This is a genomic window from Nocardiopsis sp. CNZ308 (assembly GCF_004217075.1).
On record NZ_SHKJ01000001.1, the window covers coordinates 4,599,521 to 4,655,837 of the forward strand.

General features: G+C 73.2%; 54 protein-coding genes and 3 tRNA genes (2 of these 57 cut by a window edge). 28 read left to right on the forward strand and 29 right to left on the reverse strand.

Annotated features, from left to right (window positions below; all coding sequences use genetic code 11):
* Window positions 1–1,539, reverse strand: partial view of a sugar-binding domain-containing protein gene (locus tag EV372_RS19800; protein WP_130397201.1) — the 5' portion only. It extends 306 nt beyond the left edge of the window; 1,539 of the gene's 1,845 nt are visible here — the first part of the coding sequence; its start codon is at window positions 1,537–1,539; the stop codon falls past the left edge of the window.
* 189 nt (window positions 1,540–1,728) lie between these two features.
* On the opposite strand from EV372_RS19800, the gene EV372_RS19805 reads away from it, so the two are divergent.
* On the forward strand, window positions 1,729–2,781 hold the full coding sequence (locus EV372_RS19805; protein ID WP_130397202.1) for a LacI family DNA-binding transcriptional regulator: 1,053 nt from the start codon (window positions 1,729–1,731) through the stop codon (window positions 2,779–2,781).
* A 42-nt stretch (window positions 2,782–2,823) separates the two neighbouring features.
* Here EV372_RS19805 and EV372_RS19810 read toward each other — a convergent pair whose 3' ends face one another.
* The 7 genes from EV372_RS19810 to EV372_RS19840 all read right to left on the reverse strand — a co-directional run bounded on the left by EV372_RS19810 (window position 2,824) and on the right by EV372_RS19840 (window position 9,830).
* Complete coding sequence (locus EV372_RS19810) at window positions 2,824–3,543, reverse strand: class I SAM-dependent methyltransferase (protein ID WP_130397203.1); 720 nt, start codon at window positions 3,541–3,543, stop codon at window positions 2,824–2,826.
* Between the two features lie 139 nt (window positions 3,544–3,682).
* Entirely contained in the window at window positions 3,683–5,989 is a 2,307-nt protein-coding gene (locus EV372_RS19815) for a phosphodiester glycosidase family protein (protein ID WP_130397204.1), read from the reverse strand.
* A gap of 208 nt (window positions 5,990–6,197) precedes the next feature.
* Window positions 6,198–6,377: a carboxymuconolactone decarboxylase family protein gene (locus tag EV372_RS19820; RefSeq protein WP_486484003.1), complete on the reverse strand. Its 180-nt coding sequence runs from the start codon at window positions 6,375–6,377 to the stop codon at window positions 6,198–6,200.
* Between the two features lie 49 nt (window positions 6,378–6,426).
* On the reverse strand, window positions 6,427–6,822 hold the full coding sequence (locus tag EV372_RS19825; protein ID WP_130397205.1) for a GNAT family N-acetyltransferase: 396 nt from the start codon (window positions 6,820–6,822) through the stop codon (window positions 6,427–6,429).
* Window positions 6,823–6,990: 168 nt separating this feature from the next.
* A complete protein-coding gene (locus EV372_RS19830; RefSeq protein ID WP_130397206.1) occupies window positions 6,991–8,094 on the reverse strand; it encodes an LLM class flavin-dependent oxidoreductase in 1,104 nt (367 codons plus the stop codon).
* A gap of 177 nt (window positions 8,095–8,271) precedes the next feature.
* A complete protein-coding gene (locus EV372_RS19835) occupies window positions 8,272–8,739 on the reverse strand; it encodes a MarR family winged helix-turn-helix transcriptional regulator (RefSeq protein ID WP_130397207.1) in 468 nt (155 codons plus the stop codon).
* A 149-nt stretch (window positions 8,740–8,888) separates the two neighbouring features.
* The gene (locus EV372_RS19840) at window positions 8,889–9,830 is read right to left on the reverse strand and encodes a DUF5996 family protein (RefSeq protein WP_130397208.1); all 942 of its coding nucleotides are present in this window, start codon (window positions 9,828–9,830) and stop codon (window positions 8,889–8,891) included.
* 462 nt (window positions 9,831–10,292) lie between these two features.
* Between EV372_RS19840 and EV372_RS19845 the strand changes: the two genes are divergently transcribed.
* On the forward strand, window positions 10,293–10,949 hold the full coding sequence (locus tag EV372_RS19845) for a hydrolase (RefSeq protein ID WP_130397209.1): 657 nt from the start codon (window positions 10,293–10,295) through the stop codon (window positions 10,947–10,949).
* 128 nt (window positions 10,950–11,077) lie between these two features.
* Window positions 11,078–11,386: a GNAT family N-acetyltransferase gene (locus EV372_RS19850; protein WP_130397210.1), complete on the forward strand. Its 309-nt coding sequence runs from the start codon at window positions 11,078–11,080 to the stop codon at window positions 11,384–11,386.
* 208 nt (window positions 11,387–11,594) lie between these two features.
* Here EV372_RS19850 and EV372_RS19855 read toward each other — a convergent pair.
* The 3 genes from EV372_RS19855 to EV372_RS19865 form a co-directional block, all read right to left on the reverse strand.
* Window positions 11,595–11,671 (reverse strand) — tRNA-Val (locus tag EV372_RS19855).
* Window positions 11,672–11,687: 16 nt separating this feature from the next.
* Window positions 11,688–11,758: transfer RNA gene (locus tag EV372_RS19860), tRNA-Cys, on the reverse strand.
* 41 nt (window positions 11,759–11,799) lie between these two features.
* Window positions 11,800–11,872, reverse strand: a tRNA-Gly gene (locus tag EV372_RS19865).
* Window positions 11,873–12,103: 231 nt separating this feature from the next.
* Between EV372_RS19865 and EV372_RS19870 the strand changes: the two genes are divergently transcribed.
* Complete coding sequence (locus EV372_RS19870) at window positions 12,104–13,285, forward strand: molybdopterin molybdotransferase MoeA (RefSeq protein WP_165436007.1); 1,182 nt, start codon at window positions 12,104–12,106, stop codon at window positions 13,283–13,285.
* Between the two features lie 237 nt (window positions 13,286–13,522).
* Here EV372_RS19870 and EV372_RS19875 read toward each other — a convergent pair whose 3' ends face one another.
* The gene (locus EV372_RS19875) at window positions 13,523–15,307 is read right to left on the reverse strand and encodes an MFS transporter (RefSeq protein ID WP_130397212.1); all 1,785 of its coding nucleotides are present in this window, start codon (window positions 15,305–15,307) and stop codon (window positions 13,523–13,525) included.
* A 182-nt stretch (window positions 15,308–15,489) separates the two neighbouring features.
* Between EV372_RS19875 and EV372_RS19880 the strand changes: the two genes are divergently transcribed.
* A complete protein-coding gene (locus tag EV372_RS19880; RefSeq protein WP_130397213.1) occupies window positions 15,490–16,041 on the forward strand; it encodes a TetR/AcrR family transcriptional regulator in 552 nt (183 codons plus the stop codon).
* Between the two features lie 223 nt (window positions 16,042–16,264).
* On the opposite strand, the gene EV372_RS19885 is transcribed toward EV372_RS19880, so the two are convergent.
* On the reverse strand, window positions 16,265–16,762 hold the full coding sequence (locus EV372_RS19885; protein ID WP_130397214.1) for a GNAT family N-acetyltransferase: 498 nt from the start codon (window positions 16,760–16,762) through the stop codon (window positions 16,265–16,267).
* A 557-nt stretch (window positions 16,763–17,319) separates the two neighbouring features.
* Between EV372_RS19885 and manA the strand changes: the two genes are divergently transcribed.
* Both manA and EV372_RS19900 read left to right on the forward strand, forming a co-directional pair.
* The gene (gene manA / locus EV372_RS19890) at window positions 17,320–18,504 is read left to right on the forward strand and encodes a mannose-6-phosphate isomerase, class I (RefSeq protein WP_130397215.1); all 1,185 of its coding nucleotides are present in this window, start codon (window positions 17,320–17,322) and stop codon (window positions 18,502–18,504) included.
* Between the two features lie 401 nt (window positions 18,505–18,905).
* Window positions 18,906–19,280, forward strand: a complete 375-nt coding sequence (locus tag EV372_RS19900) for an FKBP-type peptidyl-prolyl cis-trans isomerase (protein WP_130397216.1) — start codon at window positions 18,906–18,908, stop codon at window positions 19,278–19,280.
* Window positions 19,281–19,711: 431 nt separating this feature from the next.
* Here the strand turns inward: EV372_RS19900 and EV372_RS19905 are convergent, their stop codons facing one another.
* On the reverse strand, window positions 19,712–20,887 hold the full coding sequence (locus EV372_RS19905) for an acyl-CoA dehydrogenase family protein (RefSeq protein ID WP_130397217.1): 1,176 nt from the start codon (window positions 20,885–20,887) through the stop codon (window positions 19,712–19,714).
* A 267-nt stretch (window positions 20,888–21,154) separates the two neighbouring features.
* On the opposite strand from EV372_RS19905, the gene EV372_RS19910 reads away from it, so the two are divergent.
* The gene (locus EV372_RS19910) at window positions 21,155–21,790 is read left to right on the forward strand and encodes a TetR/AcrR family transcriptional regulator (protein WP_130397218.1); all 636 of its coding nucleotides are present in this window, start codon (window positions 21,155–21,157) and stop codon (window positions 21,788–21,790) included.
* Window positions 21,791–21,847: 57 nt separating this feature from the next.
* Here the strand turns inward: EV372_RS19910 and EV372_RS19915 are convergent, their stop codons facing one another.
* The 4 genes from EV372_RS19915 to EV372_RS19930 form a co-directional block, all read right to left on the reverse strand.
* Window positions 21,848–24,409: an MMPL family transporter gene (locus EV372_RS19915; RefSeq protein WP_130397219.1), complete on the reverse strand. Its 2,562-nt coding sequence runs from the start codon at window positions 24,407–24,409 to the stop codon at window positions 21,848–21,850.
* Window positions 24,410–24,451: 42 nt separating this feature from the next.
* The gene (locus EV372_RS19920; protein WP_130397220.1) at window positions 24,452–25,114 is read right to left on the reverse strand and encodes a TetR/AcrR family transcriptional regulator; all 663 of its coding nucleotides are present in this window, start codon (window positions 25,112–25,114) and stop codon (window positions 24,452–24,454) included.
* A 331-nt stretch (window positions 25,115–25,445) separates the two neighbouring features.
* Window positions 25,446–27,107 carry a hypothetical protein gene (locus EV372_RS19925; protein ID WP_130397221.1) on the reverse strand — a complete coding sequence of 554 codons (1,662 nt, stop codon included), beginning with the start codon at window positions 27,105–27,107 and terminating at the stop codon, window positions 25,446–25,448.
* The gene (locus EV372_RS19930) at window positions 27,092–27,865 is read right to left on the reverse strand and encodes an ABC transporter ATP-binding protein (protein ID WP_019610370.1); all 774 of its coding nucleotides are present in this window, start codon (window positions 27,863–27,865) and stop codon (window positions 27,092–27,094) included. The genes EV372_RS19925 and EV372_RS19930 overlap by 16 nt, the downstream gene beginning before the upstream one ends.
* Before the next feature lie 154 nt (window positions 27,866–28,019).
* On the opposite strand from EV372_RS19930, the gene EV372_RS19935 reads away from it, so the two are divergent.
* The 5 genes from EV372_RS19935 (at window position 28,020) to EV372_RS19965 (ending at window position 34,710) form a co-directional block, all read left to right on the forward strand.
* On the forward strand, window positions 28,020–29,273 hold the full coding sequence (locus EV372_RS19935; protein WP_130397222.1) for a histidine kinase: 1,254 nt from the start codon (window positions 28,020–28,022) through the stop codon (window positions 29,271–29,273).
* Complete coding sequence (locus EV372_RS19940; RefSeq protein ID WP_197044283.1) at window positions 29,273–29,962, forward strand: response regulator transcription factor; 690 nt, start codon at window positions 29,273–29,275, stop codon at window positions 29,960–29,962. Before EV372_RS19935 ends, EV372_RS19940 begins: the two co-directional genes overlap by 1 nt.
* Window positions 29,963–30,046: 84 nt before the next feature.
* Entirely contained in the window at window positions 30,047–30,490 is a 444-nt protein-coding gene (locus tag EV372_RS19945) for a nitroreductase family deazaflavin-dependent oxidoreductase (protein WP_013152174.1), read from the forward strand.
* Between the two features lie 1,858 nt (window positions 30,491–32,348).
* Complete coding sequence (locus EV372_RS19960; protein ID WP_130397226.1) at window positions 32,349–32,795, forward strand: carboxymuconolactone decarboxylase family protein; 447 nt, start codon at window positions 32,349–32,351, stop codon at window positions 32,793–32,795.
* A 124-nt stretch (window positions 32,796–32,919) separates the two neighbouring features.
* Window positions 32,920–34,710, forward strand: coding sequence for an AMP-dependent synthetase/ligase (locus EV372_RS19965; protein ID WP_130397227.1), 1,791 nt, complete (start codon window positions 32,920–32,922; stop codon window positions 34,708–34,710).
* Between the two features lie 12 nt (window positions 34,711–34,722).
* Here EV372_RS19965 and EV372_RS19970 read toward each other — a convergent pair whose 3' ends face one another.
* Window positions 34,723–35,202: a diadenosine tetraphosphate hydrolase gene (locus EV372_RS19970; protein ID WP_130397228.1), complete on the reverse strand. Its 480-nt coding sequence runs from the start codon at window positions 35,200–35,202 to the stop codon at window positions 34,723–34,725.
* Between the two features lie 59 nt (window positions 35,203–35,261).
* On the reverse strand, window positions 35,262–36,020 hold the full coding sequence (locus EV372_RS19975; RefSeq protein WP_130397229.1) for an IclR family transcriptional regulator: 759 nt from the start codon (window positions 36,018–36,020) through the stop codon (window positions 35,262–35,264).
* Between the two features lie 205 nt (window positions 36,021–36,225).
* Here EV372_RS19975 and EV372_RS19980 point away from each other — a divergent pair, with 205 nt between their 5' ends.
* The 3 genes from EV372_RS19980 to EV372_RS19990 all read left to right on the forward strand — a co-directional run bounded on the left by EV372_RS19980 (window position 36,226) and on the right by EV372_RS19990 (window position 39,267).
* A complete protein-coding gene (locus tag EV372_RS19980) occupies window positions 36,226–37,578 on the forward strand; it encodes an RraA family protein (RefSeq protein ID WP_130397230.1) in 1,353 nt (450 codons plus the stop codon).
* A gap of 88 nt (window positions 37,579–37,666) precedes the next feature.
* Entirely contained in the window at window positions 37,667–39,013 is a 1,347-nt protein-coding gene (locus EV372_RS19985; protein ID WP_130397231.1) for a TRAP transporter large permease subunit, read from the forward strand.
* Between the two features lie 2 nt (window positions 39,014–39,015).
* The gene (locus EV372_RS19990) at window positions 39,016–39,267 is read left to right on the forward strand and encodes a hypothetical protein (RefSeq protein WP_130397232.1); all 252 of its coding nucleotides are present in this window, start codon (window positions 39,016–39,018) and stop codon (window positions 39,265–39,267) included.
* A 201-nt stretch (window positions 39,268–39,468) separates the two neighbouring features.
* Here EV372_RS19990 and EV372_RS19995 read toward each other — a convergent pair whose 3' ends face one another.
* Window positions 39,469–40,002 (reverse strand): DUF7144 family membrane protein, encoded by a 534-nt coding sequence (locus EV372_RS19995; protein ID WP_130397233.1) that lies wholly within the window; start codon window positions 40,000–40,002, stop codon window positions 39,469–39,471.
* Window positions 40,003–40,228: 226 nt separating this feature from the next.
* Between EV372_RS19995 and EV372_RS20000 the strand changes: the two genes are divergently transcribed.
* From EV372_RS20000 to EV372_RS20035, 8 genes are all read left to right on the forward strand, one after another.
* Window positions 40,229–40,750 carry an ArsR/SmtB family transcription factor gene (locus EV372_RS20000; RefSeq protein ID WP_130397234.1) on the forward strand — a complete coding sequence of 174 codons (522 nt, stop codon included), beginning with the start codon at window positions 40,229–40,231 and terminating at the stop codon, window positions 40,748–40,750.
* A 13-nt stretch (window positions 40,751–40,763) separates the two neighbouring features.
* Complete coding sequence (locus EV372_RS20005) at window positions 40,764–41,840, forward strand: serine hydrolase domain-containing protein (RefSeq protein WP_130397235.1); 1,077 nt, start codon at window positions 40,764–40,766, stop codon at window positions 41,838–41,840.
* Window positions 41,837–42,220, forward strand: coding sequence for a hypothetical protein (locus tag EV372_RS20010; protein ID WP_130397236.1), 384 nt, complete (start codon window positions 41,837–41,839; stop codon window positions 42,218–42,220). Before EV372_RS20005 ends, EV372_RS20010 begins: the two co-directional genes overlap by 4 nt.
* A 269-nt stretch (window positions 42,221–42,489) precedes the next feature.
* Window positions 42,490–44,115: a sensor histidine kinase gene (locus tag EV372_RS20015; protein WP_486484004.1), complete on the forward strand. Its 1,626-nt coding sequence runs from the start codon at window positions 42,490–42,492 to the stop codon at window positions 44,113–44,115.
* 60 nt (window positions 44,116–44,175) lie between these two features.
* Complete coding sequence (locus EV372_RS20020) at window positions 44,176–44,601, forward strand: roadblock/LC7 domain-containing protein (RefSeq protein ID WP_130397237.1); 426 nt, start codon at window positions 44,176–44,178, stop codon at window positions 44,599–44,601.
* Window positions 44,598–44,960 (forward strand): DUF742 domain-containing protein, encoded by a 363-nt coding sequence (locus tag EV372_RS20025; protein ID WP_130397238.1) that lies wholly within the window; start codon window positions 44,598–44,600, stop codon window positions 44,958–44,960. Before EV372_RS20020 ends, EV372_RS20025 begins: the two co-directional genes overlap by 4 nt.
* Window positions 44,941–45,651, forward strand: a complete 711-nt coding sequence (locus tag EV372_RS20030) for an ATP/GTP-binding protein (protein WP_130397239.1) — start codon at window positions 44,941–44,943, stop codon at window positions 45,649–45,651. Before EV372_RS20025 ends, EV372_RS20030 begins: the two co-directional genes overlap by 20 nt.
* Window positions 45,648–46,913, forward strand: coding sequence for a cytochrome P450 family protein (locus EV372_RS20035; protein ID WP_130397240.1), 1,266 nt, complete (start codon window positions 45,648–45,650; stop codon window positions 46,911–46,913). Before EV372_RS20030 ends, EV372_RS20035 begins: the two co-directional genes overlap by 4 nt.
* A gap of 197 nt (window positions 46,914–47,110) precedes the next feature.
* Here EV372_RS20035 and EV372_RS20040 read toward each other — a convergent pair whose 3' ends face one another.
* Window positions 47,111–48,067 carry an SDR family NAD(P)-dependent oxidoreductase gene (locus tag EV372_RS20040; protein WP_130397241.1) on the reverse strand — a complete coding sequence of 319 codons (957 nt, stop codon included), beginning with the start codon at window positions 48,065–48,067 and terminating at the stop codon, window positions 47,111–47,113.
* Window positions 48,068–48,260: 193 nt separating this feature from the next.
* On the opposite strand from EV372_RS20040, the gene EV372_RS20045 reads away from it, so the two are divergent.
* Entirely contained in the window at window positions 48,261–49,232 is a 972-nt protein-coding gene (locus tag EV372_RS20045) for an alpha/beta fold hydrolase (protein ID WP_130397242.1), read from the forward strand.
* 65 nt (window positions 49,233–49,297) lie between these two features.
* Here EV372_RS20045 and EV372_RS20050 read toward each other — a convergent pair whose 3' ends face one another.
* A complete protein-coding gene (locus tag EV372_RS20050) occupies window positions 49,298–50,314 on the reverse strand; it encodes a methyltransferase (protein WP_130397243.1) in 1,017 nt (338 codons plus the stop codon).
* A gap of 195 nt (window positions 50,315–50,509) precedes the next feature.
* Between EV372_RS20050 and EV372_RS20055 the strand changes: the two genes are divergently transcribed.
* Genes EV372_RS20055 through EV372_RS20065 form a run of 3 tightly spaced genes read left to right on the forward strand, consistent with a single transcriptional unit; the run spans window position 50,510 to window position 52,059 of the window.
* Complete coding sequence (locus tag EV372_RS20055) at window positions 50,510–51,025, forward strand: nitroreductase family protein (protein ID WP_486484132.1); 516 nt, start codon at window positions 50,510–50,512, stop codon at window positions 51,023–51,025.
* The gene (locus EV372_RS20060; RefSeq protein WP_130397245.1) at window positions 51,006–51,323 is read left to right on the forward strand and encodes a DUF6092 family protein; all 318 of its coding nucleotides are present in this window, start codon (window positions 51,006–51,008) and stop codon (window positions 51,321–51,323) included. Before EV372_RS20055 ends, EV372_RS20060 begins: the two co-directional genes overlap by 20 nt.
* Window positions 51,307–52,059 carry a tRNA-dependent cyclodipeptide synthase gene (locus EV372_RS20065; RefSeq protein WP_130397246.1) on the forward strand — a complete coding sequence of 251 codons (753 nt, stop codon included), beginning with the start codon at window positions 51,307–51,309 and terminating at the stop codon, window positions 52,057–52,059. Before EV372_RS20060 ends, EV372_RS20065 begins: the two co-directional genes overlap by 17 nt.
* An 80-nt stretch (window positions 52,060–52,139) precedes the next feature.
* On the opposite strand, the gene EV372_RS20070 is transcribed toward EV372_RS20065, so the two are convergent.
* From EV372_RS20070 to EV372_RS20095, 6 genes are all read right to left on the reverse strand, one after another.
* Window positions 52,140–53,162 (reverse strand): methyltransferase, encoded by a 1,023-nt coding sequence (locus EV372_RS20070; protein ID WP_130397247.1) that lies wholly within the window; start codon window positions 53,160–53,162, stop codon window positions 52,140–52,142.
* Between the two features lie 175 nt (window positions 53,163–53,337).
* Window positions 53,338–54,195: an NAD-dependent protein deacetylase gene (locus tag EV372_RS20075; RefSeq protein ID WP_130397248.1), complete on the reverse strand. Its 858-nt coding sequence runs from the start codon at window positions 54,193–54,195 to the stop codon at window positions 53,338–53,340.
* A 68-nt stretch (window positions 54,196–54,263) separates the two neighbouring features.
* A complete protein-coding gene (locus EV372_RS20080; protein ID WP_130397249.1) occupies window positions 54,264–54,890 on the reverse strand; it encodes a dihydrofolate reductase family protein in 627 nt (208 codons plus the stop codon).
* Window positions 54,887–55,381 carry an SRPBCC domain-containing protein gene (locus EV372_RS20085; RefSeq protein ID WP_253797274.1) on the reverse strand — a complete coding sequence of 165 codons (495 nt, stop codon included), beginning with the start codon at window positions 55,379–55,381 and terminating at the stop codon, window positions 54,887–54,889. Before EV372_RS20085 ends, EV372_RS20080 begins: the two co-directional genes overlap by 4 nt.
* Entirely contained in the window at window positions 55,378–55,716 is a 339-nt protein-coding gene (locus EV372_RS20090) for an ArsR/SmtB family transcription factor (RefSeq protein ID WP_130397250.1), read from the reverse strand. The genes EV372_RS20085 and EV372_RS20090 overlap by 4 nt, the downstream gene beginning before the upstream one ends.
* Window positions 55,717–55,908: 192 nt before the next feature.
* On the reverse strand, window positions 55,909–56,317 hold the final stretch of the coding sequence (locus tag EV372_RS20095; protein ID WP_130397251.1) for a pyruvate carboxylase. Its footprint extends 2,972 nt past the window's final position; 409 of the gene's 3,381 nt are visible here — the last part of the coding sequence; its start codon lies off the right edge, out of view — the gene reads right to left on this strand; the stop codon is at window positions 55,909–55,911.

Below are 56,317 nucleotides of genomic sequence, written 5' to 3' on the forward strand. Positions count from 1 at the left end.
GGGCTGGCCGCGGTAGGGCACCGACCAGTCGCGGCCGTCCGCGCCGCGGTTGACGTAGGGGTCGTCCTGGGCCAGGCCGCTCATCTGCTCGCGGAACGCCTCGGGGTCCTGCTCGTAGCTGTGGGAGTCGTAGACGTCGGTCTCGGGGACCCGGTGGGCGTACCCGGAGGCGTCCACCACCGGACGGGAGGGGTCGATCGCCTTGGTGGCCAGGAACATCGCGCGGGTCACGTCGTCCAGTGCGGTGAAGCGGTCGTGCAGCCGCTGGAAGGTCTCGTTGAGCGGGCACCACCCGACGACGCTGGGGTGGGAGTAGTCGCGTTCCACGGCCTCGGTCCACTGGGCCACGTAGGAGGCGTCCGGCCGCTGGTTGTCGTCGGCGGGGCCGCCGTGGGCCGCGCACCCCCAGTCGCCGAACTCGCCCCAGACCAGGTAGCCGAGCCGGTCGGCGTGGTAGAGGAAGCGCTCCTCGAAGACCTTCTGGTGCAGGCGGGCCCCGTTGAACCCGGCCCGCAGGCCCAATTCGATGTCGCGCACCAGGGCGGCGTCGTCGGGCGCGGTCATCAGCCCGTCGGGGTAGTAGCCCTGGTCCAGGACCAGGCGCTGGAACACGCGTCGGCCGTTGATCAGGATCGCCTTGCCCTGGACGGAGACCGACCGCAGGCCCGCGTAGGACCCGGCCCGGTCCACCACCCTCCCCCCGGCGTCCAGCAGTTCCAGGCGCAGCGTGTACAGGTGCGGGTCCTGCGGCGACCAGTCGCGGCGCCGATCCACCGGCACCGCCAGGGTCAGCCGGGGCGCGGTATCCAGGTCGGCGCGGGCCTCGGCGGCGGTGACCTCGCCGTCCTCGTCCTCCAGGACGGCGCGCACCCGCAGGCCCTCGCCGCTGCCGGACAGCGGCAGGAGCAGGTGGAAGGCCCCGTTGGCCAGATCCGGGGTGATGCGGGGGCGGCGCAGGTGCGTGTCGGGGACCGGTTCCATCCACACGGTCTGCCAGATCCCGGTGGTGCGCGTGTAGTGGCACCCGGTGTTGGCGTACCAGGTGGCCTGCTTGCCGCGTGCCTGGAAGCCGTGTCGGCTGTCGCGGGCGCGCACGACCACCACGGCCTCCTCACCGGGGGCCGCGACCCCGGCCAGGTCGGCGGTGAAGGGGGTGAACCCGCCGCGGTGGCGCACGACCTCCGTGCCGTTGACCCACACGGTGGTGTCGTGATCGACGGCCTGGAAGTGCAGCAGGACGCGCCGCCCCGCCCAGGCGTCGGGGACGCGGACGGTGCGCCGGTACCAGACCGCCTCCATGAAGTCGGTGTCGCCCACGCCGGACAGCTCCGACTCCGGGCAGAAGGGGACGGTGATGGTGCCGGAGAGTTCCGCGTCGCGCAGGCCCCGTTCGAGCCCGCTGTCGCCGCGGTCGACCTCGAAGTCCCAGGTGCCGTTCAGGCACAGCCAGTCGGGTCGGGTGAACTGCGGGCGCGGGTACTCGGGGCGGGGCTGGGAGGTGGGCCCGTCCCCGCGCTGCGAGCGGTGGTGCGTCGGCACGGAGGTGTTCTCCTTCTCACGGCGTCGTCCTGTGACTGGCGTCACGGCACATGTCAGCACACTTTTACATCGATGTAAATACTTCGATGCGAAGGTCAGGAGGCTCCCGAGACCGTGCGGAGGGCGGTCGGAACCGACCGGCGGGCGGCGGTGGGGCGCGGGCTAGGATGGCGCTGATCGGGGGTGGACGTGGGCACGAGGCCGCGTATCAAGGACGTCGCGCGTCAGGCCGGGGTCTCGGAGAAAACCGTTTCCAACGTTATTAACGACCACCCGCACGTCCGGCCCGCCACGCGCGCCGCCGTGGAGGCGGCCATCGACGCGCTGGGCTACCGGGTCAACCTGGCCGGACGCCACCTGCGCCGCGGCGAGACCGGCGTGATCGCGCTGGTCGTGCCCGAACTCGACCTGGGCTACTTCGCCGAACTCGCCGACCTGGTCATCCGCGAGGCCGAACGCCTCTCGCGCACCGTCCTGGTCCACCAGAGCGAGGCCCGCCGCGAGCGCGAGGAGTCCGCGCTGGAGGGGTTCGGCGCCGACTTCGTGGACGGCGTCATCCTCAGCCCGCTCGCCATGGACGACGCCGCCCTGCGCACGCACCCCTCCCGGCTGCCGGTGGTGCTCCTGGGCGAGCTGCCCCGCACGGTCCGGCACGGCCACGTGGCGATCGACAACGTGGCCGCCGCGCGGGAGGCGACCGAGCACCTGCTCGACGGCGGGCGCACCCGGATCGCGGTGGTGGGCGGTCGGCCGCCGGGCCCCTCCGGCACGGCCGAGCTGCGCACCCGCGGTTACCGCGAGGCCCTGGAGGCAAGGGGGAGGGGCTACGACCCCGCGCTGGTGCGGCCGGCCGGGCACTTCCACTGGAAGGACGGTGCGGAGCTGGCCGCCGAACTCGTCGCCGGGCCCAGGCCGCCCGACGCCCTGCTGTGCATGAACGACCTGCTGGCGCTGGGGGCGATGCGCGCGCTGCACGACGCCGGGGCGCGCGTCCCCCGGGACGTGGCGGTGGTGGGGTTCGACGACATCGCCCCCGGGCGCTACTCCGTGCCGAGCCTGACCACCGTCGCCCCGGACAAGCCGGGCCTGGCCCGCGAGGCGGTGCGGCTGCTGCTGGAGGAGGTGGAGGCCCGCCGCGGCGCTCCGGACGCCGAGCCCCGGAGGGAGGACGACCGGGCCTCGGCCAAAGTCGTCGTCGGCCACACCCTCCTCGTGAGGGAGAGCAGCGCCGTCGCGCTCTGACGCCTATCCGGCCGGTTCCCTGTCAGGGGGGAGCGGGGGCGCTCACGCCAGCGCGACGTAGACGGTGTTGGACGCGTCGTGGTCCTGCTGGGGGTTGGGGAAGTCCACGACCTCCGCGCGCGCCGTGGTGAAGATCTCCGCCAGCAGGTCGGTGAACTCCTCGTCCGGCGCGTCGTTGGACCACAGCGCGAAGACACCGCCCGGCGTGAGCAGGCGCTCGCGCAGGCGGCGCAGGCCCTGGGCCGTGTACAGACCCGCGTGACCCGGATGGAGCAGGTGGCGCGGCGAGTGGTCGATGTCCACGATCACGGCGTGGAACGGCTCCGCGCCCAGGTCGGGGGCGGGCCCCGACCCGGCGCCGACCACGGCGAAGAAGTCCCCGTGCTCCAGGCGGCAGCGGGAGTCGGAGACCAGCGCCGCACCCGAGGGGATCAGCCCCTCGCGGTGCCAGTCGATGACCTCGCCCAGGGCCTCCACCACGACGAGGGAGCCCACGCGCGGATCCTCCAGCACCGTGTGCGCGGTGTAGCCCAGGCCCAGGCCTCCCACGGCTACCCGCAGGCCGTCCGCCGCGTCGAGTTCGGCCAGGGCCAGCCGGGCCAGTTCGACCTCGGCCGCGGTGAACAGGCTCGACATCAGGAAGTCGTCGTCGAGTTTGATCTCGTAGACCTCCTTGCGGAAGAGGGGGTCGTGCCGACGCCGGAGGCTGAGCTCTCCCATGGGGGTCGCCCTCCAGTCCAGCTCCTGAAAACGGGCGCTCATCGGTCTCCCCTGCTCAACGTGGTCCGGAGGTCCTTCGTACCACGTGCCCGGAGGGGAACGGGGGGAGTAGGCGGTAGCCGGGCGGTGGAACACGGGCCCGGCGGGGTCCGTGCCGCCGCCGGGCCCGCCGCCCGGCGGGTCAGGGCTCCGTCACGGCCTCGGCGGTGAGGCCGTCCAGCACCACCTCACCGGCGTAGGCCCGGCTCGGATCCTCCTCCAACAGGTACACCCGTGAGACCGTGACCGGGTGCCCGACGTCCTCGGGCACCTCCAGGCGCACGTCGCGCCAGCCCTCCCAGTCCACGGCGGGGCCCTCCAGGGAGTGGCCGACACCGTGCGCGTCGGTGAGGCTGAGCACGAGGCGGGCACCGCTGCCGTCGCCGTGCACGCCCACCGTGAACGCGAAGGCCTGGCGGTCCAGGGCGAGCGGTTCGGGCGGGTGGGCGGCGGCGGTCCGGGTGCGGATGTCGCGGGTGAAGTCGTAGGCCAGGGCCAGACCGGGGCCGTCCCGTCCGGCCGCGGGGCGCACCTCGGCCCCGCCGCGCGCGGACCGCGCCGTCCACTCCCGCGCGTCCTCGAAGTCCGCCAGGAGCGTCGTCCGGGTGCCGACGGAGAACGGGATCCGCGTGCTCACCCCGCCCGCGGTCACCGTGAGGACGCCCGATCCCTCTGCGGTTCCCGGCCCCTCCCCGGCAGCCGTTCCCTCCCCGGCGCGCGGGCGCACCTCGAAGCCTCCGTCTCCACGGTCCACGACCTCGACCAGGTCGGGGACGGCCTCGACCCGGGCGTCCACGGGTTCGACGGGCGCCCGCCGCCCGTCCTCGGTGACCCCGGTGAGCACGAAGGAGGCGGTGTCCTCGGCGGAGGCCATGCCCAGGCGCTCAGGCGCGGCGAGGAGCGTGTCCGGGGCGGGCAGCACCTCCAGATCGACGGTGTCGCGGAGCGTCCCCGCCCGTCCCGTGACGGTCACCGGTCCGGGGTCTCCCGCGACGAACCGGGGGCCGTCGCCGTGTCCGGTGGGCGCGGACAGCTCCAGTTGGCCGGTGCGGTCGTCGGGGGAGCGGGGCGCGCCGGGCCCGGACGGCCCGAAGGCCTCGTCGTGCCCGGTGGCGGCCAGGGTGCGGTGCATGCCGGTGAACACGCGGCGGGGATCCGCCTGGGGCGGTAGGGGGGAGCCGTGTTCGGGCCGGGGTTCCAGCGCGGGCCGCAGCCACAGGCCCGAGGTCCGGGCCGAGCCCTCGGGCGCCGTGATCACCAGGCCGTCGGGGATCTCCCGGAGCTGGTCCCCGGCGCGGTTGCGCAGCACCGGGGAGACGCCCCCGGGTTCGCGCACGAGCAGGGTCGAGGACCCGCCGCCGTCCAGCTCCAGCGCCTGCTCGGCCCCGGACGCGGCGAGCAGTTCGGCGACCTCCGCGAGCGTGGACCCGGCGTGGCCGCGGTTGCGCCCGTCCGCGGTCACCACGTGCATGACCTCGCCGTCCTCGGAGAACCCGATCGCGGTACGCGGCGCGCGGGAGACGTCCTCGACGGGGACGGGTTCGCCGTCGCGCACCAGCACGTGCCGTCCGCCCACGACGACGCGGGGTTCGGCGCCCTCGGCCGTGAGGGTGTGCTCCACCTCGACCGGGTCGCCCTCGGACAGGTCGGCGATCCGCTCCGCCGCGGAGCCGCGCGCCACCAGGACCTGCTCGTCCTCGTCGATCGGGCCGCTGCCGGGGGTGCCGCTGACCCGCTCGACGGCGCCCTCGGAGATCACGGCCTCGGCGACGGCCGTGTCCCCGGGGCCGCTCCCGGGTTCGTACACCACGTGTGCGCGGGGGTGGCCGCCCCAGTCCGACGTGTACAGGCCGAGGCCGTCCGCGGGGACGGCGGAGGTGTTGAGGGCGTCGAGGCCGAGGTCCCCCGACGGCAGGGACGCGGTCCCTTCGAAGGCCACCCGGCGAACGCTGCCCCTGCCCTCGGCGTCGATGACCACGGCGTTGGCGAACCCCGGGTCGGGCGAGGTGAGCAAACGTCCGTCGCTCATCCCGGCGCCCAGGGGGGCCTGGGTCGCGCCGATGTCGAAGTAGCCGCCGTTGACCGCGGCGACCACGGTGGACCCCTCCGGGGGCTCGGCGGCGGCGACCATGTCCGCGACCGTCGCGGGGGAGGTGAGACCGCCCCCGTCCACGTACTCGACCCCGACCTCCTCGGTGAGGTCGACGGTGAGGAGGCTGGCGAACTGCTCCCCGCCGCCCCCGGTGCCGGGGACGGGACCGGAGGCGAGGTCCACCCCGGCGGCGATCCGCTCCTCCACGGCTCCGGGGATCCCGCCCACCGGCGCGGCGACGTCGGCCGTCACCCGGGACGACGGCGCGGCCAGGACCATGGGCGCGACGAGCACGGCGATGACGGGGAGGGCCGCCGAGCGGACGGGGCCCGGGGGTCTTGGGCAGGACGGGTTCACGGGGGCACCCCTTCGCGTGAGGGCTCGTCTGGGCGGTGGGTGAGGCGCCCGGTGTCCGGGCCGTGCACATCCTCCACGACGGGTGCTCTTTCCAACGGCGGTACACACCGGAGGGTGAGGACATGAACACGGGGAGAAGGGCAGAGGACCCTTCTCCCCGTGTCCGGGGCCGGCCCGTGCGGACCGGAAACGCGACCGCGGAGACGGCCTACCGCCCGAGCACCGTCAACGACTCCGCCAGTTCGAGCGCGGCCCGCTGCTCGTCGGTGAACAGCCCGGCCTCGCGCCAGGCCGACAGCACGTCCAGGGCGCCCTGCTCCACCCCCGCCTTGCGCGCCTTGGGGAGGTGGATGCTCAGGCAGGTCGGACACCCGTTGATCTGGGACACCCGGATGTTGACCAGGGGTGCTCCTTGTCGATGTAGGGGCGCTCCGCTCTCACGCGCCGTCTCCCTCGACGGTCTCCTTGACCAGGGCGAGGTCGGACGGCCTCGGCCGACGGAACCGCCCGCCCCGGGCCGTGTACTCGTCGCCGTGCTCCCGCAGGCGCTTGGCGAAGAGCGGGCACACGGGCACGACGGTGAGGTTCCTGCGGATGCTGTCGGCCAGTGCCTCGCGGACGAGCAGCCCGGCCAGGCCCCGGCCGCCGAACTCCGGTGCGACCTCGGTGTGGAAGAAGACGCGCTCGTTGGCTGCCTGGGGCGGGTCGACGAAGTCCGCGCGCCCGGCGGGGGTGCCGTCCTCCAGGCCCACGGTGTAGGCGCTGACGGCGCGTGTCCCGTCCAGCGTGACGTGGACGACGGCGCCGGTCCCGTCTGTTCGCGGCTCTGTCACGGAAGGCCTCTGGTGGGGACGGTGTTCGGCTTGGTCGGTGGCGGACGCGGCGGCGCCCCGGACCGGGTGGGGCGGACGCCGGTCGGGCCGCCCGGCGGCGGGCACGGCGGCGGCGGGTTCTCGCCGCGACTGGCACGGGAACCCGCCGTGGGGATCGGTCGTCGCGCCTCAGCCCGTCGCTGACGCGGAGGTGTTCGCGGCGGCGCGGGCGGCGAGCAGTGAGGCGTGGGTGGGGGCGTCGGGCACGTGCGCGGGCCGCCCGGCGGCGAACTCCTTGCGCAGCACCGGCACGACCTCCTCGCCGAGCAGGTCCAGCTGCTCCAGCACGGTCTTCAGGGGTGTCCCGACGCCGTCGACGTTGAACAGCTGGCGCTGGTAGTCGCCGAAGCTGTCGCGGAAGGCGAGGGTCCTGTCGATGACCTGCTGGGGGCTGCCGACGGTCAGCGGGGTCTCCTGCATGTACTCCTCCAGCGACGGTCCGCCGCCCATCAGGGGGTGGTGGTCGAAGTAGGGGCGGAACTCCCTCACCGCGTCCTGGGAGTTCTTGCGCATGAACACCTGCCCGCCCAGGCCGACGATGGCCTGCTCGGCCCTGCCGTGGCCGTAGTGCTCGAAGCGGCGGCGGTAGAGCGAGATGAGCTTCTTGGTGTGCGTGGCGGGCCAGAAGATGTTGTTGTGGAAGAAGCCGTCGCCGTAGAAGGCGGCCTGCTCGGCGATCTCGGGGCTGCGGATGGAGCCGTGCCACACGAACGGGGGCACCCCGTCCAGGGGGCGGGGGGTGGAGGTGAAGCCCTGCAGGGGGGTGCGGAACCTGCCCTCCCAGTCCACGACGTCCTCGCGCCAGAGCCGGTGCAGCAGCTGGTAGTTCTCCAGTGCCAGCGGGATGCCCTGGCGGATGTCCTGGCCGAACCAGGGGTAGACGGGGCCGGTGTTGCCGCGGCCCATCATCAGGTCCACCCGGCCGTCGGCCAGGTGCTGGAGCATGGCGAAGTCCTCGGCGATCTTGACCGGGTCGTTGGTGGTGATCAGGGTGGTGGAGGTGGACAGGAGGAGCCTGTCGGTCCTGGCCGCGATGTAGCCGAGCATCGTGGTGGGTGAGGAGGCCACGAAGGGCGGGTTGTGGTGCTCGCCGGTGGCGAAGACGTCCAGGCCGACCTCCTCGGCCTTGAGCGCGATGGTCACCATCGCCTTGACGCGCTCGGCCTCGGTCTGCGTACGGCCGGTGGTGGGGTCGGTGGTCACGTCACCGACGGTGAAGATCCCGAACTGCATCGCACCCGTCTCCCTGTTGGTCGCTGTGCCGACTGCCGTGACGAACGCGGTGCCGGGCGCGGTCGCCCCGTCGCGACATCATCGTCTTTTGTTGATGCATCAACCATAGTAGACCAAGTGGGCGTTGATCCATCAACGGAATCGGGGCGGTGCTCCCCGGGGACCCGCGCCGTCCGCTCAGTCCGGCTGCTTCTCCATGTGGTCCGAGACGCGCTGGGAGAGCCGGGCGAACGTCCTGAGCTGGTTGGGGGTCAGGGCGTCGACGAACAGGCGGCGGACGTGCTCGACGTGCAGGGGCGCCGCCTCTTCGATCGCCTGGTACCCGGCCGGGGTGGCGACGACGAACGCCCCGCGGGCGTCGTCTGGGCATTCCTCCCTGGCCACGAGCCCGCGCTTGGCCATCCGCCGGACCTGGTGGGACATCCGGCTCTTCTCCCAGTTCACCATCTTGGCCAGTTCCAGGAGGCGCATCCTCCCGTCGCTCGTCGCGGTGAGGCTGACGAGCACGGCGTAGTCGGAGGCGGACACCCCGGAGTCGTTCTGGAGGTGACGGGACAGCCGCCCGATGAGCGTCTCCTGCATGCGGATGAAGCTGTCCCAAGCGGCCTTCTCGTCCGCCTCCAGCCAACGCGGCGTCTCGTCCATGGGCGCAGTGTAACGAAGAAGTTGACACCTCATCCACTTGGGACGAAGCGGCCGGGACGTGGCCCTGCACCGGGCCGAGCCCTCCGGGGCGCGGAGGGGCCCGTCGACGGGGGCCGACACCGCGGCCCCCGTTCGCCCCCGCCGTCTCCTCAGGAGGCGGAGGCCGCCTGCCACCGCAGGGGGTCGTCCTCCAGCGCGGAGCGGTCCCAGCTCCCGAGGTCCGCGGCGGCCTCGTAGGTGGTGCGCAGGAACTCGGCCACCGCGCGGTCGGGGTCGGGCGCGGTGCGGGCGGCCTCGTAGGGCAGCAGGAACTGCTGGAACTCGGCGCTGTAGTACGCGCCCTCAGGACCCACCGGCCGGTCGGCGAACCCGCCGGGTGCGGGGTAGGCGTAGGAGTAGAAGGCGCCCTCCTCGCCGCCGCCGGGCCAGAACCCGCAGCTGGACAGCTCCCGGGAGTAGCCCTCGACCATGACCCAGTCCCCGCAGTTGGGCGCTCCGCCCGGGTGGGGCGGGGCCGTGCGCCCGGAGAAGCGGGTGCAGGCCAGGTCCATCGCCCCCCAGAAGAAGTGCACCGGACTGACCTTGCCCACGAAGTGCGACCGGAACTCGCCCATCACCCGGTTCGCCTGGAGGAGCTGGCGCCAGAACAGGGCGGCCGCCTCCCCGTCGTAGGAGGCGTGCTCGTGGTCCTCGGCGAAGGGGATCGCGGGCTCGACCTCGTTGGGGCTCGGTCGGATCGGGGCCTGGATCCCGAGTCGGCCGAGCGTGTCCATGATCTGGGTGTAGAACTCGGCGACCGGCATCGGCCGCAGCGCGAAGCTCCGCTCGCCGCCGTCGCTGCTGCGGATCCGGAGCTGGTGGCCGACGAAGTCGAACTCGATCTCGAAGGCCCCGGTGCCGTACGGGACGGCTGAGGTCGTCAGCCCGCGCGGGCTGACGTAGAGGGTCACCTGCCACCAGTGGTTGATCAGCGGAGCGTGGGCCATGCGGATCTTGCCCACGATCTGGGTCCACATGTGCAGGGTGTCGCGGGTGGGGGTCCAGTCCGAGACCCGCAGGCTCGGCCAGTTCGTCGCTGACGGGCTGGTCATCGCTCACTCACTTCCTTCTGTGCGCCAAGGGGCGGAGGCGGTCGTGCGCCGAGGACGGGCGTCCTGGCCCCCGTCCCTGCCGGAGCGAGGCGGGCCGCGGTCCTGCCGGTCCCGCCGCGCCCCGGCGGCCAACGGCCTCCGGAGGGACGGCGCCCCGCGCCGCCTGTGGGTGCGAGACCCCCGCTGGTCGTTGATACATCATCCGGACGGTAGGTGACAAGACAACTTGCGGGGCGGCGGGGCGATGGCGGATTCCGGGCCCGATTTTGTTGACACGTCATCCAAAGATGCTAATTTTGGTGATGCATCACCTAACTCGGCGGAGGCGCGCCGTCACCGAAGCGGAGGGCCGTCTCCCGTGCGGAGAGGTCGCGCCGGTCCGCGGAGCCGTGCCGTCCACGTGCGGTCCGGCGGTGTCCCCGCCGAGCCCCCGGAACACGAACCCCTTGAGAGGAACCCCCTGTGAGCACCAAGGCCAAGAACGGACTCCAGGCACTGCTGACGCCCGAGGAGAGTGTCCTCGTCCTGATCGACCACCAGCCGTTCCAGTTCGCCAACCTGAACAGCCATGAGCCGTCCATGGTCGTCAACAACACCGTCGGCCTCGCCAAGGCCGCCAAGGCGTTCGGCGTTCCGACCATCCTGACGACCGTGCTGGAGGAGCGCGGCGGCTACCTCATCAAGGAGCTTCAGGACGTGTTCCCGGAGCAGAAGCCGATCGACCGCACGTTCATCAACACCTGGGAGGACGAGCGCGTCGTCGACGCCGTCAGGGCGACCGGCCGCAAGAAGGTGGTCATGGCCGGTCTGTGGACGGAGATCTGCCTGGCCATGCCGGCGATCCAGGCGGCGGGCGAGGGCTTCGAGGTCTTCGCCGTCACCGACGCGTCGGGCGGTGCCACGGCGGAGTCCCACGACATGGCCGTGCGGCGCATGGTCCAGGCCGGCGTGGCGCCGATCACCTGGCTGGCCGTGGCGGGCGAGTGGCAGCGCGACTGGGCCCGCGAGGAGACCATGGAGGGCATGGTCGACGTCCTGACCCAGCACGGCGGCGCCACCGGCATCGCCTTCGCCTGGGAGACGCAGATGCTGGCCAGCCGCGCCGCGAACGGCGCCTGACGACGCGACCGCGGAACGGGGCCGGTCCGCGTCGGGCGCTGCCCGTCCCCGACCGGCCCCGTCTCGGACGAGGACACCGCCGGTCGACGGCGTGAACGGGTTGACACACCAACACGAGGGGAGGACCCGTGGCGGTCCTGGTGGGCGACGTGTCCCGGGCGAAGCGCTGTGAGGCCCGCGTCGACGGAGAACCCGGGGTCGCGGGCGTCGCGGAGTACATCCGCACGCCGGAACTCGTCGCGTTCGTGCACACCGAGGTCGCGCCGGAGCACGAAGGCAGAGGAGTCGGGTCCGCGCTGGCCCGCACCGCCCTCGACGAGGCGCGGTCCGCGAACCTGCGCGTGCTGGCGACCTGCCCCTTCTTCGCGGGCTGGATCGCCCGTCATCCCGAGTACCAGGACCTGCTGTACCGGTCCCGGAGCAGGGTCAGCGACTGAACGGTCGGCCACGGCGGTCGTCGGCGTCCCCCGGCCGGGGAGCGGTCGCGTCGTCGGGCGCCGGAACCTCACCCTGACCGAAGCAACCGCCGGGGGTCGTCCCGAGGCGTGAACACGGGTGTGCGGGAGGGCGGAGCGGGGGCTCCGCCCTCCCGCCGCGCTGCCCGGAAACGACTCAGGCCGGAGCGTGTGCTCCGGCCTGGGAAGATGGTGGGCGATACAGGATTCGAACCTGTGACCTCTACCGTGTCAAGGTAGCGCTCTAACCAACTGAGCTAACCGCCCGCGTGTAGCGATGGGGAGGTGGAGACGGGATTCGAACCCGTGTAGACGGCTTTGCAGGCCGCTGCCTCGCCTCTCGGCCACTCCACCGAGTTGCACGTAAGGCGCCGGGGCACCTCGCGTCTCCTCCGAGCGGACGACGGGATTCGAACCCGCGACCCTCACCTTGGCAAGGTGATGCTCTACCAGCTGAGCCACGTCCGCTTGCTGCCTGGCGTCCGGCCCGTGGGCCCCGCCGTGCTGCTGGTAAGAACTCTAGCGGAAAGTCGGCAGACGGCAAATCGGCGCTGGGAGGGGCCGGTTCGGCGTTCCCAGCGCGGGCGGAAGGCCGTGCGGTCGGAGGACGCGCCGGGGCCATCGGAGCGGACGTTAACGTCCGCGTCATGCGCTCGGGTGGACAATGGGGGACACCGGCGTGACGAGGGGGAGACGGATATGGGCGCGGGCGGCGGCACCGGGGGACACGGCGGGCACCGGTCGTGGCCGCGGGCGCGTGAGGCCGCCCGGCTCCTGGGCGGCGGCAGGCCCCCGCACCCGCGGGAGCTTCCCCTGGAGGACGCCCTGGGCGCCGTCCTGGCCGCGGACGTGCACGCCCTGTCGGGCCTGCCCGCCTTCGACGCCTCGGCCATGGACGGCTTCGCGGTGTCGGGCCCGGGGCCCTGGCGGCTGGTCGGCAGGCAGCTGGCCGGAGCGGCGGAGGCGCCCGTGGGCCTGCGCCCGGGCGAGGCCGTGGAGATCGCCACCGGCGCCCGTGTGCCCAAGGACACGGAGTGCGTCGTGCCCTACGAGCTGGCCGCCGTCCGGGGCGGGACGGTGGACGGGCCCGCGGAGGCGGGCCGCCACGTGCGCTGGGCGGGGGAGGAGACCGCCCCCGGCGAGACCGTGCTCGAACGGGGAGCGGTGATCGGCCCCGCCGCGCTGGGCCTGGCCGCCAGCCTGGGCCACGACACCCTGCCCGTGCTGCGCCCCCGGGTCTCGGTCCTGGTCACCGGTGAGGAGATCACCACATCGGGACTGCCCGGCGACGGCAGCGTGCGCGACGCCATCGGTCCGGCGCTGCCCGGAGTCGTCGAGCGCGCGGGCGGCCGGATCGCGTCCCTGCGCCACCTGGGCGACGAGCGGCGGCCGCTGCTCGACGCGCTGGCGGGCGCGGACGGCGACGTGGTCGCGGTGTGCGGTTCCTCGTCCCGGGGCCCGGCCGACCACCTGCGTTCGGTCCTGGAGGAGCTGGGCGCCGAGGTCGCGGTGGACGGGGTCGCCTGCCGCCCGGGCCACCCGCAGCTGCTCGCGCACACCGGCCGGACCGTGTTCGTGGGCCTTCCCGGCAACCCCGGGGCCGCCCTGGTCGCCGCGGCCACCCTGCTGGTCCCCCTGCTGGCCGCCATGACGGGCCGCCCGGACCCCGGAACGGGGCTGGCCCGGGCCGTTCTGGAGGGCGCCGTCACCGCCCACCCCCGGGACACCCGGCTGGTCGCGGTGCGTCTGGACGGCGGACGGGCGCATCCGGTGGGCCACGACCGTCCGGGCAGTCTGCGCGGCGCCGCGCTGGCCGACGCCTACGCGGTGGTGCCGCCGGAGTGGGACGGCGGCGAGGTGGAACTGCTCCGCGTTCCCTGAGACCGCTCCGCGTCCGCTCGGAGACCACTCCCGGGTCCGCTCAGGAGCCACTCCCGCGTCCGAGACCGCCCCCGTTCAGAGACCTGACCAGGGGTCCTCGCGCCTCCACGACGTCGGGGCGACCGAACCGCATTCTCATGCGAGGACCCTAGAGAACCCCCCCGGCGCGGCCCCGCAGGGGCCGGACACGCGTCGGCCCCGGAAGGCGTCGCCTTCCGGGACCCGGACCCTCACCTGCTAGCCGTCGGAGCGCGTCCGCTCGGGCGAGATCGCGGCGTCCCCGGCCGCCGAGTCGGCGGTCACGGGGCCCGGTTCCTGCCCGGTACCCGTGGTCCCCTCGGCCTCATCGATGCCCACGGTCTCGGCGGCCACGGTGGTCCCCGCGGTCCCGGCGGTGCCCACGGCCTCGACCGTCTCCTCCAGGGCCCCCTCGGCGGGGCCCTCCACCGGCTCCACCGCCGGGTTGCCCCGACCGCGCAGCAGCACCCACGCCTGCGCGGCGGCCGCCAGGACGATCACCACGGCGATGACGCTGGTCAGGTGCATGCCGTCGGTGAACGCCGTCCGCGCGGCGAGCATCAGCGCGTCGCCCGCGGCGCCGCCCACCTCGGCGGCGGCGTTCGCGGCCCCGCCCAGGGTCTCCCGGGCGGCGTCCACGGCCCCCGAGGGCACGCCCTCCACGGCGGTCAGGTTGGCCCGGTAGGACGCGGTCAGCACACTGCCCAGCAGCGCGACGCCCAGCGCCGCGCCCAGCTCGTAGGCGGTCTCGGAGATCGCCGAGGCCGCGCCCGCGCGCTGGGGCGGGGCCGCCGACATGATCGCGCCGTTGGTCAGCGTCTCGGCGAACCCCGAGCCGGTGGCGATCAGCGCGAAGCCCGCCGTCACGAGCACCACACCGGTCACCGCGTTCCCCTGCGGCGCGAAGACCAGGACCGCGAACCCGGTCGCGGTCACCAGCAGGGATCCGCCGATCACCGTGGCCAGGCTCAGGTGGCGCGACAGTCGCACCGCCACCAGTCCCGCCAGCACCGACAGCACCAGGCCGGGCACCAGCACGAAACCGGCCCGCATCGGCGAGATGCCCAGCACCAGCTGGAGGTACTGCGTCAGGAAGAACAGCGACGACACCAGCGAGAACACGATCATCAGGTTGGTGGCCACCGCCACGCTGAACACGCGGTACCGGAACAGGCCCACGTCGATCAGCGGGTCGTCGAGGGCCTTCTGGCGCCGGACGAACAGGTAGCCCAGGCCCAGGCCGAGCACCAGGGACGCGACCGGAACGACCGCCAGGCCCTCGGTGGCCAGGTTCTTGACGCCGTACACGACGGGCAGGATCGCGGCCATGGACAGGACCACGCTCAGCGGGTCCAGGCGGCCCGAGTCGGGGTTGCGCGACTCACGCACCAGCAGCGGGACCAGCACCAGGATCAGCGCCATCACCGGCAGGTTGATCAGGAACACCGAGCCCCAGAAGAAGTGCTCCAGGAGCCAGCCGCCCAGGATCGGGCCGAGCGCCGCGCCGCCGGAGAACCCCGACGCCCACAGGGCGATGGCCAGCAGGCGCTGGCGCGGGTCCAGGAAGATGTTGCGCAGCAGCGACAGGGTCGAGGGCATCAGCGAGGCGCCCGCCAGGCCGAGCAGGGCGCGGGCCGCGATGAGCACCTCGGCGGTGGGCGAGAACGCGGCGAGCAGTGAGGCCGCGCCGAAGGCGGCCGAACCGATCATGAGCAGGCGCCGCCGACCGATGCGGTCGCCGAGCGAGCCCATGGTGATCAGCAGTCCGGCCAGGACGAAGCCGTAGACGTCGACGATCCACAGCAGCTGGCCCGCGTCGGGCCGCAGCTGCTCGCTGAGCGCGGGGACGGCGAACCCGAGCACGGTGGAGTCGACCGAGATCAGGATCACCGGGAGGACCAGGACGGCGAGCGCGGTCCATTCGCGCGGGCCCGCGAGGGCGGGCGCCGCGCCGTCGCGGCCGCGCGCGCCGGCGGTGCCGTTTCCGGTCTGGGCGGAACTCATCTTTCCTCGTTACGTGTCGCTTGTGTGCGCGCCGCACGGCTGTGAGGGCGCGTTCGGACCGGCGGGATGCGGAGGGCGAACGGCCGGGTGGAAGGGCGGGAAGTCTGGTCGACCGGGCGTACTCCCGGGACTCTTCAACCGTCCAGACGGTACAGTACCGTCCAGCCGGTACAGTGTCAATCGTGAACGCTTCGAACACCCGCGACCGCATCCTCGACTCCCTACAGGACATCCTCGTCGGTGAGGGTTATTCCGCGGTGACCCTGGAGGCCGTGGCCCGTGACGCCTCGGTGTCCAAGGGAGGACTGCTGTACCACTTCCCGTCCAAGGCCGCCATGCTCACCGGGCTCATCGAGCGCCTGCGCGTGCTGGCGGAGGAGGAGTTCCGGGAGGCGGTGGAGGGGGAGGAGGGCGTGGTCCGCGTCTTCCTGCGCACCTCGCTGCCGCGCAGCCCCGAGGAACGGGAGCTGTACTGGGCGGTCATCGCGGCCCTGCGAGGCCAGGAGGACATGCCCGAGGAGGCCGTTCGCACGGTCCAGGGCCTCTTCAGCCGCTGGGGCGACCTGCTGCACGAGGAGCTCACCGACCCGGTCCTGGCCGAGATCATCCTGCGCGCGGGCGACGGGCTGTACATGGCGGCGATCGCCGGGCTGCCCCAGCCCGACCCAGTGCTGACGCAGCGGATGATCGACCGCCTGGTGGAGGCCTCCGACAAGGTGCGCCGGGAGCGCTGAGCGTCCGCGGTCCGGGCCGACCGCCCGCCTCCGCCTCCCGCCGCCGAACCGGTCCGCGTCGCCGCCTCCCGGCCGGGCGGGCGCGTTCGGCGCGAACCGGGTGTTCGCGCCCCGGGGGTCCGGCCCCGCCCCTGGCGGGCGCGACCCTGCGAGTGGCCCTCCGACCGGGTGTGTCTCCCCGGCCAAGGCGTGGGGCCGCCCCTTCGGGAGGAGTCGGCCCGGTTCAGACCCGGTACTCGAACATCTGGACCTCGGTACCGCCCACCGGCACCCGTTCGACCGGGGTGAAGCCCTGCCCCTCGTAGTAGCGCACCAGGGCCCCGTCCCCGCCCGCCCAGCAGTCCACCCGCACCAGCCCGACGCCGCGCTCGCGCGCCTGCCTGCGGGCGAAGGAGAGCAGCTTGCCGCCCACGTCGCGCCCGGAGTAGGCGCGCGCGACCAGCAGCAGGTGGACGTAGAGCTCGCGTTCGCGCACCCGCGGCGCGTAGCCGGGAGCCCGTTCGGTGACGGTGAGGAACCCGGCCGTGCCGTCCCCGACCTCGGCCACCCACAGGCCCTCGGCGACCAGCTCCTTCACGCGCTCGACCCGTCGGGGATCCTGTGACCAGGGGCGGTCGCCCCACTGCGCGGAGCGCCCGTGCTCGACCAGCCACGCCACGGTGGCGTCGAAGGTCTCCAGTACCGCTGACAGGTCCGCTGGTCCGCCCTGGCGCAGCCTCAAGTGTCCGCCTCACACGTCGGGGAACAAACACGACCAGAGCACGTTAACCGGTCGCCCATCCGTCGGGCACCCCGGTTACCCGGAAGGGGGAGCGAGGAAGGGAGAGGCTTCGGCGGCGAGGCGGGGAAGGCCGCTCCCGGGGCGCGGCCGTGGCACCCCGGACGCCGCTGCGGGACAATGGCGGAACCCCGCCGGGGGGAGCGCGGGGTTCGCGAGCCGCACGTCCACGCGGTGGCGGACGGTCGCCTCCACGGGCGGTCGGCACGGGGTTCCCGCCGTGTCGCGGGACGCCCGGCCCCTCGCCGGGCGGAAGAGGAGGAGGTCAGGATGTGGCGCTGTTCACGTGCTTCCGATCATGGTTTACTTCCGAGTAACTTCGTTGCCGCAGCCGGTACCCGTGTTCGTGGGGTGCCCGCCCACCCCGCGAGGTGAAGTGTGCACTACCTCAAGGTGTGGGGCGCGCCGTGTCGACCGGGACAGCGCCCTCCACGAGACTGTTGCAGCCTCGCCGGGGTGTCCACGGGGTGAGAACACGCAGACGGGAAAGCGGGGGGCGCATGCACAGGCTCACCAACCAGGTAAGGCCTTACGCCTGGGGAGCGCGCACGGCCATCCCGCGGCTGCTGGGCGCCGAGCCCGACGGCACCCCCCAGGCCGAACTGTGGCTGGGGGCCCACCACGGCGCGCCCAGCACGGCGCACTGCGAGGACGGCCCGCGCCCCCTGCCCGGCCTCATCGCCGACAACCCCCACCGCGTCCTGGGGCGGCGCACCGCCGAGCGCTTCGGCGGGCGACTGCCCTTCCTCCTCAAGGTCCTGGCCGCCGAGGCGCCCCTGTCCCTCCAGGTCCACCCCGACGCCGTCCGCGCCCGCGCCGGGTTCGAGGCCGAGGAGCGCGCGGGCATCCCCCTGGACGCCCCCCACCGCAACTACCGCGACCCCCACCACAAGCCCGAACTCCTCCTCGCCCTGGAGCCCTTCGAGGCGCTGTGCGGCTTCCGCGAACCCGCCGCCGCCCACGCCGACCTGCACGGACTCACCTGCGAACTGGCCGTCGCGCTGCGCGGCGACCTCGCCCTGACCGACGCCGGAACCGCACTGCGCGGCGCCCTCACCCGCCTGCTCACCCTCACCGGGGACGAGCGCGCCCGGCTGCTGGACGACTTCGTGCGCGAGTGGTCGGACTCCGGCCCGCGCGGGTCCCACGGAGCCATCGTCGCCGACCTGGCCGACCGCTACCCGGGCGACCCCGGCGCGGTGGCCGCCCTGCTGCTCAACCGGGTCACGCTCTGGCCGGGCCAGGCCCTGTTCCTGCCCGCGGGGAACATGCACGCCTACCTCCAGGGCACCGCGGTCGAGGTGATGGCCAGCTCCGACAACGTGCTGCGCGCCGGGCTGACCGGCAAGCACGTGGACGCGCCCGAACTGCTGGACGTGGTGGACTTCTCGGTGCTGCCCATCCCCTACGCCAGACCCGGGGTCTGCGAGGGGCGCCGGGAGTTCCGCACGGCAGCCCCGGAGTTCGCGCTGCACGAGATCGGACCCGGCCGCATCACCGCCCACCTGCCGGGGGAGGGGCCGACCGTGCTGCTCGCCCTGCACGGGCAGGTGGAGCTGGTCGCCGAGGTCGGCCAGGGGATGACCCTCCAGCGCGGTGAGTCGGTGTTCGTGCAGGCCGACAGCGGGCCGATCAAGGTCGAGGGCCACGGCCACGTCATCGCCGCCACCGTCGGCGAGATCTGAGACCTGAGTCTCCAGACCCGGGTTCCCACACCTGAGGTCACAGACCTGAGACCCGAGGTCCGATTCCCCACACCTGAGACCCGAAGCCCGAGTCTCCACACCTGAGATCCGAGTCCCCAGACCCCAGACGTGAGTCCCCAAGTCCGGGTTCCCACACCTGAGATCCGGGGTTCGAGGTTCTCGGACTGAGAAACAGGGCCCGCTTTCTCAGACCCCAGAACCCGGGCCCCAGTTTCCAGGCCTCAGGCTCCAGATCCCAGAACTCGGGTCTGGGGCCCGGTCAGGACGGTACGCGCGCGTCACGGAGCGCCCGGGCGGGACGTCCGTTTTGCTCCGGGAGGTTCCCGCGCACCGATAGCCTGGGCCTCTCTGTTCACTGTGACCACACGAGGGGTACCACCATGGCGCTTGAGCGTCCCGAGATCGACTTCATCGAGGGCCCGCCGCCCGCCGAGCTGGAGGTCACCGACATCCAGGTCGGTGAAGGCGCCCAGGCGGGCCACGGCAGCACCGTCCAGGTCCACTACGTGGGCGTGGCCTTCTCCAGCGGCGAGGAGTTCGACGCCAGCTGGAACCGCGGCACCCCGCTGAGCTTCCGCCTCGGCGCGCGCCAGGTCATCGAGGGCTGGGACCAGGGCGTCCTGGGCATGCGCGTGGGCGGCCGCCGCAAGCTGGTCATCCCGCCGCACCTGGCCTACGGCAAGCGCGGCGCCCCCGGCGCCATCGCGCCGGACGAGACCCTGATCTTCGTCTGCGACCTGGTCGGCGTCAGCTAGGGCCGTCGCGTCCGGCGCCCGGCGTTCGGCGTCCGCGCCTGCTGTGGCGCCCGTGCCTGCCGTGGCGCCCGCGCCCTCCGGGGCTTCCTGCGCCCGGTGTCGCGTCCGCGTCTGCCGCGGCTGTCGCGCCGGGACTCCCCGCGTCTGCCGGGGCTCCCAGCATCCGCCGGGGTTTCCTGCTCCAGCCGGGGATGACCCTGTTCCCAGTGCCGCCCCCGGCGCCGGAGGTGGCGCCAGGAGTGAGGTCACGGCGGGCCGGAGTCCCGTGCACCGCACCGGACGCCCCGCGGCGACGGGTCGGGGCACGCACCCGCTCTGGCCGGGGGCGCTTACCCGACCCGATCGGGGCGGACGCGCCCGGTCCGGGCACATGCGTACGGAAGGGGCCCGTGCCGCGCTCCCACGTGCGGCACGGGCCCCTCGTCCCGCCGCTAGCCCAGGGTTGCGCCCACCTTGACATGGCCCTTGAGCAGGTCGCGGGCGATCGTGCGGCGCTGGATCTCGTCCGTGCCCTCGAAGATGCGCAGCAGCCGCACGTCGCGGTAGAAGCGCTCGATGGGCAGCTCACGGGTGTAGCCCATGCCGCCGTGGATCTGCATCACGCGGTCGACGATCTCGTTGGCCTTCACGCCGCCGAAGAGCTTGGCGATGGACTGCGCGTGCCGCGAGTCCCGGCCCACCGACACCTGCCACGCGGCGTGCAGCACCAGCAGGCGCAGCGCCTCGATCTCGGTCTGGGAGTCGGCGATCATCCACTGGATGGCCTGCCGGTCGGCGATGGGCGCCCCGAAGGTCTCACGCGTGCGCGAGTACTCGATCGCCATGTCCAGCAGGCGCTCGCAGCCGCCGAGCGCGCGGGCGGGCAGCAGGTAGCGGCCCTTGCCGATCCACTTCATGGCCAGCTCGAAGCCGCGGCCCTCCTCGCCCAGGATGTTCTCGTGCGGCACGCGCACGTCCTGGAAGACCAGGGAGGCCGGGCGGCGCTCGCCCATGGTGTCGATGGGCTCGGAGGTCCAGCCCGCCTCGCGGTCGACCAGGAAGCAGGTCACGCCCCCGTCGGCTCCCTTGTCCGGGTCGGTGACCGCGAAGACCATGGCGAAGTCGGCCTCGTTGCCGCCGGTGATGAAGGTCTTCTCGCCGTTGACCACCCACGTGTCGCCGTCGCGGACGGCGCGCGTGCGGATGGCCTTGGCGTCGGAGCCCGCGCCGGGCTCGGTGATGGCGAAGCAGGAGCGGCGCTCACCGGCGATGGTGGGCAGCAGGTAGCGCTCCTTCTGCTCCTCGTTGGCGTGGTAGAGGATGTTGTCGGCCTCGCCGCCGAACTTGAAGGTCAGGAAGGTCCTGCCCAGCTCGATCTCGATGATCGCGGCGGTGACCGGGTCCAGGCCCATGCCGCCGTACTCCACCGGGGTCTCCACGCCCCAGAAGTCGGACTTGCGGGCCAGCTCGCGCAGCCGGGTGCGCTCCTCGGCGTTGAGGCCGGGCGGCTGCCCTTGGCGCTCGCGGCGCAGCACCTCGTTCTCCAGCGGCATCAGCTCCCGCTCGACGAAGGTCCGCACCCAGTCGCGGACGGCGCGCTGCTCATCGCTCAGTGAGAAATCGATCACGGCCTGTCTCCCCAGTAACCTAACGGCGTTCGGTTTGAGGGTACGGTCTCGCCCGGGGTACGTGCAAGAGGTGCGGCCGAACGGGAGGAGACGGGCGCGGGGACCGGTTCCGGCAGCCGCCCGCACCGGGTCGCGCGGGGCCGGAGGACGGGCTCCCGGGTGCGCGGACGCCGCGGAGGGTCCGCACACGGTGAGCCGACGTGCGATGATCGGGCCGGACGCCGGAGGGTCCGGTCCGTCCGCCGCAGTGGAGAAGGGGATCCCTCCGTGGCCCGACCCAAGACGCCGATCCTGAGCCGTCCGGGCATCCGCCGCGCGGCTCTCGCGCTCATCGACCGTGACGGGCTGGACGGTCTGTCCATGCGCAAGCTCGCCCAGGAGCTCGACGTGCAGGCGGCCTCCCTCTACAGCCACTACCGCACCAAGGAGGAGCTGCTCACCGAGGTCGCGGACGAGGTCACCTCGCGCATCGACGTCTCGGGGTTCGAGGGCGGGGACTGGCGCCGGGGCCTCACCGTCTGGGCGCGCTCCTACCGCGACGCCCTCGCCGAGCACCCCCACCTGCTGCCGGTGGTCTCCTCCGGGCCCGGGCGCCGCGAGGAGGCGCTGCGCCGCGCCGACGCGGTGCACGGCGGCCTGGTGGGCGCCGGATGGCCGCCCCGCTACGCCACGATGATCGGCGCCTCCACCAAGTACCTGGTCGTGGGGGCCGCCACCAACTCCTTCGCGCGCGGGTTCGACGACGACGTGCGCGTCTACCGGGACCGCTACCCGAACCTGTCCCAGGCCCACCGGTTGCCCGAGCACGCCGCGGAGATCGACGACGCGAGCTTCGAACTCGCGCTCTCGGCCTTCCTGGACGGGCTGACCGGCGTCTTCGACAAGGTCGGGAACCGGAACTGAGAGCGAGGGGCCCGGGGGCGGTCACCACCGCCCCCGGGCCCCTGGACCGCGTGCGCCTCAGCGCCGCTCGGAGGACACCCGGTCCGCGTCGTCCTCCTGGGAGGGCGGACGCGTGTCCCCGGCGGCCGACGCGTCGCCGGTCGGCACGCCGCCGTCGGTGTCCCCGCCGGTCCCGGCCGCCTGCCCGCGCGGGTGGCGGCGCTCCAGGGAGGCGCCCTCCACGTCGATGTCGGGCAGGATCCGGTCGAGCCACCCGGGCAGCCACCACGCGGCGTTCCCCGCCAGGTGCATCAGCGCGGGGATCAGCGCCATGCGCACGACGAAGGCGTCGATGAGCACGCCGAAGGCGAGCGCGAAGCCGATCGAGCTGATCATGACGCTGTGCGAGAAGACGAACCCGCCGAACACCGAGATCATGATGATCGCGGCGGCGGTGACCACCGAGCGTCCGGCCCGGAAGCCCTGCACCACGGCCAGCCGTGAGGGCGAGCCGTGCACGTAGGCCTCGCGCATGCCCGTGCCGATGAAGAGCATGTAGTCCATGGCCAGGCCGAACAGGATCCCGACCAGCAGCGTGGGCAGGAAGTTCAGCACCGGCCCGGTGTTCTCCAGTCCGAAGAGGCCGCCCAGCCAGCCCCACTGGTAGACGGCCACCACGCCGCCCAGCGCAGCGAAGAAGGACAGGATGAACCCGAGCGTGGCCACGACCGGCACGAAGATCGACCGGAACACCAGCAGCAGGATCACCAGGGACAGGCCCACGACCACCGCGAGGTAGGTCGGCAGCGCGTCGCTCAGCGTCTCGGAGATGTCGATGTTGCCGCTGGCCATGCCCGCGACGCCCAGCGGGCCGGTGCCCTCGATCGGCTCCATGTCGCGGAGGGTGTGCACGAGCTGTTCGGTGGAGGCGCTGGCCGGGCCCTCGACGGGCACGACCTGGAAGATGGCCAGGGTGTGGTCCTCGGAGACGCCGACGGGAGCCACCGCCGCCACGTCGTCGTGGGAGTAGATCTCCTCGGCGACCAGTGCCTGCTCCTCCTCGGCGTTGCGCTCCGCGGACTCCTCGTCGGGTCCTCCGGTCAGCTCGGCCACGACCAGGAGCGTGCCGTTCTGCCCCGCGCCGAAGTTCTCCTCCACGGCGGTGAAGGCCTGGTGCTGGGTGGAGTCGGTGGGCTCGGAGGAGCCGTCGGGCATGCCCAGGCGCAGGTCCAGCGCGGGCAGGGCGACCACGCCCAGGGCGATCACGGCCACGGCGGCCTGGGCCAGCGCGCGGCCGGTCGACATCGGCTTGACCTGTTCCGCCTCGTGCGCGCCCTGGTCGGTGGCGGAGGCGCTCCCGGCGAGGCGGGCGCGCTCGCGGCGCGACAGGATGCGCGCGCCCACCAGCGACAGCAGCGCCGGAACGAGCGTGATCGCGATGAACACGGCGATGGCGATGGAGACGGCGGCCACGCTGCCCATCAGGCCCAGGAACCCGATCCCGGTCAGGTTCAGGCCCAGCAGCGCGATGAGCACGGTCGTGCCCGCGAAGACCACGGCGTTGCCCGCGGTCCCGTTGGCCAGGCCGATGGAGGCACCGACGTCGACGCCCTGCTTGAGCTGGCGGCGGTGCCGGTTGATGATGAACAGCGCGTAGTCGATACCGACGGCCAGGCCCAGCATCAGACCCAGGATCGGTGTCACCGAGGCCATCTCCAGCACCCCGGACAGCGACATCGCGATCAGGGTGGCCACACCGACGCCGACGAGCGCCGTCAGGATCGGCAGGCCCGCGCCCACCAGGGTGCCCAGCATGACCACCAGGACCACCCCGGCCACGATCACGCCGATCACCTCGGCGGTGCTGACCAGGGAGGGCATGGTCATGGCCATGTCGTTGCCGAAGTCGACCGTGGTGCCGGGCACGGGGTCGCTCTCGAAGACCTCCATGACGGCGTCGCGGGTCTCCGGGGTGATCTCCGTCTGGCTGTCGGTGAAGGCGACGCGGACCAGGGCGGTGTCGCCGTCCTCGGAGACCGAGCGGATCTCGGAGGCCATCTCCAGCGCGGCCTCGCCCCGTTCCAGCTCCTCCAGGCCCGCCTCCAGCTCCTCGCGGTTCTGGTCGATCACGACCTGTTCGGCGTCGAGGCCGGGGCCGACCTGGTCGATCATCCCGGCGGCCTCGGCCTGCTCACGGCCCGCGTCGAGCTCGGCCTGACCGGCTTCGAGCTCCTCCAGGCCGCTCTCCAGCTCGTCGCGGCCCTCCTCCAGCTCCTGCTGCTGGTCGGCGCGCTGCTCCTCGGTGGCGAACGGGTCGATCACGTCCTCCACGCCGGAGAGCCCGGCGGCCTGCTCGGCGCGGTCGGCTATCGCCTCCCGCTGTTCCGGGGTGAAGTCCGATCCATCCTCGGTCTGGTAGACGACGGTGCCCGAGCCGCCGCCCATCCCGGAGAACTCCTGCGACAGGAGCTGCTCCACCTCGTCGGTGGGCGTCCCGGGGATGGAGAAACTGTCCTTCAGCTCACCCGAGAAGAGGAAGAAGGCGGTGCCGGAGGCCACCAGGAGGGCCAGCCAGACCGCGATGACGGTTCGGGCGCGACGTGCGCACGCACGCCCGAGTCTGTAGAGAAATTCAGCCATGGTTCCTGCAAACGGAGTGGGTGGGAGGGAGCGCGTGTGCGCTCAGGAGGTGGGTGATCCGGCGTTCCCGTAGCCGTCACGGGTCACGGCGAGCATGCGGTCCAGCAGATCGGCCCAGACCCGGCGGGAGTCGTCGTTGTCGACCCCTCCGGTGGTCTGTTCCCAGCGCTGGACCGTGATCGTGCCGCCGCTGATGACCGCGCCGCACATGAGGTCGACCACGAGCGGGTCGGCGTGCGGGTGGCGGCGCGTCATGATGGCCGCCAGGCGGACGCTCACGTCGTTGATGGCCCGCTCGAACAGCGCGGCCTGGCTCGGGGCGGGTTCGTTCCCCTGCTGCCGGAGGAGGCGCTTGAGCCGGGTGACCGGGGTGACCAGGTCGGTCCGGCGGATCGCCGCCGCGAACTCGTCGAACATGTTGCCCGCCCGGTCGCCGGTGACGGCGGGGAGGTTGGCCTCGATGCTGTCGACGATCGCCTCCAGCATCTCGCCGAACACCTCCAGGACGATGTCGTCCAGGGACCTGAAGTGGTTGAACACGGTTCTTCGGGAGACGTCGGCCCGTTCGGAGAGCTGGTCGACGGTGAAGCCGGTGTCCCCGCGCTCGGTCATCAGCGCGGTGGCCGAGTCCACGATGGCGCGGCGGTGGCGCGACTTCAGTGCCTCACGCCTGTCGCGTGGGGGCGGTTCGTGCTGATTGTCCACGTCTCTACGTTACGGAGGTGGTTGCACCAAGTGCAACGAAGCACTGAGTGCACCCAGTCACACTCGGGGTGCGGGCTCGCGCCGGCGGTGGGGGTCGGCGGGGGCGGTGCCCCGTGGTGCCGGTGGGGCCGCCGGTGCCGCCGGAGGAGGGGCCGGACCGGCGGGGTGGACGGCCGTTCCCACCGGGAGGGGGCGGCCCCCGTGGTGGGAGGACCGCGCCACGAGGCAGGAGGTCCGTCCCGCCGGTGAGAGGACGGTCCCGACAGGAGCGGCCCGCACGCGAGAGGGCGGCCGCGCGGCCCCCGTCCCGGGCCGCACGGCCGCCGGTCCCTCAGGAGCCCGTGGGCTTGGTCTCGGCGTTGCCCTCGATCGCCGAGCGCTCCAGGCGGTCCAGCCAGCCGCCGCGCTCCGGCACGGTCTGGAGCGCGACCTCCCGGCCGTACCGGATCCGGGTGAAGGTCTCCGGCAGCCGCGCCTCCAGCCTCCGGTAGGCGACGCGGCCCAGCAACCAGGCCACGAACCCCCCGTTGAGCACACCCACCGGCACCGCCAGCCACGGCAGACCCCACAGCGACAGGAACACGGCGGCCAGCACCGAGGGCGCGCACAGCACCGGCAGCGCCGCGAGCGCGATCCACACCTGCACCGAGTTGTCGCCGGAGTCGTTGGCGTCCACCCGCAACTGCGGGTCCACACCGGGGGAGAGCGCCACCACCGACAGCAGCAGAGCCAGCCCGCTGCCCACACCGAAGAACGCCGCCAGCCCCGTGAGCACCAGCGGCCACGCCCAGTGGGCTCCGGTGGCCGCGATGAACACCGCGCTCAACGCGGTCGCGGCCGGGGCGATCAGCAGCAGGATCGCGATCTGACGGCCGCGCACGTCCGCGCGCAGCGTGTCCCGGTCCTGGCCGACCACCGACAGCCACAGCGCCGTGCCGTCGTGCCCGTACATGTTCGAGGTGGACAGCGCCATGACGAAGGCCGCGATCACCCCCGCGAACGGGGAGAAGAACGCGTACAGGTCGGTGGGCCAGGCCATCAGGCCCATGAACAGCGCCGCCCACAGCGACGCCCTCAGCTCCAGTCCCCGCCACGGGTCGCGCCACCACTGGCGCAGCTCCCTGGCGACCACCGCGCCCAGCGGGGAGTCCGGCAGCAGCGCGAACGCCCGGCGCGTGAGCGCACCGCCCCCGGGGCCGCGGCGCCGCCGGACCCCGCGCGCCTCGACCCGGGGCGCCAGCAGCACGCTGGTCACCGTCACCATCGCCGCCGTGAGCACGGCGAACCCGCCCAGCCAGGCCGCGGCCGCGGGCCAGGAACCGGCCGCGGCGGCCTGCACGGCCAGCACCGGCCACGAGGTCGGCAGCGCCGCCAGCACGGTGCCCACCACGCCCTCGCCCAGACCGTTCTCGCTCAGGCTCAGCGTCGCCCGGAACGCGGGCTGCACCGCGATCCACCCGAAGAAGAGCCCGGCCAGGATCAGCCCCCACTGCACCGACGCGATCTCCATGCCCAGCCGCGAGTGCATGGCCGCGCCCAGCGCCCGGAACACCAGCCGGGACAGCGTCACCACGAACACCCACAGCACCAGGACCCCCGGCACCGCCACCACCAGCGCGGACGGGTCCAGCGCCAGCGCGTGCCACACGAGCGCGCCCAGCGCCAGCAGAGTGACGGCGGGACCGACGTCCACGAACATCGTCACCAGCAGCAGGGCGCCCACCCGGCGCCGGTCCAGGGGCAGCAGCGCGAAGTACTGCGAGCGCAGCACACCCGTGCCGTTGGCGACGGTGGGGCCGAGCATCCAACCCACCGCCCACACCGCGAACGCCAGGCAGAGCAGGTCCGCGCGCACTCCGTCCGAGGCCGCCGCCACCGCCAGGTACCAGGTCAGCGCGGTCCCGCCGACGACCAGGGCGATCCCGAACAGCCGCATCCCCGTCACCGAGTGCCGCAGCAGGGTGAACTTCAACCGGATCAGGAGGCCAGCCACGCCAGCTCACCCTCCTCCATCTCGCGTGCGCCCACCAACCGCACGAAGGTGTCCTCCAGGGTGGTGTCCACGCCGCGCACCTCCTCCAGCGCCCCGTCGGCCAGCACCCGGCCGCGGGCGATGATGGCCACCCGGTCGGTCAGCTGCTCCACCAGCGCCATCACGTGGCTGGAGATCACCACCGTGCCGCCGCCGTCGGTGAACCTGCGCAGGATCGCGGTCAGCACCCGCGCCGAGACCGGGTCCACGGCCTCGTAGGGCTCGTCCAGGACCAGGACCTTGGGCGCGTGCAGCAGCGCCGTGGCCAGCCCGATCTTCTTGCGCATGCCGGTGGAGTACTCCGCCACCAGCACCCCGTCCCCCTCGGCCCGGTCCAGCTCCAGCACCCGCAGCAGCTCCTCGGCGCGCGCCCGCGTCACCTCCCGGCCCAGTCCGCGCAGCTGCCCCCAGTAGTTCAGCAGTTCCCCGCCGGTCAGCCGCTCGGGCAGGGCCAGGCCGTCGGGCAGCACGCCGAGCAGGCGCTTGGCCCCGACCGGGTCCGCCCACACGTCCACGCCCAGCACCCGGGCCGTCCCGGCGTCGGGACGCAGCAGCCCCACCGCCATGGACAGCGAGGTGGTCTTGCCCGCCCCGTTGGGGCCGACCAGCCCGAGCATGGCTCCCCGCGGCACGGACAGGCTCACCCCGTCCGCCGCCGTCGTGCCGTTGAAGACCTTGGTCAGCCCGTCCATCTCCAGGGCGGGCGCGTTCTCACTCATACCGCCACCCTCCCCGGATCCCCGTTCCGGGCGCATCCGCCGAACGGTCACGGCCGCCTGTCCGGTCGGCCAGGTCCGCGCCGGTGCGGCGGCCCGTCGGCCGAGGCGGCGCGGGTGCGGCCGTCCTACCCTTGGCGTGAGGGAGGGGAGCCACGTGGACACGACACCGGCCGCGGACGGCAGTGCGACCGGGGAGCGCCGGGGCCCGCGGGGGTGGGCGGCGGACGCCCTGCTCTTCCTCGTCGCCGGGCTGGTGTGGGCCTACTACGTCCTGGCCTACAGCGTGGGCCTGCACCCGTACGTGCCCTCCTGGCTCGTCCTCCCGGACCTCGCCCTGGGCGCGGTCGGCTGCCTCGCGCTGTGGTGGCGCCGCGGCCACCCCCTGGGCGTGGCCGTCCTTCTGTGCCTGGTCCAGAGCGTGTCCAGTTCGGTGACCGCGGCCCTGGTCGTCGCCCTGTTCAACCTCGCCGTCCGCCGACCCTGGCGGCAGGCCGTGGTGACGGCGATGGCGAGCCTCATCCTGGGCCTGCCCTGGATCGTCATGGTCCCGCCCACCCGCGGCGACAGCGTCGTCGTCCTGATCATCGCCACACTGCTCTTCTCGGGCAGTATCGGCTGGGGCGTGGCCATCCGGACCCGGAGCCAGCTCATCGAGCGGCTGCGCGCGGACGTGCGGCGCGAACGCGAGGACCGGGGGCGGCGCCTGGCCGCCGCCCGGACCGAGGAGCGCCAGCGCATCGCCCGCGAGATGCACGACGTGGTCGCCCACCGCATGTCGCTGCTGTCGGTGCACGCCGGTGCGCTCGCCTACCGGACCGAGCGCGCGGAGCGGGGCGAGGCGCCGCCGCTGGAGAACGCCGAACTCGGCGCGGCCGTGCGCGTCATCCGCGACAACGCCCACCGGGCGCTGGAGGAACTGGGCGGCGTCCTGTCGGTGCTGCGCGCGGCCGACACCGCCCCGGGGGAGGAGGGCGACCACGCGGGCACCGCCGCGCCCCAGCCGCCCGCCCTGGCCGGGGTGACCCGTCTGGTGGAGGAGGCGGTCCGGGCGGGGCAGCGCGTGCGGTCCGTCCACGACGTTCCCGAAGGAGCCGAGCCGCCCGGCCAGGTGCGCCGCACCGCCTACCGGCTGGTCCAGGAGGGGCTGACCAACACCCGCAAGCACGCGCCCGGGGCCCGGGTGGACGTGCGGATCAGCGGTGCCCCCGGTCGCGGCCTGGAGGTGTCGGTGGTCAACCCGCTGCCGGTGGGGGTGGCGCCCGCCGAGATCCCCGGGGCCGGGGCGGGCCTGACCGGCCTGTCCGAGCGGGTCGCACTGGACGGCGGAACCCTGCGCCACGGGCCCGGGGGAGGGGAGTTCCGCCTGCTGGCCGCGCTGCCCTGGCCCGAGACGACGGAGGTGCCATAGTGGTGCCCGTGAACACTCCCGTGCGCGTCCTGCTCGTGGACGACGACCCCCTCGTCCGCTCCGGTCTGCGGATCATGCTCAGCGGTGACGGGGACATCGAGGTCGTGGGCGAGGCCGGGGACGGCGCCGAGGTGCCCGCGGCGGTGGCCGAGCACCGCCCCGACGTGGTGCTGATGGACGTGCGCATGCCCGGCACGGACGGGATCGCGGCGACCGAGGCGCTGCGCGGCGACGGGGACGGGCCCCAGGTCCTGGTGCTCACCACCTTCGACGCCGACGCCACCGTGGTGCGGGCGCTGCGGGCCGGTGCCGCCGGGTACCTGCTCAAACACACCGCCCCGGAGCGGATCGTGGAGGCGGTGCGCCGCGCGTCGGCGGGCGAGCCGGTCCTCTCGCCCGGCGTGGCCCGCGCGCTCATGGACCGGGTGGCCGGGACCGATCCGGTGGAGCGCGCCGAGGCGCCCTCGCGCCGTGAGCGCGCCCGGGAGCGGCTGGCGCTGCTCACCGAACGCGAGCGCGAGGTGGCCGAGGCGGTGACCGCGGGGCTGTCCAACGCCGAGATCGCCGAGCGGCTGTACATGTCGATGGGCACCGTGAAGGCGCACGTGTCCAGCGCGCTGACCAAGCTGGACCTGTCCGGGCGGGTGCAGCTGGCGCTGCTCACCCACGACGCCCGCACCCCCGACTGACGTGGTACGGACGAGCCCCGCGGGGAAGTGATGTGGGCAGTGGTGTCGGCCAGCAGGACGAGCAATGACGAGGGAGACGATTCCATGCCGCTCGAAGGCGAGTACGAGCCGAGTCCGACGGAGTGGGTGCGCAACCAGGTCGAGCAGATCGAGCGGTCCGGCGGGAGGGAGGGGATGACCCTGCGCGGGATGCGGGTCATCCTGCTCACCACGCGCGGGGCCAAGAGCGGGAAGCTGCGCAAGACGCCGCTGATGCGGGTGGAGCACGAGGGGCGTTACGCCGTCGTCGCCTCGCTCGGTGGTGCGCCCAAGCACCCCGTCTGGTACTTCAACGTCCTGGCCGAGCCCCACGTGGAGCTGCGGGACGGGACCGTGAACCAGGACATGGTGGCCCGTGAGGTCACGGGCGAGGAGAAGGCGGTCTGGTGGGAGCGCGCGGTGGCGGCGTTCCCGGACTACGCCGACTACCAGAAGAAGACCGATCGCGAGATCCCGGTCTTCGTGCTGGAGCCCGTCGCCGAGAAGTGACGCGTCGTGAGGGCGGACCGGTCGGGGAAGGCGCCCCGGCCGGTCCGTTCGTGCTCACCCCGGCCCGAGGGGGTTTTGAACCCCGGCCCCAGGGGCTTTTGAACCCCAATCCGAGGGGGTTTTGAAGCCCGACCTCAGGGGGTTTTGAAGCCTGGCCGTCTGGTGGTTGAAGGTGCGCGGTGCTGCCTTCCCCGGACACGGCGGGGTACAAACGGAAAACACCAGTGCTGGGTAGGGGTGTGGGGGGTGGCCGTAGGTCCCAGGCTCCCCGCTCGGACGGAGGGGGTCTTCTCCAGTGCTGGGGACCGCGCGATGCGCGCATCGGTTGTCCAGGGGGTGAGCGCATCGCGTGCTTCGCCCCGGTTCTCCAGTGCCGCGGTCGAGGGCACGTCCGCGAAGTGCGTGATAAGCGGCTTAGCCACCGCTCCACGCTGTGGGAACCGTTTCCAGTCCCCGGCCGCTGGGGGCGGTACGAACGCGCACGTCCGCGCCCTCCAGAACACAGGGGGTTGTAGAGCGTGCAGCAGAGCCTCGCCACAGACCCTGTACGTGTGCGGGGCCTCAGCCACAGGCCCTGTACGTGTGCGGGGCCTCAGCCACAGGCCCTGTAGGTACGCGGAACCTGAGCCACGGGCCGTGCGGGTGCGCGGAACCCGTGCCGATGCCCTGGCCACATGCCTTGTAGGTACGCGGTACCTCAGCCACAGGCCCTGTACGTGTGCGCGGCCTCAGCCACAGACCCTGTACGTACGCGGAACCCGCGCCACAGACCATGCGCGTACGCGCGGCCTCAGCCACGGTCTTCTTTCTTCTGTTGTCTCTTTGTGTTTTCTGTGGTCGCGGGTGTGCCTGCACCACGCCTCCTGCTTGCGGTGACCGACGAACCCGGGCCACGGCACGGCCCTGGTTTTCAGCGCACCGGTGGTGGCTGTCGCGTTGGGGCATGGGGTTTCGGGCTCAGTGGTGGTGCGGGAGGGCGGTGACCTGATCCGTGACTACCTGCCTGTGGTTGAGCTGCAAACCCCCCTCCGCTCCAGGTCGCAGGTAATACCTCCCTTTAACCCCCTGTGTTCTGGAGGGCGCGGACGTGCGCGTTCGTACCGCCCCCAGCGGCCGGGGACTGGAAACGGTTCCCACAGCGTGGAGCGGTGGCTAAGCCGCTTATCACGCACTTCGCGGACGTGCCCTCGACCGCGGCACTGGAGAACCGGGGCGAAGCACGCGATGCGCTCACCCCCTGGACAACCGATGCGCGCATCGCGCGGTCCCCAGCACTGGAGAAGACCCCCTCCGTCCGGGCAGGGAGCCTGGGACCTACGGCCACCCCCCACACCCCTACCCAGCACTGGTGTTTTCCGTTTGTACCCCGCCGTGTCCGGGGAAGGCAGCACCGCACACCTTCAACCACCAGACGGCCGGGCTTCAAAACCCCCTCGGATCGGGCTTCAAAACCCCCTCGGATCGGGCTTCAAAACCCCCTCGGATTGGGGTTCAAAACCCCCTCGGGCTGGCGTGAGCGCGATCAGACGTCCTCGGCTCTCAAAAGCATTAAAGCCAAGACCTTCTGAAAGATGACGTGAGCGTCACCGCTTGAAGGTTGGTCCCAAGCCCCTCGGTCTGGCCGTTGGCCTGCGCTCTATGTCCGCTGGGAAAACGGTGAGATAGAAACAGGGGAAATTCTGTGCTCTGATGTCTCGGATTGGCTTGCGGAAAGCCAAAAACCACACGAAACCACCTTAACCTGGCCTTCCGTCTCCGTTTTCGACCTCGGCCCCGCAGCGCCCGGACCCCGTTGGTAGCGTTGTGGTCCGGGTCCCGGCCGGGACGGTGGAAGTGTTCGACGAGGAGGGCGGCCCCCGTGGCGAAAGAACGCGTGATCTGGGCGAAGAAGCTTCCCGAGGTCTACAGCAAGCTGGACGAGATCGACAAGGCCATCTCCGGGCACCTGGACGGCGCCCTGCTGGAACTGGTCAAGCTGCGCGCCTCGGTGCTCAACGGGTGCTCCTTCTGCATCGACCTGCACACCCAGCGCGCCCTGGAGGCGGGGGAGTCCCAGCAGCGGCTCTTCCTGGTGTCCGCCTGGTACGAGGCCGGTGAGATCTTCACCGACGCCGAGCGGGCCGCTCTGGCGCTCACCGACGAGATCACCCGCCTGGGCGAGCACGGGGTGTCCGACGAGGCCTACGACGGCGCCGCCGAGCACTTCGAGGACCAGGAGCTGGCCGCGCTCATCGCGGGCATCGCCATGATGAACCTCTACAACCGGCTGGCCGTCACCAGCCACCTGCACCCGCGCAAGCGCTGAGTCCGGCCCCGCTCCGGGCCGCCGACCCCTCGGCGCCCGGAGCGGGCACCCGTTCCTGGGTAGGGATGAGTGCACCCGACACCCCCGTCGGCCGTGCACGGAGATCCCGGACCCAGGAGCGCCCATGCCCCCCACCGGACGGACCCTTCCGAGCCTGCTCGCCCGCAACGCCGCCGACCATCCCGACGCGCCCGCCCTGTCCTGGCGCGCGCCGGACGGCGACTGGACCACCCTGACCTGGTCGCGGGTGCGCGACCGCGTCGCCGCGCTCGCCGAGGGCTACGCCGCCCTGGGCGTCGGACCCGGCGACCACGTCCTGCTGATGATGGGCAACCGCCCCGAACACTGGCTGTCCGACCTCGCCCTCGTCCACGCGGGCGCCGTTCCCACCACGGTCTACGACACCGCCGCCTCCGAACAGGTCGCCCACATCGTCCGGCACAGCCGCGCCCGCCTCGCCGTGGTGGGGGACACCGCGGCCGCCGCCGCGTGGGAGGACCTGCTCGCCGATCCCGAGGTGCCCCTCGCCGCGCTGGTCGTCGTGGACGGGGCCGACCCCGATCGCGGCCACACCGACTACGCCCTCCTGGAGGGCACCCCCGCCGGGACGGCCTCCGAACGCTGGCGCGACCTCACCCCCGACGACCTGCTCACCGTCGTCTACACCTCCGGTACCACCGGGGACCCCAAGGGCGTGGCCATCACGCACCGCGACATGCTCGCCAACGCCACCGCCCTGGACGCGGCCGTCGTCCTCCCCGAGCACCCCGACCACGTGTGCTACCTGCCCCTGGCCCACATCGCCGAACGCATGCTCGGCCTCTACCTGCCGGTCTTTCGCGCCTCCCACGTGTGGATGTGCGGAAGCCTCCGGGACCTGCCCGGGGTCCTGCGGCACGTGCGCCCGCCCCAGTTCTTCGGGGTTCCCCGCGTGTGGGAGAAGTTCGCCTCCGCCCTGCGCGCGGGGCTCGCCCGCATGCCCGAGGAGACGCGCGCCGCCGTGGACGCGGCCATGGCCGTGGCCGCCGAGCACGTCGCCCACCGCGAACGCGGCGAGGAGGTGCCCGCCGAACTCGGGGAACGCTTCGAGCGGGCCCGGGCCGGGACCCTGCTGCCCCTTCTGGCCGAGGTCGGCCTGGACCGGGTGAGCTGGGCCTCCAGCGCCTCCGCGCCGATGCCGCTGGACGTGGTGCGGTTCTGGGCCGGGTTCGGGGTGGTGGTCATGGACGCCTGGGGACTCACCGAGTCCGTGGGCGTGGCCACCGTCAACAGCCCCGCCACCGGGTTCCGGCTGGGTTCGGTCGGCCGCCCCATCGCGAGCGTGCGGGTGCGGGTGGCCGAGGACGGCGAGGTGTGGCTGCGGGGGGAGTCGGTCTTCGGCGGCTACCTCCAGCCGGACGGTTCGGTGCGCCGGGCCACCGACGCCGGGGGGTGGTTCGCCACCGGCGACGTCGGCCGCCTCGACGAGGACGGCTACCTGTGGATCACCGACCGCAAGAAGGAGCTCATCGTCACCTCCCAGGGCAAGAACGTCGCGCCCGCGCCGGTGGAGAACGCCCTCAAGGAGCACCCGATCGTCGGCCAGGCCTACGTGCACGGAGACCGCAGGCCCTACCTGGTGGCGCTGCTGGTGCCCGACCGCGAGACGCTGCCGGTGTGGGCGGCCGCCCGGGGCATCGACACCGGCGGGGACTGGGAGGCGCTGGTCGCCCACCCCGAGGTGGCGGCGGAGGCCGAACGCGCGGTCGCGGCGGCCAACGCCCGCTTCAGCCGCGCGGAGGGGGTCAGGCGCCACCGGCTGCTTCCGGGCGAGTGGGGCCCGGACACCGGTGAGCTGACCCCCTCGCTCAAGCTCCGGCGCCGGATCGTCCGGGAGCGCCACGCCGACGCCCTGGCGGAGCTGTACCGCGACTGACCCCGGGTCCGGTCAGTCGGCCTCCCGCAGGCGGTCCAGTTCGGCGCCGATCGCCTCGCGCAGCACGTCGTGCCGCGGGCCGAGCGCGTGCCGCGGGTCGGTCCACCCGTCCCGCGGGTGGAGCCACACCGGTCTGCCCACCAGGTCGGGCGGCTCCCAGTCGAACCGCGGCCACACGTGCGCGTGCAGGAACGCATCGGTGTTGCCCAGGATCTCCAGGTTGACCCGCCGGAACGCCGGGTCGCGGCGTCGGCAGACCAGCTCGACCGCCTCACCGAGCCGTTCCATGCCGGACAGGAACGCCAGCCGTTCGGGTCGGGGCAGCTCCGTCAGCCTCCCCGCCTCCGGGCGGTCCGTGAGCAGCACGGAGTACCCCGGCAGGAACTGGACGTCCCCGATCACCGCGAAGCCCGCGTCCAGACGCCGCAGCACGGTGGGGTTGGCGCCCCGCAGCGCGCTCCCGATCCGGTCCGCCCGCCAGTCGTCGTCCATGCCCGGAACCTGTCCGGCCGGGACCCGAGCGCGGCCGCCCGGCCCCGGCGGGCGACGGCTCAGGCGCGCACCCCGATGGCGTTGGCGCCCCGTGACAGCTCCGGAAGCTGGGACAGCAGCTCCTCGGGGCTGGTCCTGTCGCTGGTGGTCACCAGGTTGACGGCGCCCAGGGTCTCGCCCTCGGAGTCGTACAGCAGCCGGGTCAGGCTGAGGGCGCCGGGCTCCCGCTCGGACTCGGCGAGGTGGTAGCCGACCTCCCGGATCCGCTCGATCTGCGCCCGGAGGTCGGCGGCGTCCTGGGTCCTGCCCGAGGCCAGGCGCACCTCGGCGTGGTCGGCGAGGTAGGCGTCGAGCTCCTGGTCGTCCCAGTCGCTGAGCAGCACCTTGCCGCCGCCGATGTAGAGGGGCACCCGGCGCCCGATGGGGAACTGGTAGCGCAGCGGGTCGGCTCCGTCCACGCGCGCGATGAGGATGCGCTCCTGTCCCGAGCGCACGTAGACCGACGAGGTCAGACCGGTCGTGGCCGACAGTTCGGTGAGGATCGGCGTCGCGACGCTGCAGAGGCGGTCGTTGACGACGAAGGAGTGCGCCAGGGACAGCACCACCGGCCCGAGCGAGTAGCCCAGGCGCTCCTGCTGGACGTATCCGCGCCGTACGAGCTGGTTGACGGTGCGCTGCGTCGTGGCGAGGTGGAGCCCGCTCTCCCGCGCGATGTCGCTGAGCCGCAGGGGGCCGCGCGCCCGCTCCAGGCACTCCAGCACGTCCAGAGCCCGGTCCAGGGTGCGCCCCTGGTTGCCACCCCCAGCCGTCGCTCCCATCCGTGCCCTCGCCCGCCCTTCCGTCGTCGTTCGCCCTGTCCCGGGAGGGGGCCGATGTGCCCGTCCCCAAGGCGATGCGCGCAGCGCCGCCCTCCCCTCAACGTAGCGGACGGGTTTCCGGCAGGTTGACACCGCGAAGCGTCGCAGGTCACACTCACTATCAACAGACAACAGGAACTATCACTCAATGATAGAAGGTGGGATCATGAAGGTCGCGGTGCTCGGGCTCGGAGAAGCCGGTGTCATCTACGCCGGCGCGTTCGCGGCCGCCGGTTGGCAGACCGTCGGCTACGACCCCTCGCCGGAGGCGCGGACGCCCGAGGGGGTGGCGCGGGCCGCCTCGACCGGCGAGGCGGTCGCCGACGCCGACCTGGTCCTCAGCCTCACCACGGCCGCGTACGCGGTGACCGCGGCCGAGGACGCACGGCCGGTGCTGCGCCGGGACGCGGTGTACGTGGACCTCAACGCCGCCGCCCCGGCGACCAAGACCGAGGTGGAGGCGGCCCTGGGGGAATCCGCCCAGGTCGTGGACGGTGCGATCATCGGTTCGGTGCTCAGGTACGGTGCCGAGGTCAACGTCCTGCTCTCCGGCCCCGCCTCCGAGGCCGCCGCTCGGCTGCTCCGGGCGGTGGGCTCCGACGCCGAGCCCGTCGGCGGCGAGGTCGGGGCCGCGTCACGGCGCAAGCTGCTGCGCAGCGTCTTCATGAAGGGCCTGGGAGCCCTGATCACCGAGGCCGTGGACGCCGGGAGGGCCGCGGGGGAGGAGGCGTGGATGCGCACACAGGTCGCCGACGCGCTCGCCGACGGCACCTCAGCGCTGGAGCGCCTGGACAAGGGCACGCGCCTGCACGCCCTGCGCAGGGCGCACGAACTCCGCTCCAGCGTCGAACTCCTCGGTGAACTGGGCGTCGAGGCGCCGGTGAGCACCGGGGCCGCCGACCGCCACCTGTTCCTGGCGCGCTCGGGCGGGGAGGACGCGCGCGAGCTGGCCGACGCCTACGCCGGTGTCCCCACCGCAGCCATCGGCGACGGCCGCGACCGGTTGGGCTTCGTCTCCTCGCGCGTCCGCCCGGTCTGGCCCGGGGCGAGCGTCACCGGACGGGCGCTCACCGTCCTGACCCGCCCCGGCGACAACCGCGCCCTGCACCGGGCTCTGACCCTCGCGCGGCCGGGGGACGTCCTGGTCGTGGACGGCGGGGGCGACACCTCACGCGCCCTGCTGGGCGAGCTCATCGCCGAACGCGCCCTCAACCGGGGCGTGCGCGGCATGGTGGTCGACGGCGCGGTCCGGGACGCCGACGAACTCCGCGACCTGGGCTTCCCCGTCTGGGCGGCCGGGATCTCGCCCGCCGGACCCTACAAGGACGGCCCCGGGCACGTGGGCCGGACGGTCTCGGTGGGCGGCGCGGTCTGCTCCACCGGGGACATCGTGGTCGCCGACGGCGACGGGGTGTTCTTCGTCCCCCGCCTGGAGGCGGAGCAGACCCTGAGCGCGGCCCGTGAGGTCGTCGCGGAGGAGGAGCGCCGCCGCGCCACCATCCGGGCGGAACGCCGGTGAGCGCCCGCCCCACCGACCCCCGGCCGGATCGGTCCCCCGACGCACCCGGCCGCCACCACTCCCCGACTCCCCTCCCGAAGGTCCACCCATGCCCATCGCACTCCTAGCCCTGGCGGCCTTCATCGCCGTGATCATCGTCTGGAACGTCGTGTTCAAAAGGAACATGGGCGAGGCGATGCTGCTCGGACTGATTGTCACCGCGCTGTTCGCCGGGGCGCAGGCGCCCGCGTACCTGCTGCGGGGGCTGGTCGACGCCCTCACCCACGAGGTGCTCTACGCGGCCCTGGCCTTCGTGTTCATGGCCTACCTGATCGACGTCACGGGCCTGATCCAGCGGATCCTGGCCATCCTGAACTCCCTCTTCGGGCGCGTCCGCGGCGGCCCCGCCTTCATCGACACGGCCGGTTCCGCGGTCTTCGGCGCCCTGTCCGGGTCCAACTCCGCCAACACCGCCTCCAGCGGCTCCTTCACCGGCCCCTGGATGGTGCGCACGGGGTGGTCCCCCACCCGCGCCGCCACGGTGATGGCCGGCAACGGGGGGATGGGCGCGGCCCTGCCCCCCAGCGCCTCCATGGTCATCATGATCGGCTTCGCCGGGGGCATGGTCAGCACCGGCCAGGTCTACATGGGCCTGCTCGCGGCCGGGGCGTACCAGATCCTGCTCAGGTTCGCCCTGATCGCGTACTTCGTGCGCAGGGACGGCATCCCCCGGGCCGACGCGACCGACCTGATGCCCCTGCGCGAGTCCCTGCGGCAGGGCGCGGGAGCCCTGACCATCTTCCTGGGCGCGCTCATCCCGATCGTGGTCACGGCGGGGCCCCTGGCCGACTACCTGGAGAACTCCACCCCGCTCGGCGAGGCCATGGGGGAGATCTCTCTGCTGATCTGGATCCCGATCCTGATCATCGCGTTCTCCCTCGTCGCCGGGCGTGACCGCCTGCCCCGGACCCCGCGGGACTGGTCGGCCCTGCTCGACGGCGCCCTGCCCAAGTTCGCCACCATCGGGGCCCTGCTGTTCTTCGCCATCGCGGCCAGCGAGATCCTGGCCCGCCTCGGGCTGGCGGAGGACGTCAACACCCTGCTGGAGAACCTGCCGGTCAACCGCGTCCTGCTGGTGGTGGCCGTCGGACTGGTGATCGCCCTGGTCGCCGGGCCGCTCTCCTCCACGGCCACCCTCACCGCGGTCGGGCAGATCTCCTTCCTGGCGCTGGTGGGCGTGGGGATCGACCCGCTCCTGGCGGTGATCGCCATCCTGGTGTTCGCCTCCACCGAGGGGGCCTCGCCGCCCGCGTCCGGGTCGATCTTCGTGGCGGCCGGACTGACGGGCGCCCGGCCCGAGAGCACCTTCCTGCCGCTGATCGTCTACTACATGATCCCGATCTTCCTGATCGGCTGCCTCATCGGTTGGGGCGTCCTACCGGTCTTCGGAGGCTGAACATGACCACCATCAGATCCCGCGCCCTCCTCGTGGTGCGCACCCTGTTCAAGCTGGGCCTCGTCGTCTGCTTCCTCCTCGGCGTCCTGCTCGTCGCCGGTCAGCTGGCCGGGGTCATCGCGCGGCGGCCGGACTGGGTCACGACCACCTCGGACCTGTTGTTCGTCCCCGCGGTCGCGGCCGCGGCGGCCTTCGGGGTCCTCGGGTTCCTGGCCAACTACCTCACCGAGGACGAGGGCGGGGGCGAGGACTGAGGCGCTCCGCGGGGGAGTGACCGACCCGCTGGGGGCGGTGGCCGAGGCCACCGCCCCCAGCCGTGTCCGCGGCGGCCTCCCCCGGGCGCGCGAAGGGGACCTCCCCCCGGTCCGACCACGGTTCCACCACCGGCCGCGCACGGGCGCGGGCACGCGAAACCGCCCCCGTCCTGGGGAACGGGGGCGGCCCGGGAGGGGCTCTCAGTAGTTCTGCCCGGTGGTCTGCTGCGGCCCGGCCGTCTGCTGCGGCGAGCCGGTGCTCCCCTCCGGCGACTGCGCGGGCCTGGGCGCCGCGTGGGCGGCGTTGTACCCGCTCTGGTAGGCGCCCTCGTGGTGTTCGGTGCGCCTGGACTCACGCTCGCGATCGGGCCAGCCGGCGGTCAGGCCGTAGATCACCAGCAGGTCCACGGCGATGGCCACCATCGACCACAGCGGCATCGCCATGACGAAGCCCAGTTGGGCGATGGCGTTCACCGAGGCGAGGATCAGGGCGAAGCCCCGGGCCCACGTGCTGCGGGACAGCACGGCCAGACCGGCGACGATCAGCACCGCCCCCCACAGGCCGAGCAGTACGCCCCAGGAGGTGTACCCCAACAGGAGCACCTCCGTGCTCGTCGCGGCGTAGAACTCGGGGGTCAGGAGCGCCACCAGCCCCTGGATGACGTTGACCGCCCCGATGACGATCAGCAGTGTCGCGACGAAGAACTGCCAGCCGTTGGCTGCCTGCGTTCGCATGTTCCGGATCCTTCCCGGCCGTCCCCGCTGGCCTCTGCGCGGTCCGGGACGTGGGAACGGCCGCTCGGGTGTCCCTCTTGCGGATGCGCGATCCGCGCGCCTTGTCTTCATCATCCGACCCCGCGGGTCAGCGACACCCCACCCGTTCCTACGGATCGGGCAAAGCTCACGGACCTGGTAATCTAAAAGTACGTAATTACGGAAAAACATGTAAGGTGGAGGCGTGGTGGACAGGACGACGGAGGAGCGCCTGGCCGAGCTGGAGGCGCGGGTCAGCGCCCTGGAGGCGGCCGGCGAACGCGCGACCGAGACACCCCGGGCGGAGGCGCTCGGAGACGTGTTCTTCGCGCTCAACGCCCTGCGGGAGCGCGTCACCGGACACGGCGGCGTGGTCTTCGCGGGGGTCGTCCGCGGCGGCGAGGGGGAGGAGGACGCGCTGGAGTGGCAGCAGGGGCTGCCCGTCGAGCGCCTGGAGGAGTCCGACTGGGCCCGCCACGCCGCCAGCCTCGACGCCCTGGGCAACCCCGTCCGGCTCCAGCTGCTGCACGCGGTCTGGAGGGGCACCGGGACCGTCGCCGCCCTGGCCGAGCGCTCCGACTTCGGTACGACCGGCCAGATCTACCACCACGTCAACCTGCTCGCCGCCGCCGGGTGGCTCACCACCGTCCGGCGCGGCCACTACGTCATTCCACCGGAACGCGTCGTCCCCCTGCTCGTCATCCTCACGGCGACCGGGGGAGCGCCTTAGCAAGGAGTGCTCCGTGAGAGTCAGAAGGGGAACCGTCGCGCTCGCCTGCGCGGCGGCCGTCCTGGTCGTCGTGCTCGGAACCGCCGCACGGCCGCACACACCCGCCCTGTCCGCCGAGGAGTCCGGGGACCCCGGACTCCTCGACCGGGCGCGCCCGCTGCTGTCCGAGGGCGTGCGCGACCGCGTCAGCGTCGTCGAGGTCGACGGCGGACGTGTGAGCTTCGCCCACTTCGGCGCCGACGACGGCACCGACTACGAGATCGGCTCGGTCACCAAGGGCATGACCGGGATGCTGCTCGCCGAGGCCATCGAACGCGGCGAGGTCACCGCCGACACCCGGCTCGGGGAGCTGGTCGAGCTGGACGGCGCCCCCGCCGCCGACGTCACCCTGGCCGAGCTGACCAGCCACCGCTCCGGGCTGCCCCGGCTCTCCACCCGCGTGTCCGACGTGGCGGTCTCGACGGTGGCCGTCTACCTGGGCAACGACCCCTACCCCTACGACTACGACACCCTGGTCGCGCAGGTGGCCGCGGCGGAGCTGTCCGACCGCGGCGAGTCCCACTACTCCAACATGGGCACCGCGATCCTGGGCCACGCCCTGGCCGACGCCGCCGGGACCGACTACGCCACCCTCCTGCGCGAGCGGCTGCTCGACCCCCTGGGGATGGACGACACGACCCTGCCCGCGTCCGGGAACGACCTGTCCGAGGACGCGACCCGGGGCTACACCGACAGGGGGCGCGTGGCCGGCCCCTGGCTGGCCCGCGCCTACGCACCCACCGGAGGCGTGCGCTCCACCCCCGCTGACATGGCGCTCTTCGCCGGGGCGCTGCTGGAGGGCACCGCGCCGGGAGCGGCGGCCCTGGAACCGCGCTGGGACGGCGGAAGTGACGGCCGGATCGGGTTCGCCTGGATCACGCAGGAGCACGGCGGCACCGAGGTCACCTGGCACAACGGCGGCACCGGGGGCTTCGCCTCCATGGTCGCCCTGGACCGGGAGGGCGGGCGCGCGGTGCTGGCCTTCGGCAACACGACCACCGGACTGGAAGCCCCCGTCCTGGAGCTGCTGACGGGGGAGGACGCCCGATGAACGTGACGGATGTGCTGACCTACGCGGGGGCCGCGTTCCTCAACGGCATCTGCGTCGTGAGCGCGGCCGACGTCCTCCTGCGGATCCGCGACCGGGGCAGGTTCCGCTTCGCGGACCGCTGGGACGTGCTGAACCGGACGGCCCACACCCTCTTCTTCCTGGTGCTCTCGCTGCTGCTGACCACGTGGGCGTCCTTCCCCGTGGCGGTCTGGTACCTGGACGTGGCCCTGAGCGCGGGGGCCGCCGCGGTCGCGGTGCTGTGCTGGCCCGGCCTGCCCGCGCGCGCCGCCGACGCGGGCGCCGCCTCCCGGCGCCACTCCGCGGTCGGCACGCTGGTCTTCCTGGCGGTGGTCCTCGCGGTCTTCCTCCTTTTCGCCTGAACCGAGCATCCGTGCGAAAAGCGCGCAATGCAGGGGTATGTCAGATTTAAGAAGAGCGGAAAAAGTGGGATGCCGCACTTCTCCGCCGTCTGACCGGGGTTCCTCGCGAGAAAGCCCACGTGCCTTTCGCCCGTGGTCTACGGTGATTTCCGTCCGCCCTCGAATTCCCCGGGGGAAAACCGGGTGGACCTCCCCTGCCCGGAGACCGGGCGACGGGACCGGGCACGGCCCCGCTCCCTTCGCACGATTGCCCCGCGAGGAACCCGCCCATGCCATTTCACCCGTCCGACCGACAACGGCGGCCACCGCGCCCCGGACGACAGGCCCTGGCCGCCCTGTTCGCCGTGACCGCGCTGGCGGTCCCGGCCTGGTCCTGGGCGGTCGCCACGGCCCACCCCGACGCCCGCCAGAGCGTGGCCCTGGCCGTCGGCGCGGCCGGAGCCGCCCTGTGCGCCGCCGTCACCTCGGCGGCGCACCAGGCCGCCGCGGCCCGCGCCGCGCGCGAGCGCGGCACCCGGGTCGACGCCACCGCCCAGGCCCTCGAACGCGAGGCCGAGCACCTGGTGGACCAGCTCCTGCCCGCCCTCACCGAGGGCCTGCGCGCGGGCCGCACCGCGCGCGAGGTCCTCGCCGAGCACCCCCAGCCCCGCCACGTCGCGCTGCACCGGCTCACCCACGCCGTCACCGCAGAACTCGACACCGCGCGCGTGCGCGCCGCCGACGCCCTCGCCCGGCGCACCGCGCTGGAGGAGCAGATCGCCGACCTCGACCGCGTCGGCCTGCCGCTCATGGTCGCCCGCGTGCGCGAGGACCGCGTCGGCGCCGCCGAGGCCCTGCGGGAGGAACTGCCCCCCGTCCACGACGCCCTCGCCCGCCTGCGCGCGCACACGCTGGAGGAGCTGTTGGCCGCCGCCCGCCGCTCCGCCTCGGCCATGGAGACCGCCGCCGCCTCCGGCGCCCGCATCCAGGCCCACCTGACCTCCCTGCTGGCCAGGCTCCGCGAACTCCAGGACCGCTACGGCGACAGCCCCGGCGTCTTCGGCGACCTCCTGGACATCGACCACGGCGTCTCCCGCACGGGCCGCCTCGCCGACGGCCTCGTCGTCCTGGCCGGGGGCCGCTCGGGCCGCCGCTGGACCCGGCCCATCGTCATGGAGAGCATCCTGCGCGGTGCCATGGGCCGCATCAGCGCCTACCGCCGCGTGCGCCTGCACAACACCAGCACCGCCTCCATCGCCGGGCACGCCGCCGAGGGCGTCATGCAGGCCCTGGCCGAACTCATGGACAACGCCGCCAACTTCTCCGCCCACGGCACCGAGGTGCACGTCTACGTCCAGGAGGAGGACACCGGCCTGTCCGTCACCGTCGAGGACAGCGGACTGGGTATGCGCGTGCGCGAGCGCAGGCTCGCCGAGAGCCTGGTCACCGAGCCCCGCGACCTGTCCACGCTGCGCGGCACCCGCACGGGTCTGGCGGTCGTGGGCCGCCTCGCCCACAAGCACGCGCTCGGCGTCAGCTTCCGCCCCTCGGCCCGCGGCGGCGTCGGCGTCGTCGTCCTCGTCCCGCCGCACCTGGTCACCGAGTCCCAGCCCGCCCCCGGCGGCCCGCGCGCCGGGCACCACCCCCGGCGCTCCGCGGGGCCCGCTCCCGCGCCCGCCGCGGGACCGGGCCCCGGGGCCGGTACGGCGGCCCCGGGGCCCGGCACCGCCCCCGCGCCCGCCCGCGCCGCCTCCGGGCTGCCCCGGCGGCGGCGCGGCCAGACCCTCGCCGCGGCGCTGCGGGAGGAGCCCGACCAGCTCTCCGCCGGTCCGGCCACACCCGGACCCGGCGGCGACCCCGGCACCAGGTTCGCGTCCTTCCGCAACGCCCGCCAGCCACAACGAGCCGAAGAGTAGAGAAGAGAAACGGAGGGAGGGGCACGGACCGGGCCCGCGCGCGGCTGCCCCGCGACCCCGATGAACACCATGGACACCAGCCTCGACTGGCTTCTGGAGAACCTGCGCCACGGGACACCGGGCATCCGCCACGTGCTCGTGCTGTCCAGGGACGGACTCAGGATGTGCCACACCCGCGAACTGCACACCGACCGCGCCGACCAGCTCGCCGCCATCGCCGCGGGCATCCAGAGCCTGTCCCTGAGCGCCTCCGCAGAGTTCGGCGACCGCGGCGGCGCGGGCCAGGCCATGGTCGAGTTCGGCGGAGGCGTCCTGCTCATCATCCGCGCCGGGGAGGGCGCCCACCTGGCGGTGGTCGCCGCCGGGGAAGCCGACGTCGGCGTGATCGGCCACAGCATGAACGCACTCGTCGGACGGATCGGCGGCTTCCTGACGGCCGCCCCGCGCCGGAGCGAACGGCTCCGAGTGGGCGCCGAGCAGCGGTGACCCACCACGACTCCCTCCGGGCAGAGGCCCCCGACCGCCTGTACACCGTGACCGGCGGGCGCTCCGACGCGGACACCCGCGTGTTCGACTCGGTCACCCTCGTCGTCGCCGAGTGCGACCCCGTGCCCGGCATGCAGTCCGAGCACGCCGCGATCCTGCGCCTGTGCGCGTACCCGACCGCCGTGGTGGAGCTGTCCGCGGAGCTGCGGCTCCCCGTCAGCGTCGTGCGGATCCTCCTGCTGGACCTGCTGGACACGGGACGGGTGTCGGCCCGCCATCCGGCGGCCCTCACCCGGCAGGAGGCCGGGCACGACCCCGAGACCCTGAAGCAGGTGCTCCTTGCCCTCCAACGCCTCTGAACGGCTGGCCGGACCGCGCCGGGCCCCGCTCGCCGCGACGGCCGACAACGCGCTCAAGATCGTCGTCGTCGGCGGGTTCGGCGTCGGCAAGACCACCCTGGTCGACTCCGTCAGCGAGACGCGCCCGGTGAGCACCGAGGAGGTCATGACCCAGGCCAGCGCCGGGATCGACGACCTCAGCGCCGTCCGCGACAAGCGCACCACCACCGTGGCCTTCGACTTCGGACGCATCACCGTGGACGAGCGGCGCGTGCTCTACCTCTTCGGCGCCCCCGGCCAGAAGCGGTTCTGGTTCCTGTGGAACCAGCTGTTCGAGGGCAGCCTGGGCGCGGTCGTCCTCGTGGACACCGACCGCATCCGGGACTCCTGGTACGCCGTGGACCGGCTCGAACACCACCGCACGCCCTTCGTCGTCGCGGTGAACCGCTTCGGCCCCGGGCCCGCCCTGCCCGAGGTGCGGCGCGCCCTGGACCTGTCCGAGCGGGTCCCCGTGGTGGACTGCGACGCCCGCAGCCGCGAGTCCAGCCGCGACGTCCTGATCACCCTCGTCCAGCACGTGTCCGGACCCGTCGCCGGGTACCCGTCCGCGCCGACGACGGAGTTCGCGCCCGGGTCAGGGCAGGCGTCCGCGCCGGCGCCGACGTCCGGCCCCGCGTCCGTACCCGCGCCGACCCAGGAGGAGACGACGTGAACCACAGCCCGGGCCCGGAGGCCGCGGCACCGGCCAGCAGCGGTCCGCCGCCCCCCTCCCCGGACCACGCGGGCGCCGCCCGCCTGTACGGACCCGACGTCGCCCGCGACCCGGCCGGGCTCTACGAGGAGCTGCGCGGGCGCTACGGCCCGGTCGCGCCCGTGCTGCTCGACGGCGACGTTCCGGCGTGGTTCGTCATGGGCTACCGGGAGCTGCACCACGTCACCAGCAGGCCCGAGTGGTTCGCCCGCGACTGCCGCCGCTGGAACCAGTGGGACCGCGTCGGCCGGGACTGGCCGCTCATGCCCTACGTGATGTGGACGCCCTCGGTCATGTTCGCCGAGGGTGCCGAGCACCAGCGGCGCGCGGGCGCGATCGGCGACGCCCTGGACGCCGTGGACCGCACCGACCTCAGGGCCCTGTGCCAGCGGGCCGCCGACGGCCTCGTCGACGCCTTCCGCGCGGAGGGCGAGGCCGACCTGGTCTCCCAGTACGCGCACCGCATCCCCGCGATGGTGGTCGCCCGGCTCTACGGCCTGCCGGAGGCGGAGGTCCCGGCGCTGGTGCGCGACGTCGTGCTCTCGCTCGACGCCACCGCCGACGCGGGCGGCGCCCACCAGCGCCTGCGCGCCCGCCTGGACGCCCTGGTCGCCGACCGCCGCGCCGCGCCCCGCGACGACGTGCCCTCGCGGCTACTGCTGCACCCGGCGGGCCTGAGCGACGCCGAGGCGGCCATCGACCTGCTGGTGGTCCTCGCCGCGGCCCAGGCGCCCACCGGCAACTGGATCGGCAACACCCTGCTCCTGATGCTCACCGACGACCAGTTCTCGCTCACCCTCCAGGGCGGGCGCGGCAGCGCGGGCGAGGCCCTCAACGAGGTGCTGTGGAAGAACACCCCCACGCAGAACTTCATCGGCCGATGGGCCGTGCAGGCCTGTGAGCTGGGCGGGCGCGGCATCCGACGCGGCGACATGCTGGTGCTGGGACTGTCGGCGGCCAACGCCGACCCCCGCCTGCACGCGGGGCTCCCCGACGGCCACGGCGGCAACCGCGCGCAGATGTCCTTCGGCCACGGCGAGCACGGGTGCCCCTTCCCGGCGCCGGAGATCGCGGAGACGATCGCCCGCACGGCGGTGGAGAGCCTGCTGGACCGGCTGCCGGACGTGCGGCTGGGGGTGCCTCCGGAGCGGCTGGAGTGGCGGCCGTCGCTGTGGATGCGCGGACTGTTCGAGCTCCCGGCGCGCTTCACGCCGCAGCGGTAGGGGGTGGTCGGAAGTGTTGCCGGCGTGACACGAGGGGTCTGGCCACGGGAGCCGCTGGAGGGAATATCACGAGGTTTCTGGGTGGAATCCCTTTTATGGGAGATATGTCGATTGTGGGACTTCGGTGATCGTTCCGTGCCGCCGTCCACGGGGCGCGGTGCCCGCGGGCGGCGGCACGGGCCGCGACCGGCCGCCGCTCAGGCGAGGGCGTTCTCCCCGGTCAGCTCGGCGGAGAACGCCCACAGGCGCTCGGCCTGCGCGGGATCGGCCGCGTGGTCGCGCACGCCCTCCACACCGGGCTCGGTTCCGGCGGGCACGGCCACGTCGCAGTCCTCGCAGTACACCCCGCCCATCCCGGCCAGCCTCGGCGAGGTGGCCGCCCACACCTGGGTGGCCGCGCCCTGCTCCGGCGTCTTGAACCGGGGGTCGATCAGCTCACCGTTCCCGTCGACCCACCCCGCGTCGACCATCTCCCGCCGCGTCATGTGCCGCTGCAAGGGGGTGAGGATCGCGCCCGGGTGCAGGGAGAAGGCCCGCACCCCGAGGGGTTCTCCCAGCCGGTCCAGGTGGAGGGCGAACAGGGCGTTGGCGGTCTTGGACTGCCCGTAGGCCAGCCACCGGTCGTAGCCCCGGGCGAACCACGGGTCCTCCCAGCGGATCGGCGAGGCCTGGTGCGCGCCCGAGGACACCGAGACCACCCGCGCCCCGCCCTCGGCCAGGGCTGGCCAGAGCCGGTTGACCAGGGTGAAGTGCCCCAGGTGGTTGGTGGCGAACTGGTACTCCCAGCCGGGTCCGGCGGCGGCCCGGGGGCAGGCCATCACCCCGGCGTTGTTGACGAGGACGTCGATCGCGCGCCCCGTCCTGAGGAAGCGTTCGGCGAAGGCGCGCACGTCGTCCTGATCGGACAGCTCCAGGCCGTCGACCTCCACGCCCCCGATTCCGGCCAGGGCCTCGGCCGCCGCCTCGGGCCGGCGCGCGGGCACGACGACGCGGGCGCCCGCCCCCGCCAGGGCCCGGGTGGTCTCCAGGCCGATGCCCGAGTACCCGCCGGTGACGACGGCCAGCCGTCCGGTCAGGTCGATTCCGTCCAGGACCTCGCGCGCGGTGCTGCGCCTCCCGAAGCCCGAGCCGATCCTTCGCTGTGGTGTGGTCATGGACCGGACCCTAGGTACTGGAGCGCGCTCCACTTCAAGCGGCGCAGGTGGGAGGGGACGCCCACCCGGGGACGAGGGGACGCCCACCCGGGGACACGTCCGGCCCCCGCTCCCGGGGAGCCGGGAGGGCCCGGCCCCGCTGGGATAGCGTGACCGTGACCCCCACCCCTCAGCGACGAGGAGCGCGTACGCCATGAACGTGGAACACAGGGACGTCGAGGTCAACGGAATCCGGTTGCACGTCGCCGAGCAGGGCGGCGGACCGCTCGTCCTGCTCCTGCACGGCTTCCCCGAGAGCTGGTACTCCTGGCGCCACCAGTTCGCCCCGCTGGCCGGGGCCGGGTACCGCGTGGTCGCCCCCGACCAGCGCGGTTACGCCCGCAGCGACCGGCCCGAGGCGGTGGACGCCTACACCCTGCCCCACCTGGTCGGCGACGTCGTCGCCCTCGTCTCCGCGCTGGGGGAGGAGAGCGCGGTCATGGTCGGCCACGACTGGGGGGCGCCGGTGGCCTGGGCCACCGCCATGATGCGCCCCGACCTGGTCCGCGGCGTGGCGGGCCTGAGCGTTCCGCCCGTTCCGCCAGCCATGATGCCGTCGGTCTCGTCCTCCCGCGCCGTCTACGGCGACGGCTTCTACCAGGCCTACTTCCAGGAGCCGGGCGTCGCCGACGCCGAGCTGGCCGCCGACCCCGCCTCGACCCTGCGCCGCCTCCTGGTCGGGGCCTCCGGCGACGCCCCCTTCGACGAACCCCGGCTGTGGATCGTGCCCGAGGGCGAGAGCGCGCTGGGCTCCCTGCCCGAACCGGAGGAGCTGCCCTCCTGGCTCACCGAGGAGGACCTGGCCGCTTTCACGGCCGACTACTCCGACCCCGGCGCCTTCACCGGTCCGCTCAACTGGTACCGCAACATCGACCGCAACCAGGGGCTCATGTCGCCCTTCCAGGGGCGCGTCATCGACGTGCCCTCGCTGTACGTGGGAGGGGACAAGGACCTGGTCAGGGCCATGCGCGGCGTTCCCGAACTCCTGGAGGACCTGTCGCTGGTCGCACCGGGGCTGCACGCCTGCGTCACCCTGCCCGGCTGCGGCCACTGGACCCAGCAGGAGCGCCCCGAGGAGGTCAACGCGGCCCTGCTCGACTTCCTCGCCGCCGTCCACGGGAGCTGAGCCGCCCGTGCCCGTGCGCGCCGGAGCCGGCGCGCACGGGCACGGTGGCGGCACCGGTGCGCCGCTCAGGCGCGCACCCCCTCGACGATGCTGGTCCCGAAGCTGGGCAGGACACGGGACAGCTTCAGCCCGGCCTGCTCGAAGAGGTCGGCGAACTGGGCCCTGGTGCGCTGCTTGCCGTCGCAGTGGGCGAGCATGCTCAGGTCCATGAACTTGGCGGTCCGGGCGGGACCCGGGGAGTCGGGCACCACCACCTCCGCGAGCAGGACGCGCCCGTCGCGGGTCATCGCCTCACGGCAGTGGGAGAGGATCCGCGCGGCGTCCTGGTCGCCCCAGTTGTGGATGACGTTCGACAGCAGGTAGGCGTCGCCCCCTTCGGGAACGAAGGAGAGGAAGTCCCCGCTCACGACGCGGCACCGATCACGGACCTCCTCCAGTACCGGTTCGGCGTGGGCGACCACGTCGGACCGGTCGAAGAGCACGCCGCGCAGACCGGGATGGGCCGACAGCACGATGGCCAGCAGCCTGCCCCGGCCCCCGCCGACGTCCACGAGGGTGTGGTGCGCGCCGAAGTCGTAACTGCCCGCCACACCCCGGGTGAGCTGGGCGGAGATGTCGGTCATGCCCGCGTCGAAGACCGCCGCGGTCTCGGGGTGTTCGTCCAGGTAGGCCCAGGCCGTCCGGCCGTGCACCTGCTCGAACACCGAGCGTCCGGTCCGCACCGCTTGGGCCAGGTGGGCCATGGTGGACCGCTCGGTCTGGCTGCCGACCCACCGGGCGTAGCCGCGCATGGAGTCGGCCGCGTCCCCGCGCAGGGCGCGGCCGAGCCCGGTCAGGGCGAAGTGCCGCCGCGGCCCCTCCTCGACCAGGTCGAGGTCGGCGCAGGCGCGCAGGAGGCGGTGGAGGGCGTCGGCGTCGGCGCCGATCCTCTCGGCGATCTCGTCGACGGGCAGGGGCTTGAAGGTCATGGCGTCGGCGACACCGAGTTCGGCCGCCGCGCTCACCGCGGCCGCCACCCAGCTGGCGGTGATGAGCTCGAACAGTTTCGTGGCCGAAGGACTCGGGGGTGCAGATGCGGACATCGCGGTCCTTTCAGGTGGTGCCCCTCCGGGGGTGCGGAGAGGGGCGGCCAGATGCGCCTGTGCGGCATCCATGGAGCCGTATAACAGGGTAAACTACGGAGCGTGCTCGAAAAATCGCATAATGTGGACACAGGTTCGAGTGAGACGGATACGAACCAGTGCTCCCCTCAGCGGTCATCACATGTCCTACAGACCCTGACCACCCGCCGTGCCGTACGCGCCTTCACCGACCGGCCGGTGGACGACTCCCTCCTCGACCCCATGCTGGACGCCATGCTCGCCGCCCCCTCGGCGTCCAACAAGCAGGCGTGGGCCTTCGTCGCCGTCCGCGAGCGGCGCAGGCTGAGGCTGCTGCGCGCCTTCTCCCCCGGAATCATCGAACTCCCGCCCCTGGTCGTGGCGGCCTGCTTCGACCGCTCCCGTGCCGTGGGGGGCTCAGGCAACTCGACGGACTCCGGGGACTCCTGGGACGAGGGCATGCTCTGCGTCGCGATGGCGGTGGAGAACCTCCTCCTGGCGGCCCACTGCCTGGGGCTGGGCGGGTGCCCGTCGGGGAGTTTTCGCGCCGGCCCCGTCCGCAGGCTGCTGGGCCTGCCCGACCACCTGGAACCCCTGCTCCTGGTTCCGATCGGGCACCCCGCCCGGCCGCTCGACCCCGCACCCCGACGAGACCCGAACGAGGTGGTCAGCCATGAGCGCTGGGGAACCTGACGTCCGACAGGTCGGCGAGGAACTCCTCCTGCTCGCCGCCTACCTGCTCAGCAGCGGCCGCGGCCTGCTGGACGAGCCACGGCAGTACGGCACGTTCCGCTGCCTGGACGCCGCCCGGCGCGTCCTCGCCCTCGCGGCCGGAACCGGCCCGCACCATCCGGAACTCGACGCCCTGCGCGGTCGCATGGACGACGTCATGTGCGGGCCGATGGGCGACCACGAACTGGACACCCTGCTCGACCAGCTGTGCGAGCGGCTGGCATCCGTCCTGGAGGATCCCGATGTCATCCCCGACTGAGCCGGAGCCGCCCCCGGAGCCCCCGGAGCCCCCGGACGACTTCGACGTCCTGCCCTTCACCGGTTCCTGCCGTCGCGTGTTCGAGCGCGGAGAGCACGCCCTCGTCGGTATCAGCGCCGGGAACAGCTACTTCAGCCAGCAGCGGCTCGCACGGCTCCTGTGCTGGGCGCGGGGCCACTTCGCCCGGGTCGACGTGCTCTACACCGACCTGCACCTGGACGCCATGTACATGGCGTCCGGCAGCAGCAGGGAGCACGCCGCGTCCCGGGCGAACCGGACGCTCAGGGACGTGCGGCGGCGCATCAGGCGCGCGGTGGAGTCCGCGACCGCGGAGTCGGCCGCCGTGGCGGACGTGCGCGTCCTCGCCCTGTCGCAGTGCACGCGCCTGCCCGGCTACCGGGAGGTCGAGGGGCGCCTCGACCGGGAGTACGCCGCCGATCCCCGCATTCGCCGCTGCTGGGAGGAGCACGTACGTCGGGTCGTGGGCGCCCAGCCGGACCCGGAGGGCGCCAGACTGCGCGCCGGGCTGGCCTACCTGCGCGCCGAACTGCCCTTCCTGCTCAGCACCCCCGAGGTACTGGAGGTACCGTCCTCGGTCTCCTGTTACCACGACCTGTTGCCGATCCTGTCCACGCTGCGCGGCGTCACCTCCTGTTCCCACCCCGAACAGGGCCACGTGGTCGTCCGACCGGCCCTCAGGCGCCGTCCCGCCCCGGAGGCGCTGGCGTTCCCGTGAACCGCCGTCCGGTGGCGCCCCGGGCGCCACCGGACGGAGCGGTCGCGGGCGGAGCCCCGTCCCGGCCGGGACGGGGCCCGCTACGCGCGGCGGACGTCCATGACCGACTCCCCGTCCTCGACCCGGTGCACGGCGTGCAGCGCGAGGTCGGCCTCGGCGAACAGTTCCCGGTACTCCTCCGCCGTGCGCAGCGGGGCGCCATAGAGCACGAGCATGTACAGGCTCATCGCCTGGAGGAAGGGGGTGGCGCCCTCCCGCTGCGGCAGGTGCCCGATGATCAGCAGCCGGGACCGCTCACCCATCGCCGCGCGGACGTTGCGCAGGATCCGTACCGCCTCCGGCCGGGGCCAGTTCTGCATCACCCGTGCCATCAGGTAGACGTCCACCCCCGTGGGCACCCCGTCGAAGAAGCTGCCCCCCACCACGGCGCACCGGTCCGCCACGCCCCGTTCCCGCAGCAGCGGCCCGGCCCCGGACACCACGTGCGGGAGGTCGAACAGCACCCCCTCCATGCGCGGGTGGTGTTGCAGGAGGGCGGCCAGCATCGAGCCCTCTCCGCCGCCGAGGTCCGCCACGCGCTCGGCTCCGGACAGGTCCACCTTCTCCAGCAGGGTGTCGGCGGCCACGGACGTGACCATCGCCCTGCGGAACAGGGCGGCTGCGTCACCCCGCTCCTCCTCCAGGTAGGCGAACAGCGGGCGGCCGGTGTGCACCTCGAAGGCCGTACGGCCGGAACGCACCGCCTGCGACAGGCAGGTCCACGACTGGAGGAAGGCGCCGTGCGTGCACATCCGGAAGAGGTCGTACAGGCCGCTGGGGTCACCGGCGCGCAGGTGCCCGCCCGCCGCGGTCAGGGCGAACGACCCGGGTGCCGGCTCCGAGAGCAGCCCGCTCACCGTCCCGGCCCGCAGCACCGCCGTCAGGGTCTGCTCGGGGATCCCGGTGCGGCGGACCAGGTCCGCCACCGGGCGCGGCCCGTCCGCCAGGTCCTCCACCACGTCCAGTTCGACTATCGCGACGACGGCGTGCATGAGCATCGCCGACGCCACCAGTTGGTTCAGCGGCAGGTCCGTGCGCTCCGCGCGTACAGCGGCCTCGTCCATGGCACCCACAGTCGGTCCTCCCCGGGGGACGTCGTCATCGGGGCCGGCGCGGCCTCCCTCCCGGGACACGGCGCCGACCTCTCAAGACTACGGGGAGTACGCGGACATGTTCTCGGGGTTGTGGAAAACGTAACCGGGAGGGAAGGTCGCGAGGACCGGGGCGACGAGGGCCGGATCAGACCGGGGCGGCGCCCTCGGCCTCGTAGGCGCGCACCAGGGCAGTGAGCACCTCGGAGCAGCCCGCGTCGACGGTGAGCGCGGCGACGTCGTCGGCGCGGGTGGCGCCCCGGTTGAGGACCACCACCGGCTTTCCCTGTTCGACGGCGCGCTTGACGTAGCGCCGCCCCGAGAAGACGGTCAGGGACGACCCCGCCACCAGCAGCGCCCGCGCGCCGTCCACCATCGCGTAGCCCTCCAGCACGCGCGCCTTGGGCACGTTCTCGCCGAAGTAGACGATGTCGGGCTTGAGCACGCCGCCGCAGCCCTCGCAGTCGGCCACGCGGAACCCCTCGGTGGAGGCCAGGACCGCGTCGGCGTCGGGGGCGATCTCCACGTCGGGGACCCCGTCGGCGAAGTCGGGGTTGAGCGCGCCCAGGCGCTCGGCCAGGCTCTCGCGGGAGGTCACGGCCGAGCAGGCCAGGCAGATGACGCGGTCGTAGCGGCCGTGCAGGTCGATCACCCGCCTGCTGCCCGCCGCCCCGTGCAGGGTGTCCACGTTCTGGGTGATGACGCCCGCCAGGGCGCCGCCCGCCTCCAGCGCGGCCAGCGCGCGGTGGCCGTCGTTGGGGCGGGTCCGGTGCATGTGCCGCCAGCCCACGTGGTTGCGGGCCCAGTAGTGGCGCCGGAAGGCGGCGTCGCCGACGAACTGCTGGTAGGTCATGGGCTTGCGCGGAGGTGAGTCCGGGCCGCGGTAGTCGGGGATGCCCGAGTCCGTGGACAGGCCCGCGCCGGTCAGCGCGACCACCGGGCCCGAGCCGAGGACCTCGCGCATCCGGGCCGCCAGGGCCGCCGGGTCGTCGAGCGTGTTCCTCACGCCTTCGAGGGTACGCGGCGCCCCGGTGTGGGCGCCGCCGCACCACCGGGTTCCGGCCGCGCGGCCGTTCACACGAGGTCGGTGACCCCCTCGTACCGGCTCCGGCGTGCTCGGCCGACGATCTCGTACTCCAGGAGCAGCAGACCGTTCGGCGTGGCCTCGTGGTGCGCCAGACGCAGGTCGAGGGGCGCGCCGCGGTCCGTCAGCAGGCGTCGGCCGCTTCGTATGACGGTGGGCGCGACCACCAGGCGGAGCACGTCGACCAGGCCCGCCGACAGCAGCGAGTCGCCGAGCCGGGCGCTGCCGTGGATCTGGAGTTCCCGTCCCGGCCGGGACCTGAGTTCGCCGACCGTCCGGGCCGGGTCTCCCCTGAGGACGGTCGTGGGGTGCCAGGCCCCCTCGGTGAGCGTGTTGGTCACGACGTACTTCGGCAGGTTGTTCATCCGTTCGGTGAACGGGTCCTCCGGGTCGGTGATCCGCGGCCAGTCGCGCGCGAACGCCTCGTAGGTGCGGCGTCCGAGCAGCAGTCCGTCGGCGAGGTCGAGCCAGTCCGAGGCGCGCTGGACGAACGTCGCGTCCATGTGGGGGACGAGCCATCCGCCGCGTGTGAAGCCGTCGCTGGTGTCCTCCTCCGGCGAGCCGGGCCCCTGGCTCTTCCCGTCGAGTGTGACGAATTCGGTGAGGGTGATCCTCACGGCGAGACCGTCCTTTCGGCGAGAGCGGTCAGTTGGTCGGCGACCGAACCCCATCCCTCCAGGAAGCCGAGCTTCTCGTGGCGGGCGCGGGCCTCCGGGTCGCCGTGCCGGACGAGCACCCGGTAGCGCGTGCCCTCCGGGTGCGCCTCCAGTGCGATCGCGGCGGTCATGGCGACAGGTGCGGGGGCCGCGGGACGCCATGTGCCGTCGATCGCGTTGGTGAACACGATCCGTTCGGGTTCGTCGACGACGAGGAAGCACGCGTCCGTGTGCGGTAGGAACCCGGCGCCGTCGTCGCTCAGCCGGGTCACGAAAGCCCCTCCCGGCCGCGGCTCCAGGCGGTCCACACGGCAGCGGGACGGCGCCGGGACCCACCATCGGGCGAGCTGGGAGGGGTCGGTCCAGGCGCGCCACACGGTTTCGCGCGGGGCCCGGATGACCCGCTCCAAGGCGAGGTCGAGGTCGGGGTCGATGTCGGAGCCTGGGTTCACGGCCTGTCCCCCTGTGGATCGGTGACGAACTGTTCGAGTCGATCGGTGCGCTCCTCCCAGATCCTGTGCTGCTCGGAGAGCCAGTCACTGACGAGGGCGAGCCGCTCGCGGTCGAGTACGCAAGTGCGCACACGGCCGGTCTTGACCGTGCGGATGAGCCCGTTCGACTCGAGTTTGCGCACGTGCTTCATGAAGGAGGGGAGGGTTATCGGGAACTCGCGGGCGAGGTCGCCGACGGTGGAGGGCCCGCGGCCGAGGCGCCGGACGACGGCGCGTCGGGTCGGATCGGCGAGGGTGACGAGGACCCCGTCGAGTTCCGCCGAATACTGTGCCATGCGGCTAAGTATGGCAGCTCGTGATGGTTAGCTCAAGGGCTAAGTGTTGGGACGTGCGCACGACCGTGAACCCACGCCCGAGCCCCGGGTGGATGTCTCCGGAACCGGCCCCGGCCCGGGGCCTCCGGACAGGGAAGGGCCCGGCGGGCACCCGCAGGCGCCCGCCGGGCCAGAACGGACCGGACGTCCTGCTCAGCCGAGGCAGACCAGCAGGTCGCCGCCCTCCACCTTCTGCACCCGGTCGATCGCCACCCGCGTGACCGTCCCCGACACGGGCGCGGTGATCGCGGCCTCCATCTTCATCGCCTCGATGGTGGCCACCGTCGCACCGGCCTCCACCGCCTCGCCCTCGGCGACCGTCAGGGTCACCGCGCCCGCGAAGGGCGCCGCGACCTGGCCGGGGTCGCCGCGGTCCGCCTTCTCGGCGGACCGCACCTGCGAGGCCAGGGCCCGGTCGCGGATCTGGAGCGGGCGCAGCTGGTCGTTGAGCGTGGCCATCACCGTGCGCACGCCGCGCTCGTCGGCCTCGCCCACCGCCTCCAGCTGGATGAGCAGCCGCACGCCCGGCGACAGGTCCACCGCGTACTCCTCGCCCGCGCGC

Excerpts from the sequence above, each read along its gene's own strand:
- EV372_RS20050 (WP_130397243.1), bottom strand. The coding sequence starts at position 50,314 with ATGTCCGCATCTGCACCCCCGAGTCCTTCGGCCACGAAACTGTTCGAG.
- EV372_RS19965 (WP_130397227.1), top strand. The coding sequence starts at position 32,920 with ATGCCCCCCACCGGACGGACCCTTCCGAGCCTGCTCGCCCGCAACGCC.
- EV372_RS20065 (WP_130397246.1), top strand. The coding sequence starts at position 51,307 with ATGTCATCCCCGACTGAGCCGGAGCCGCCCCCGGAGCCCCCGGAGCCC.
- EV372_RS20015 (WP_486484004.1), top strand. The coding sequence starts at position 42,490 with ATGCCATTTCACCCGTCCGACCGACAACGGCGGCCACCGCGCCCCGGA.
- EV372_RS19900 (WP_130397216.1), top strand. The coding sequence starts at position 18,906 with ATGGCGCTTGAGCGTCCCGAGATCGACTTCATCGAGGGCCCGCCGCCC.
- EV372_RS19995 (WP_130397233.1), bottom strand. The coding sequence starts at position 40,002 with ATGCGAACGCAGGCAGCCAACGGCTGGCAGTTCTTCGTCGCGACACTG.
- EV372_RS19970 (WP_130397228.1), bottom strand. The coding sequence starts at position 35,202 with ATGGACGACGACTGGCGGGCGGACCGGATCGGGAGCGCGCTGCGGGGC.
- EV372_RS19830 (WP_130397206.1), bottom strand. The coding sequence starts at position 8,094 with ATGCAGTTCGGGATCTTCACCGTCGGTGACGTGACCACCGACCCCACC.
- EV372_RS20045 (WP_130397242.1), top strand. The coding sequence starts at position 48,261 with ATGAACGTGGAACACAGGGACGTCGAGGTCAACGGAATCCGGTTGCAC.
- EV372_RS20040 (WP_130397241.1), bottom strand. The coding sequence starts at position 48,067 with ATGACCACACCACAGCGAAGGATCGGCTCGGGCTTCGGGAGGCGCAGC.
- EV372_RS19875 (WP_130397212.1), bottom strand. The coding sequence starts at position 15,307 with ATGAGTTCCGCCCAGACCGGAAACGGCACCGCCGGCGCGCGCGGCCGC.
- EV372_RS20070 (WP_130397247.1), bottom strand. The coding sequence starts at position 53,162 with ATGGACGAGGCCGCTGTACGCGCGGAGCGCACGGACCTGCCGCTGAAC.
- EV372_RS19985 (WP_130397231.1), top strand. The coding sequence starts at position 37,667 with ATGCCCATCGCACTCCTAGCCCTGGCGGCCTTCATCGCCGTGATCATC.
- EV372_RS20020 (WP_130397237.1), top strand. The coding sequence starts at position 44,176 with ATGAACACCATGGACACCAGCCTCGACTGGCTTCTGGAGAACCTGCGC.
- EV372_RS20010 (WP_130397236.1), top strand. The coding sequence starts at position 41,837 with ATGAACGTGACGGATGTGCTGACCTACGCGGGGGCCGCGTTCCTCAAC.
- EV372_RS19930 (WP_019610370.1), bottom strand. The coding sequence starts at position 27,865 with ATGAGTGAGAACGCGCCCGCCCTGGAGATGGACGGGCTGACCAAGGTC.
- EV372_RS20090 (WP_130397250.1), bottom strand. The coding sequence starts at position 55,716 with ATGGCACAGTATTCGGCGGAACTCGACGGGGTCCTCGTCACCCTCGCC.
- EV372_RS19915 (WP_130397219.1), bottom strand. The coding sequence starts at position 24,409 with ATGGCTGAATTTCTCTACAGACTCGGGCGTGCGTGCGCACGTCGCGCC.
- EV372_RS19990 (WP_130397232.1), top strand. The coding sequence starts at position 39,016 with ATGACCACCATCAGATCCCGCGCCCTCCTCGTGGTGCGCACCCTGTTC.
- EV372_RS19870 (WP_165436007.1), top strand. The coding sequence starts at position 12,104 with ATGGGCGCGGGCGGCGGCACCGGGGGACACGGCGGGCACCGGTCGTGG.
- manA (WP_130397215.1), top strand. The coding sequence starts at position 17,320 with ATGCACAGGCTCACCAACCAGGTAAGGCCTTACGCCTGGGGAGCGCGC.
- EV372_RS19810 (WP_130397203.1), bottom strand. The coding sequence starts at position 3,543 with ATGAGCGCCCGTTTTCAGGAGCTGGACTGGAGGGCGACCCCCATGGGA.
- EV372_RS19835 (WP_130397207.1), bottom strand. The coding sequence starts at position 8,739 with ATGGACGAGACGCCGCGTTGGCTGGAGGCGGACGAGAAGGCCGCTTGG.
- EV372_RS19945 (WP_013152174.1), top strand. The coding sequence starts at position 30,047 with ATGCCGCTCGAAGGCGAGTACGAGCCGAGTCCGACGGAGTGGGTGCGC.
- EV372_RS19980 (WP_130397230.1), top strand. The coding sequence starts at position 36,226 with ATGAAGGTCGCGGTGCTCGGGCTCGGAGAAGCCGGTGTCATCTACGCC.
- EV372_RS19840 (WP_130397208.1), bottom strand. The coding sequence starts at position 9,830 with ATGACCAGCCCGTCAGCGACGAACTGGCCGAGCCTGCGGGTCTCGGAC.
- EV372_RS20060 (WP_130397245.1), top strand. The coding sequence starts at position 51,006 with ATGAGCGCTGGGGAACCTGACGTCCGACAGGTCGGCGAGGAACTCCTC.
- EV372_RS19975 (WP_130397229.1), bottom strand. The coding sequence starts at position 36,020 with ATGGGAGCGACGGCTGGGGGTGGCAACCAGGGGCGCACCCTGGACCGG.